At 66.9% G+C, this 57671-nt stretch carries 46 protein-coding genes (2 of these 46 running past the window's edge); 8 read left to right on the top strand and 38 right to left on the bottom strand.

Annotation, left to right across the window (positions count from 1 at the left end; translation table 11 throughout):
* The 5 genes from folK to AC1KVE_RS06450 all read right to left on the bottom strand — a co-directional run.
* Positions 1 to 291, bottom strand: partial view of a 2-amino-4-hydroxy-6-hydroxymethyldihydropteridine diphosphokinase gene (folK, locus tag AC1KVE_RS06470; RefSeq protein WP_046345647.1) — the 5' portion only. The gene continues 222 nt to the left of window position 1, outside the view; the window shows 291 of its 513 coding nt (coding positions 1–291); it begins with the start codon at positions 289 to 291; its stop codon lies beyond the left edge, outside the window.
* A 92-nt stretch (positions 292 to 383) separates the two neighbouring features.
* Positions 384 to 1886 carry a hybrid sensor histidine kinase/response regulator gene (locus AC1KVE_RS06465; RefSeq protein ID WP_024939668.1) on the bottom strand — a complete coding sequence of 501 codons (1503 nt, stop codon included), beginning with the start codon at positions 1884 to 1886 and terminating at the stop codon, positions 384 to 386.
* A gap of 3 nt (positions 1887 to 1889) precedes the next feature.
* Positions 1890 to 2330, bottom strand: coding sequence for a response regulator (locus AC1KVE_RS06460; RefSeq protein WP_016900854.1), 441 nt, complete (start codon positions 2328 to 2330; stop codon positions 1890 to 1892).
* On the bottom strand, positions 2327 to 4138 hold the full coding sequence (locus AC1KVE_RS06455; RefSeq protein ID WP_104609274.1) for a sensor histidine kinase: 1812 nt from the start codon (positions 4136 to 4138) through the stop codon (positions 2327 to 2329). Before AC1KVE_RS06455 ends, AC1KVE_RS06460 begins: the two co-directional genes overlap by 4 nt.
* A 286-nt stretch (positions 4139 to 4424) precedes the next feature.
* Complete coding sequence (locus tag AC1KVE_RS06450; protein ID WP_184457176.1) at positions 4425 to 4799, bottom strand: BON domain-containing protein; 375 nt, start codon at positions 4797 to 4799, stop codon at positions 4425 to 4427.
* Between the two features lie 150 nt (positions 4800 to 4949).
* Between AC1KVE_RS06450 and AC1KVE_RS06445 the strand changes: the two genes are divergently transcribed.
* The gene (locus tag AC1KVE_RS06445) at positions 4950 to 6017 is read left to right on the top strand and encodes an oxidoreductase (RefSeq protein ID WP_184457178.1); all 1068 of its coding nucleotides are present in this window, start codon (positions 4950 to 4952) and stop codon (positions 6015 to 6017) included.
* 201 nt (positions 6018 to 6218) lie between these two features.
* Here the strand turns inward: AC1KVE_RS06445 and gnd are convergent, their stop codons facing one another.
* The 8 genes from gnd to AC1KVE_RS06405 all read right to left on the bottom strand — a co-directional run bounded on the left by gnd (position 6219) and on the right by AC1KVE_RS06405 (position 14800).
* Positions 6219 to 7160: a phosphogluconate dehydrogenase (NAD(+)-dependent, decarboxylating) gene (gnd, locus tag AC1KVE_RS06440; RefSeq protein ID WP_104560615.1), complete on the bottom strand. Its 942-nt coding sequence runs from the start codon at positions 7158 to 7160 to the stop codon at positions 6219 to 6221.
* Positions 7161 to 7180: 20 nt separating this feature from the next.
* The gene (locus AC1KVE_RS06435; protein WP_184457180.1) at positions 7181 to 8473 is read right to left on the bottom strand and encodes a hypothetical protein; all 1293 of its coding nucleotides are present in this window, start codon (positions 8471 to 8473) and stop codon (positions 7181 to 7183) included.
* Between the two features lie 213 nt (positions 8474 to 8686).
* Positions 8687 to 9067: a glycine zipper 2TM domain-containing protein gene (locus tag AC1KVE_RS06430; protein WP_024939674.1), complete on the bottom strand. Its 381-nt coding sequence runs from the start codon at positions 9065 to 9067 to the stop codon at positions 8687 to 8689.
* Positions 9068 to 9187: 120 nt separating this feature from the next.
* Complete coding sequence (locus AC1KVE_RS06425; protein WP_184457182.1) at positions 9188 to 9961, bottom strand: DUF2242 domain-containing protein; 774 nt, start codon at positions 9959 to 9961, stop codon at positions 9188 to 9190.
* 73 nt (positions 9962 to 10034) lie between these two features.
* Positions 10035 to 11099: a DNA methyltransferase gene (locus tag AC1KVE_RS06420; protein WP_184457184.1), complete on the bottom strand. Its 1065-nt coding sequence runs from the start codon at positions 11097 to 11099 to the stop codon at positions 10035 to 10037.
* Positions 11092 to 12192 (bottom strand): radical SAM family protein, encoded by a 1101-nt coding sequence (locus AC1KVE_RS06415; RefSeq protein ID WP_184457186.1) that lies wholly within the window; start codon positions 12190 to 12192, stop codon positions 11092 to 11094. Before AC1KVE_RS06415 ends, AC1KVE_RS06420 begins: the two co-directional genes overlap by 8 nt.
* A 22-nt stretch (positions 12193 to 12214) precedes the next feature.
* A complete protein-coding gene (locus tag AC1KVE_RS06410) occupies positions 12215 to 13618 on the bottom strand; it encodes a nicotinate phosphoribosyltransferase (RefSeq protein ID WP_046345655.1) in 1404 nt (467 codons plus the stop codon).
* A 126-nt stretch (positions 13619 to 13744) separates the two neighbouring features.
* A complete protein-coding gene (locus tag AC1KVE_RS06405) occupies positions 13745 to 14800 on the bottom strand; it encodes a bifunctional nicotinamide-nucleotide adenylyltransferase/Nudix hydroxylase (protein ID WP_016900843.1) in 1056 nt (351 codons plus the stop codon).
* A 163-nt stretch (positions 14801 to 14963) separates the two neighbouring features.
* Here AC1KVE_RS06405 and AC1KVE_RS06400 point away from each other — a divergent pair, with 163 nt between their 5' ends.
* Positions 14964 to 15830: an endonuclease/exonuclease/phosphatase family protein gene (locus tag AC1KVE_RS06400; protein ID WP_184457190.1), complete on the top strand. Its 867-nt coding sequence runs from the start codon at positions 14964 to 14966 to the stop codon at positions 15828 to 15830.
* A 54-nt stretch (positions 15831 to 15884) separates the two neighbouring features.
* On the opposite strand, the gene AC1KVE_RS06395 is transcribed toward AC1KVE_RS06400, so the two are convergent.
* Positions 15885 to 16769 (bottom strand): LysR substrate-binding domain-containing protein, encoded by an 885-nt coding sequence (locus tag AC1KVE_RS06395; RefSeq protein ID WP_102582039.1) that lies wholly within the window; start codon positions 16767 to 16769, stop codon positions 15885 to 15887.
* Positions 16770 to 16944: 175 nt separating this feature from the next.
* Here AC1KVE_RS06395 and AC1KVE_RS06390 point away from each other — a divergent pair, with 175 nt between their 5' ends.
* Positions 16945 to 17688, top strand: coding sequence for a sulfite exporter TauE/SafE family protein (locus AC1KVE_RS06390; protein ID WP_167708400.1), 744 nt, complete (start codon positions 16945 to 16947; stop codon positions 17686 to 17688).
* A gap of 174 nt (positions 17689 to 17862) precedes the next feature.
* On the opposite strand, the gene AC1KVE_RS06385 is transcribed toward AC1KVE_RS06390, so the two are convergent.
* From AC1KVE_RS06385 to AC1KVE_RS06370, 4 genes are all read right to left on the bottom strand, one after another.
* Positions 17863 to 20022: a carboxy terminal-processing peptidase gene (locus AC1KVE_RS06385; protein WP_181097827.1), complete on the bottom strand. Its 2160-nt coding sequence runs from the start codon at positions 20020 to 20022 to the stop codon at positions 17863 to 17865.
* 384 nt (positions 20023 to 20406) lie between these two features.
* On the bottom strand, positions 20407 to 21420 hold the full coding sequence (lipA, locus tag AC1KVE_RS06380; protein ID WP_024939683.1) for a lipoyl synthase: 1014 nt from the start codon (positions 21418 to 21420) through the stop codon (positions 20407 to 20409).
* 15 nt (positions 21421 to 21435) lie between these two features.
* Positions 21436 to 22134 (bottom strand): lipoyl(octanoyl) transferase LipB, encoded by a 699-nt coding sequence (gene lipB, locus AC1KVE_RS06375; RefSeq protein WP_184457192.1) that lies wholly within the window; start codon positions 22132 to 22134, stop codon positions 21436 to 21438.
* Positions 22122 to 22400, bottom strand: a complete 279-nt coding sequence (locus tag AC1KVE_RS06370) for a YbeD family protein (protein WP_016900827.1) — start codon at positions 22398 to 22400, stop codon at positions 22122 to 22124. The genes lipB and AC1KVE_RS06370 overlap by 13 nt, the downstream gene beginning before the upstream one ends.
* Positions 22401 to 22676: 276 nt before the next feature.
* Between AC1KVE_RS06370 and AC1KVE_RS06365 the strand changes: the two genes are divergently transcribed.
* The gene (locus AC1KVE_RS06365) at positions 22677 to 23738 is read left to right on the top strand and encodes a lipid A deacylase LpxR family protein (RefSeq protein ID WP_024939686.1); all 1062 of its coding nucleotides are present in this window, start codon (positions 22677 to 22679) and stop codon (positions 23736 to 23738) included.
* A 145-nt stretch (positions 23739 to 23883) separates the two neighbouring features.
* Here the strand turns inward: AC1KVE_RS06365 and AC1KVE_RS06360 are convergent, their stop codons facing one another.
* The 9 genes from AC1KVE_RS06360 to AC1KVE_RS06320 all read right to left on the bottom strand — a co-directional run bounded on the left by AC1KVE_RS06360 (position 23884) and on the right by AC1KVE_RS06320 (position 36171).
* Positions 23884 to 25089, bottom strand: a complete 1206-nt coding sequence (locus AC1KVE_RS06360; RefSeq protein ID WP_016900824.1) for a D-alanyl-D-alanine carboxypeptidase family protein — start codon at positions 25087 to 25089, stop codon at positions 23884 to 23886.
* A 259-nt stretch (positions 25090 to 25348) separates the two neighbouring features.
* A complete protein-coding gene (locus tag AC1KVE_RS06355) occupies positions 25349 to 26764 on the bottom strand; it encodes a septal ring lytic transglycosylase RlpA family protein (protein ID WP_481092187.1) in 1416 nt (471 codons plus the stop codon).
* A complete protein-coding gene (gene mltB, locus AC1KVE_RS06350) occupies positions 26761 to 27900 on the bottom strand; it encodes a lytic murein transglycosylase B (RefSeq protein ID WP_184457196.1) in 1140 nt (379 codons plus the stop codon). The genes AC1KVE_RS06355 and mltB overlap by 4 nt, the downstream gene beginning before the upstream one ends.
* 403 nt (positions 27901 to 28303) lie before the next feature.
* Positions 28304 to 29704 (bottom strand): glycoside hydrolase family 28 protein, encoded by a 1401-nt coding sequence (locus AC1KVE_RS06345; protein WP_481092188.1) that lies wholly within the window; start codon positions 29702 to 29704, stop codon positions 28304 to 28306.
* 321 nt (positions 29705 to 30025) lie between these two features.
* Positions 30026 to 31144 carry a rod shape-determining protein RodA gene (gene rodA, locus AC1KVE_RS06340; RefSeq protein WP_054591925.1) on the bottom strand — a complete coding sequence of 373 codons (1119 nt, stop codon included), beginning with the start codon at positions 31142 to 31144 and terminating at the stop codon, positions 30026 to 30028.
* A complete protein-coding gene (mrdA, locus tag AC1KVE_RS06335) occupies positions 31141 to 33201 on the bottom strand; it encodes a penicillin-binding protein 2 (RefSeq protein WP_024940728.1) in 2061 nt (686 codons plus the stop codon). Before mrdA ends, rodA begins: the two co-directional genes overlap by 4 nt.
* 3 nt (positions 33202 to 33204) lie before the next feature.
* Positions 33205 to 33690, bottom strand: a complete 486-nt coding sequence (gene mreD / locus AC1KVE_RS06330) for a rod shape-determining protein MreD (protein ID WP_016900812.1) — start codon at positions 33688 to 33690, stop codon at positions 33205 to 33207.
* Positions 33687 to 34952, bottom strand: coding sequence for a rod shape-determining protein MreC (gene mreC / locus AC1KVE_RS06325; RefSeq protein ID WP_481092189.1), 1266 nt, complete (start codon positions 34950 to 34952; stop codon positions 33687 to 33689). The genes mreD and mreC overlap by 4 nt, the downstream gene beginning before the upstream one ends.
* Positions 34953 to 35124: 172 nt before the next feature.
* Entirely contained in the window at positions 35125 to 36171 is a 1047-nt protein-coding gene (locus AC1KVE_RS06320) for a rod shape-determining protein (protein ID WP_003482734.1), read from the bottom strand.
* A 276-nt stretch (positions 36172 to 36447) separates the two neighbouring features.
* On the opposite strand from AC1KVE_RS06320, the gene AC1KVE_RS06315 reads away from it, so the two are divergent.
* Positions 36448 to 37380, top strand: a complete 933-nt coding sequence (locus tag AC1KVE_RS06315) for a carbohydrate kinase family protein (RefSeq protein WP_003482735.1) — start codon at positions 36448 to 36450, stop codon at positions 37378 to 37380.
* A 249-nt stretch (positions 37381 to 37629) separates the two neighbouring features.
* The gene (locus tag AC1KVE_RS06310) at positions 37630 to 39603 is read left to right on the top strand and encodes a sigma-54-dependent Fis family transcriptional regulator (protein WP_434982479.1); all 1974 of its coding nucleotides are present in this window, start codon (positions 37630 to 37632) and stop codon (positions 39601 to 39603) included.
* A 629-nt stretch (positions 39604 to 40232) separates the two neighbouring features.
* Here the strand turns inward: AC1KVE_RS06310 and AC1KVE_RS06305 are convergent.
* The 11 genes from AC1KVE_RS06305 to ubiE form a co-directional block, all read right to left on the bottom strand.
* Positions 40233 to 42617, bottom strand: a complete 2385-nt coding sequence (locus AC1KVE_RS06305; RefSeq protein ID WP_481092190.1) for a TonB-dependent receptor — start codon at positions 42615 to 42617, stop codon at positions 40233 to 40235.
* A 10-nt stretch (positions 42618 to 42627) separates the two neighbouring features.
* Positions 42628 to 43734 carry an S-(hydroxymethyl)glutathione dehydrogenase/class III alcohol dehydrogenase gene (locus tag AC1KVE_RS06300; RefSeq protein ID WP_126965491.1) on the bottom strand — a complete coding sequence of 369 codons (1107 nt, stop codon included), beginning with the start codon at positions 43732 to 43734 and terminating at the stop codon, positions 42628 to 42630.
* Between the two features lie 35 nt (positions 43735 to 43769).
* Positions 43770 to 44831 carry a beta-propeller fold lactonase family protein gene (locus tag AC1KVE_RS06295; protein WP_481092191.1) on the bottom strand — a complete coding sequence of 354 codons (1062 nt, stop codon included), beginning with the start codon at positions 44829 to 44831 and terminating at the stop codon, positions 43770 to 43772.
* The gene (locus AC1KVE_RS06290) at positions 44828 to 45484 is read right to left on the bottom strand and encodes a c-type cytochrome (protein ID WP_047128075.1); all 657 of its coding nucleotides are present in this window, start codon (positions 45482 to 45484) and stop codon (positions 44828 to 44830) included. The genes AC1KVE_RS06295 and AC1KVE_RS06290 overlap by 4 nt, the downstream gene beginning before the upstream one ends.
* Positions 45485 to 45509: 25 nt before the next feature.
* Positions 45510 to 47270 carry a quinoprotein dehydrogenase-associated putative ABC transporter substrate-binding protein gene (locus tag AC1KVE_RS06285; RefSeq protein WP_481092192.1) on the bottom strand — a complete coding sequence of 587 codons (1761 nt, stop codon included), beginning with the start codon at positions 47268 to 47270 and terminating at the stop codon, positions 45510 to 45512.
* Positions 47267 to 49285: a methanol/ethanol family PQQ-dependent dehydrogenase gene (locus tag AC1KVE_RS06280; protein ID WP_481092193.1), complete on the bottom strand. Its 2019-nt coding sequence runs from the start codon at positions 49283 to 49285 to the stop codon at positions 47267 to 47269. Before AC1KVE_RS06280 ends, AC1KVE_RS06285 begins: the two co-directional genes overlap by 4 nt.
* A 628-nt stretch (positions 49286 to 49913) precedes the next feature.
* Positions 49914 to 50537, bottom strand: a complete 624-nt coding sequence (locus AC1KVE_RS06275; RefSeq protein ID WP_481092194.1) for an HAD family hydrolase — start codon at positions 50535 to 50537, stop codon at positions 49914 to 49916.
* A gap of 139 nt (positions 50538 to 50676) precedes the next feature.
* Positions 50677 to 51396 (bottom strand): hypothetical protein, encoded by a 720-nt coding sequence (locus AC1KVE_RS06270; RefSeq protein ID WP_065032122.1) that lies wholly within the window; start codon positions 51394 to 51396, stop codon positions 50677 to 50679.
* 232 nt (positions 51397 to 51628) lie between these two features.
* A complete protein-coding gene (locus AC1KVE_RS06265) occupies positions 51629 to 53584 on the bottom strand; it encodes a M1 family metallopeptidase (RefSeq protein ID WP_481092215.1) in 1956 nt (651 codons plus the stop codon).
* A gap of 237 nt (positions 53585 to 53821) precedes the next feature.
* A complete protein-coding gene (locus AC1KVE_RS06260) occupies positions 53822 to 54712 on the bottom strand; it encodes a GGDEF domain-containing protein (RefSeq protein WP_024940237.1) in 891 nt (296 codons plus the stop codon).
* A 217-nt stretch (positions 54713 to 54929) separates the two neighbouring features.
* Positions 54930 to 55691 (bottom strand): bifunctional demethylmenaquinone methyltransferase/2-methoxy-6-polyprenyl-1,4-benzoquinol methylase UbiE, encoded by a 762-nt coding sequence (gene ubiE, locus AC1KVE_RS06255; RefSeq protein ID WP_016903622.1) that lies wholly within the window; start codon positions 55689 to 55691, stop codon positions 54930 to 54932.
* 87 nt (positions 55692 to 55778) lie between these two features.
* On the opposite strand from ubiE, the gene AC1KVE_RS06250 reads away from it, so the two are divergent.
* Positions 55779 to 57428, top strand: a complete 1650-nt coding sequence (locus AC1KVE_RS06250; RefSeq protein ID WP_481092195.1) for an MFS transporter — start codon at positions 55779 to 55781, stop codon at positions 57426 to 57428.
* On the top strand, positions 57425 to 57671 hold the 5' portion of the coding sequence (locus AC1KVE_RS06245; protein ID WP_184230195.1) for an HlyD family secretion protein. It continues 842 nt past the right edge of the window; 247 of the gene's 1089 nt are visible here — the first part of the coding sequence; its start codon is at positions 57425 to 57427; the stop codon falls past the right edge of the window. The genes AC1KVE_RS06250 and AC1KVE_RS06245 overlap by 4 nt, the downstream gene beginning before the upstream one ends.

The following is a 57671-nucleotide window of genomic DNA, read 5'->3' as shown; positions in this document are numbered from 1 at the left end:
GAACACCACATCCACGTCCAGCGTGCGGTCGCTGAAACGCGGGCCGCTGCGATCGCGGCCGTGCGCATCTTCCAGCGCATGCAGCCAATGATCCAGCGCAGCCAGGTCCATGTCCGTGTCCAGCGCCACGGCGTTGTTGACGAAGTCCGGCCCGTCGAAGCCCACCGCCGGCGTGCGGTACGCCGGCGAGACGGCAAGCTGGCCGAAACGTGCGCGCAAGGCGTCGACGGCCAGGCGCAGGTAGTGGGTCGGCTGGACGTTGCTGCCGAGGCTGAGAAGCACGGTGGTCATGCGTTATTCGCGCATGCGGCCAGCGTGGGCGTCAACTGTTGCAATCGTGCCGCATCTGAGCCTGCCCGCCCGCAGCGCGCCAGACCCTGGCCTCAGGCCGCTTCCAGCGCATGCGCCACCGCGCGGAACACCCGGCGCATTTCCAGCGGTTTGCGCAGCACATGCACCGGGATGTCCGGCGGAAAATGCGAACGTTGCAGCGGCGCGCCGACATCCTCGAGCACGATCGCCGGGCCGTGGTAGCCCAGCTCCTGCATGCTCAACAACACGCTCACCGCCGAGAGCTGGATGATGTCGCTGTCGATGATCACCAGGTCCGGCATCGCGTGCTGCTGCACCAGTTGCAGCGCCGCCGCACCATCGGTGGCCAGCTGCGGTTGATAGCCCTGGCTGGACAAGGCATTGCCCAGTAGCGACAGGCGCGTGGCCTCGCCATCCACCAGCAGGATGCGCTGCCCATGCCCCAACGCCAGCGGCGGCTCGGTGTCGGCAATCGTCACCGCGGCCGCACGCATCGGCACGATCATGTCGAACCGCGTGCCCTCGCCCAGGCGGCTGTCGACCACGATGCTGCCGCCGTAGCTTTCGACGATGCGCTTGCAGGAAATCAGCCCCAGGCCGGTGCCATCGGCCTTGGTGGTGAAGAACGGACTGAACAGGCGTGCGCGGGTATCCTCGTTCATGCCCACGCCGGTGTCGGCCACGCTCATGCGCACGCGCGTGCCGTCGTGGCGATCGGCCGACAGGGTCAGCATCCCGCCGCCCGGCATCGCCTGGATCGCATTCAGGCCCAGGTTGAGCAGGCATTGCTGCAACTCGGTGTAGTTGGCCTCGATGGTCAGATCCAGCGGAATCGTGTCCATCTGCAGGCGCACGCCGTCGGGCAGGCTGCTCTTGAGCAACATCTGCACCGCCTGGAACAGGCTGGCGATCGACACCTGCTCGCGCGGCTTGTTGGAGCCACGCACGAACGAGAGCATCGACTCGGCCATCTCGTGCCCGCGCCGGCCGCACTCGGCCACCACGTTGGCCAGCTGGCGCAGCTGCGGATCGTCGGTGCGTCCGGCCAGCAGGTCGGGCACGATCAGCAACGGCTGCAGGATGTTGCGCAGGTCGTGGCTCAACCCGGCCGCCAGCATTGCCAGGCTTTCCAGCCGTTGCGCGCGCATCAGCTCGCTCTCCACGCGCTGGCGTTCCAGGTCGGCGCGCGCCTCGCGGATCGCACGGATCACCGCGCTCGGCAGACGGGTCGGGTTGTGCTTGATGATGTAGTCGTTGGCGCCGTCCTGCAGCGCCTTGACCGCGGTCTCCTCGCCCATGGTGCCGGAGACGAAAATGAAGGGCGTGGCGCCGCTCTGGCGCACCAGGCGCAGCGCCTGATGGCCGGAAAAACCGGGCATGCTCAGGTCCGACAGCACGATGTCCGGCTGGAATTCATCCAGTGCGGCACGCAGCGACGGCTCGCTGTCCACCCGCTCGAACGCCGCATCCAGCCCGGCATCGAGCAGCTGATCGGACAACAGCTCGGCGTCTTCCGGTGAATCTTCCACCAGAAGGATCTTCAGCTGCTCCAGTTTGCCCCCCTCTTGCAGCATGGGTCAGTCCAGCTCCGGTGCCTGATTGATGACCGCCCAGAAGGTGCCGAGCGTCTTGACTGCGTTGAAGAACTGATCCACGTCCACCGGCTTGACCACGTAGGCATTCACACCCAGGTCCCAGCTGCGGGCCAGGTCGCTCTCCTCGCGCGAGGACGACAGGATCACCACCGGCAGGCGCTTGAGCGACTCCTCGCTGCGGATCTGCTTGAGCACTTCCAGCCCGTCCAGGCGCGGCATCTTGATGTCCAGCAGCAACACCGCCGGCAGGCCTTCCTCGCGATCGGCGAAGATGCCCCGACGCAACAGGTAGTCCATGGTCTCCACGCCGTCCTCGACGTGCACGATGGGATTGGCCAGGCGGGCTTCGCGCAGGGCATCGACGGCCATTTCCGCATCGGCCGGGCTGTCTTCTGCCAGAAGAATGGTACGGATGGCGGTCATACATTGAACTCTTGGTTGGGCGCTTCAAGCGCAGGAGGAAGCACAAAATAGAACGTGGCGCCTTCGTCGACCGCGCCTTCGGCCCAGACCCGGCCTCCGTGACGCGTCAGCACACGCCGCACGCTGGCCAGGCCGATACCGGTCCCGGGATATTCGCTGGCCTTGTGCAGGCGCTGGAACACGCCGAACAACTTGGCGCTGTATTCCATGTCGAAGCCGGCGCCATTGTCGCGCACGCTGAACTGGTGGCCGCCGTCGGCCATCGGCGTATAGGTGACCTCGATCCTGGCCACCTCGCGCTTGGTACTGTATTTCACGGCGTTGCCGAGCAGGTTCATCCACAGCTGGCGCATCATGTTCTCGTCGGCCACCAGCACCGGCAACGGCGCGATATGCCAGTCCACACGGTGGCCGGTGTTCTCGCTCTGTACGTTGGAATCCAGGATCGCGCGGGTTTCCGACACCAGCGACTGCATGTCCACCGCCTGCAACCGCAGCGCGCTGCGGCCCAGGCGCGAGTACACCAGCAGATCGTCGATCAGCGACGCCATGCGCCGCGCCGAGCTGCTGATCACTTCCATGTAGTGACGCGATTTCTCGTCCGCCGCATCGCCCAGGTGGCGCGCCAGCTTGTCGGAGAATCCGGCCACATGGCGCAGCGGCGCGCGCAGATCGTGCGAGACCGAATAGCTGAAGGCTTCCAGCTCGCGATTGACCTCCGACACCTGCTCCACCTTGCCTTCCATCTGCCGGTTGAGCTCCTGGATGCGCAGCTGCGAGGCCTTCTGCAGGCTGATGTCGCTGACCGTCATCAGCACCACGTCTTCGTCGCTGGTGTCCGGCAGCGGCATGCGCCGCGCGTTGATCAGCATGGTGCGCTGCACGCCATCGGCGGCGCGCTGCTCGTGTTCGTAGTCCCACAACTCGCGGCCGCGCAGCAACACGTCGGCCAGCCGCTGATGGATCTGCGCATCGCGCCAGACGCCATCGCCCACGTCCTCCAGCGGCATCGATTCGTTGCCGCGCTCGTCCAGCCCGTACAACTCGGCAAACGCCGGGTTGTGCAGCAGGATGCGCTGGCCGGAATCCAGCAGCACGATCGGCTCGCGCACGGTCTGCAGCACCGACGACGCGCGGCCGTTGGCGCGCAGGTATTCCTGCTCGGCGGCCAGGCGGCGACGGATCTGCCGCTGCAGCAACCAGGTCACCGTGCCCAGCAGCAGCAACTGCACCACCAGCGTGCCCCAGCTCAACACCGCGTAATGCGTGCGTTCGGTGTCGGCGCGCGCATTGCGCAACTCCAGCAGCTTGCCCTCGGCGTCCTGCAACTCGTCGATCAGCACGCGGATCGGGTTGTTCAGGGTCATGTCGTTGATCAGCAGACGGATCTGCTCCGGCGCGGTGGTCACCGCAATCCGCTCGGCCAGCAACAGGCGCCGCTCGATGGTGCTCTGGATACGCCCCATCCGCACCTGCTGTGCGGGGTTGTCCTTGGTCAGCACGATCAGCCGCTGCACCGCCGCGAGCGACTCGCGCCGGCCGCGCCGCATGCGCTCCAGCAGGGCCGGGCGCTGCACGCCATGCGAGCGCATCAAGGCCGCAGATTCGGTATCGCGCATCGCCGCTTCCAGGCGCTGGGCGGTCTCCTGCACCTCCTGGCTATGCGACACCCACACCGCGGCCTGGTTGGCGTTGTGCGCCATCTGCTGCAGCAGCAGCGACGGCACCACCACAATCAGAAACACGGCAACCGCCAGTAATGGCAGGCGCCAGCGATCCCATCTGTCTTCTTGGACCGTTGTCTGCATTGCTAGGTCTGTATCCGCTCGCTGCCAAGGCCCCGAAGGCAAGTCGGCATTGTCTCCGATCAGGCCCAGGATGAGATTAACGATTCAGCCTGATCACTCCCACGGCGACATAGCTGAATGGGCATATCATAAGTGCAGTAAACGTGAAAATGGCGCGAGCGCCCGGCCGCCCGTCGGCGTGCCCGTCTTGCGCGCAGGCAACAAAAAAGGCGCACCCCATGGAGTGCGCCTTGTGCTCGGTTCAGCCGCCTCGCCTCGGCTGGCCCGGCATTCGCTACCGCTGCAGTTACATCTTTGCAGCGATGACCTTCAGGCCGGTGGACTTGACGCTCTTGACGCCTTCAATGCCCTTGGCAACTGCCACGGCCTTGTCGTGCTCGGCCTTGGTGGCAACCGTGCCGGTCAGGGTGACGATGCCGTTCTTGGTCTCGACCTTGACGTCGGTGCCCGACACATTGTCGGTGGCCAGCAGATCGGCCTTCACCTTGGTGGTGATCCAGGTGTCGGTCACCGGCTTCTTGGATTCGTTCATGTTGTCGGCAGCGTGATCCTTGTGCGCGGCGTGCTCCTGCGGCGCAGCGAATGCCTGCGAGGCACCCAGCGTCAGACCGAGCGACAGCGCCAGGGCCAGCAACTTGCGTGCATGTGTGATGTTCTTCATCGGATGTACCCTCCTGTGAATGTGGCCGCAGTCTGCAGTGGCGCTCGTCGTGCACACGTGACTGCCGGATGCAGGGGTTGTGAACCCGGCGCACACGGGTGGGTGCAATACCATGCAGGCCTCCTCCGTCGTTGCGATGAACCGTTTTCAATGCCTAAACCGTTCAATCTGGCCGTCGTCGGCTATGGCTATGTCGGCCGCACCTTCCATGCCCCGCTGATCGCCGGCACCCCCGGTCTGGCCCTGCACAGCGTGGTGTCGTCCAAGCCGCAGCAGGTGCAGGCCGACTTTCCCGATGTCGCCGTGCTGGCCGATCTGGAAACGGCACTTGCCGATCCGGCGCTGGATGCGGTGGTGCTGGCCACCCCCAACCAGACCCACGCACCGTTCGCGTTGCAGGCCCTGGCCGCCGGCAAGCATGTACTGGTGGACAAACCTTTTGCACTGGACGCCGCACAGGCGCGCGAAGTGGTCGCTGCGGCGGCGGCGGCCGGGCGCATCGTCAGCGTGTTCCAGAACCGGCGCTGGGATGCGGACTTCCTCACCGTGCGCCGGCTGATCGACGAAGGCCAGTTGGGCGAGGTGGTGGAATTCCATTCTCACTTCGACCGCTTCCGGCCGCAGGTGCGCGACCGCTGGCGCGAAAGCGATATCCCCGGCGCCGGTCTCTGGTACGACCTGGGGCCGCATCTGCTCGATCAGGCGCTGCAGCTGTTCGGTACGCCACAGGCGATCGGCGCGGACCTGCAGCGCCAGCGCAACCAGGCACGCAGCGACGACTACTTCCACGTCACCCTGCGTTACCCGCGGCTGCGCGTGATCCTGCACGCCGGCTCGCTGGTGGCCGACAGCGGCCTGCGCTTTGCCGTGCACGGCACTCGTGGCAGTTACCTCAAGCATGGGCTGGATACCCAGGAAGACCAGCTGCGCGCCGGGCGCCGCCCCGGTACCGCCGGTTGGGGCGTGGACCCGCTTCCGGGCACGCTGACCCGCGTCGACGACGAAGGCCGCGTGCATACCCATCAACCCGACACCACGCCGGGCGACTACCGCCAGTGCTACGCCGCGTTTCGCGATGCCCTGGCGGGCGCCGGACCGGCACCGGTCAGCACTGCCGACGCGGTGCAGGTGATGGAGCTGCTGGAGCTGGCACAACGCAGCGCCGCCTCGGGCCAGGTGCAATGGCTGGAAGGCGCGAACGCGGCTTCACGCGACTGATGCACGGCCGGGCGCCGGTGCAGGCGCCCAGCCGACATTTGGCATCGGCAATGGCGCGCTCGCGTTCTGCGCTGCCACGCCCGGGCACTGCATCGATGCGCACTGCCATCAGTCAGCGGGCACGCCGGCAGTCGCCAGACACAGACGCGATGGAACAGACCTGCACTGCGCGCCATGCAGGCGCGCAGGAATCGGCATCGCTCAGACGTCCTTGCTGCCGATCGTCGGCGCGGCTTCCGTGGTGGTCTTGACCGCATGACCACCGAACTGGTTGCGCATTGCGGCCAGCAGCTTGTCGGTGAACGAATCCTTGTCGCGCGAGCGCAGCCGCTCCATCAGCGACAAGGTGATGATCGGCGCCGACACTTCCAGGTCGATCGCCTCGGCCACCGTCCAGCGCCCTTCGCCCGAATCGGCCACGAACGGTGCGATACCGGCCATGGTCGGATTGTGCGCCAGCGCATCGGCGGTGAGATCCAGCAACCACGAACGCACCACGCTGCCATCGCGCCAGATCTCGGCGACCTGGTGCAGGTCCAGCGCAAAGTCGGTCTTGTGCTGCATCAGCGCAAAGCCCTCGGCATAGGCCTGCATCATTCCGTACTCGATGCCGTTGTGGACCATCTTGGTGAAGTGGCCGGCGCCGCTCGGGCCAACGCGGCCCCAGCCCTTGTCCGCTGCCGGCGCCAGCGTGGCCAGGACCGGATGCAGCGTGGTCACCGCCGCTTCGTCGCCGCCGACCATCAGGCTGTAGCCTTCCTGCAGGCCCCAGACGCCGCCGCTGGTGCCGCAATCGACAAAGGCGATCCCACTGGCATGCAGCAGCGCGGCGCGGCGTTGCGAATCCTTGTAGTACGAATTGCCGCCGTCGATGACGATGTCGCCGGCCTGCAACAGCGGCAGCAGCTGCGCCAGGGTGTCGTCGACGATCTTGCCCGCCGGCACCATCAACCACACCACGCGCGGGCTCGGCAGCGCGGACACCAGCGCGGCCAGCGCATCGGCAGTGACAATGCCCTTGGCCTGTGCACTGCTACGCGCAGCTTCGCCCGGATCGTAGCCATGCACGCGGTGTCCGCCGTGCACCAGGCGCTCGGCCATGTTGGCGCCCATGCGGCCCAAACCCACCATACCCAGTTCCATATTCGCTCCTCATGATCTGATCAGTGCAGGGTGCCACGCCCGGCGTACGCTGGCGTGGCGGAATTCTCAATGGATTGTTCCGCCGCGGTGCCGGCGCCGCACTGTTGCAGCTGCCAGTCGATCCAACGCCAGTACAAGGTGCTGCGCAGATTGTGCAGGGTCAGGTCGATGGCATACGGCGTGCGCGGATTGCGATCGAGCAGGCGCGCCACGTGGTACCCGATCGGCTTGATGCCCTTGGGATGCACGTACACCAGAAAGCCCTGGTAGAACGGGTCATCCAGCAGGCCTTGTAGCGTTTGCAGGTGTGCCTGCTGCTGCGGATCGAGCGTGGCACGCAACGCGGCATCGCGCTCGTATAGCAGCCGCTCGAAGCGACGCTTGCCCGGCCCGCGCAGCTCCCTGGCCAGCTCCCATATCTGCCGGTTGCGCGCGTCGTAATGCGCGAAGCCGCCGTGCTGCGCCAGCGCCTGCGCCGCCGCATCACTGACGTCCACCACCACGAAGTTTTCGGCCTGGTTGTGGATGTCGTCCAGAAACGACTTGTCGAACACATGCGCGATAAACCCCGGCGCGCCGACAAATGCCTGCCGCCCCAGCTGCGCGGTCCTGGCCGCCTTGCCGTCGGCGAAGAACTCGCCGGCATGCGCGCCCAGCAGGATGCTGTCGGTGTTGTGCAAGGTCAGAAACGTGCCGATCGACAACTCGCCCGAGGTGAACACCTGATCGAATCCGGCATCGCCATACAACTCGCGCTGGGTGGCCAGCTGGGCCACCTGCCGCCCCACCCCGCATTCGGAACGCACCTGGCCGCGATAGAACGCATCCAGCGCCTGCGCATTGCTGCCGCGCGGTTGATAGCCGCGCCCGAAACTGCGAAAGCCGCTCCAGCCCTGCGAGGCCGCGCCACGCCAGCCGAATCCGATCCAGCCCAGCTGCAGCGCCGAAAACCGGTAGCCCGGGTTGTCCTGTAGCTGCGTGGTGGCACGCCGCGTCGCCGCACCGAGTTCGAACGCGTATGCGCATTGGGTGGCGCTGTCGTCCAGCAAGGCCTTGAGCGCGGCGCCGCGTTGCTGCGCGTTCCAGCTGGCCGGCAGCGTCAGCTGCAGATCGCCGGCCGCACGCGCCTGCGCAAGCGAACCGCGCGTACACGGCTCGCCGCGCTGGATCACCGGCGCACCCACTGCGGCGCTGCGAATGCTCCAGCCCAGCTTCTGCAGCAAGGCATCCACACAGTCAACGGACGCCTTGCGTGCGGTCTCGCTCGGCGCGGCCGCGGCAGCCTGCAACAGCTGCACACCGAGCAGCGCCATCGCGCATAGACGCACGGAGAGGCGGCGGCGCGGTCGGTGCGGCGCGAATACTGATACTGACGCAGGCCGCATCACTCCCGTCCACCGCTGCGGGCGGGGCTTCTGGAACGCACTCATCGGTACAAGGTGGTGTAGATCGGCAGCAAGCTGCTGCATCCTCAGACATAGAAAGCCCCGGCAGGACCGGGGCTCGTAGGATTCACTGCATCAGGTTCAGCGGCGTTCGCAGACGCGCTCGACCTGACGGTTACCGTTGGCTTGCTGGCGGTTGCCCTGGATGGTTCGGCCCGCTGCGCCGCCGGCAACTGCACCGGCCACGGTTGCCAGCTTCTTGCCGTTGCCGCCACCAACCTGGTTGCCGAGCAGGCCACCAATGGCCGCGCCGGCAACTGTCCCGCCGATGCGATTGGGATCGGTCGAGTTCTTCTGCACTTCGACATTGCGGCAGCGCACGCGCGTGCCATCGCCGAACTTGCGGCCCTCATCTGCTTCGGTGTAACGCTGCTGGTACGAACGCGTCTGCGCCTGCGCCAGTGTGCTGGTTGCCATCAACGCGATCAGGGACATACCCACGAGGGAATTGCGCATCTTCATCGTCTGTCTCCATCTCGCCCCTTGGCGAGTCATGGCTGCACTTTCGCCACTTGGTCGAGAACGCGACGTGAAGCGTGCAACCGGCTATTCAGGCTCTGGAGCAGAGCCTGAATCGCTTCGTCACGGTTGGCTTGCTGGCTCGGTTTGCGGCAGCTTGGCTGGTGTCGGCGGTGGGTCCTGCGCCTCCACCGGCAATGGCGCCACCGGCGGCTGTGCGACAGGCGTTGCAGCAGGTTGCGGCGCAGCTGTAGTGGGCGTGGCCGGTGGAGTGGCTGCCTCGCTGGCCTGAGTGGCCGCAGGCACCGGAGCCGATGACATCGCATGCGGTGGCGGTGACGGAGCAACAGGTGCAGGCACCGCTTCGGTCACCTTGGGCAGGTACGAATTCAGACGGTCGAAGAAGCGTTTGTAGAAGGCCGCGTCCTGCACCGTGGTGCTGGACACGCGCACCAGCGAATCGCCGCTGCTGCCGACCGGCAACGACAACGAACCGAGCACGCCCACGCCGACGCTGGCCGAGGTCGAACTCTTCTTCAGCGCGTAACGGTCCTGCAATGCGCTGACGAACACCTGCGCCTTGCCGCCGTCCTGCGTGGCGCAGGAAATGCGCAGATTGAGTTGTTCGCTCTGGTCGGCTTCCTTGAGCTGGAAGTTCTTGCTGCCTTCCACCGCAGCGGCATCGGCACGCGTCACCGCATAGCCCTGGCTCAACAACACCCGGCGCGCGGCCTCGCAGGCCTGCGGCGAGGTGGAGGCCACACTGCGCGAGTAGGTGTCGTCGGAATTGAACGACTCACGCATCAGCATGGTGTCGCCCTTGCTGCCACCGCAACCAGCCAGGGTTGCCAGCGCGCCAAGCAGGGCACCGCGCGCAATCAGGGAAGAACAAGACATGGAGACATTCCGGCATCCAAAACCGGCACAGAGCATAGCCGCAACCGGTGTGCGCGCGGCGTCGCGTGGCCGATCAGGGCAACGGCGGTTCATCCGCTGGCAGTTGCAGGTCCAGCTGCAGGCGGCTGCCGTCTGCGCCAATGCGCTCGGCGCGCAGATAGTGGTGCGCACGCACCGCCGCCAGCGCGACCGGCGCCCGGCACGGCTCGCCCCACAGGCTCAAGGCGAATCCCTGCGCCTGCAGCCAGACGGTGAGGCGGTCCCAGAGCGGCTGCTCGGCCTGCAGGATCAGGTCCAGATCCGCCGGCCCCTCCGGCACCGACTCGGGCGCCTGCAGCCAGCGCGCGTAGCTGCCGTGCACCTGCACCGGCAGGCCGTCTGCGCGTAGCGCCTGCAGCAGCAGCGCTGCCTGCTGCAGGTCCAACTGCGCACGGCAGTGCTGGAAGATCAACGCGTACTCGTGGCTGCGATTGCTGTGCGTGCCTGCAGGCGCCAGCGCTGCGCCCGGCCGCCGGTAGCACAGCACCCGCTCCTCGCGCAGGGTGAACAGGCTGGCAAGGATCCGCCCCAGATCCCACGCCTGCGGAATCACCCGCCCGCCGACGACGACGTTTTCCACCATCGCCACACCGAAGCCATCCGCTCGCATCCGCTTGCGCAAGGCATGCAATACCGCCCGCATGCCGGACAGGTAGCCTGCGTAGTCGGCGCTGGCATACAACTGCCCCGGCAATGCCGCACCGTGCCAGTGGCAACCGAAATACGGCACGTTGGTCAGGCACAGATCGACCGCCGCAGCGGGCGCGGTGTCGACCAGCGTGCCGACCACGACCGGCGCCTGCACGCCGTGCCGCTGCAGGCGCGTGCGTGCCAGTTGCGCACGTGCGGCATCGATCTCCATGCCATGCGCGCCACGCCCTTCCAGCGTCGCCGCCAGCAGCGTGCTGCCGAATCCACAGAACGGATCGAACACCTGTGCACCCGGCACGCTGAAGTGCCGCACGAACGGGCGCATTTGATTCACCCAGCCGCAGTCGCGCCCGCCAAGCGGGTCGGCTGCGCGCAGATCCTCGGGCAGTGCCCAGGATGGCTCATCCGGCGCCGGCGTCCACCAGCTGCGCTGGTCGAGCTCATCCATCGCCCGGCTCCCACAGCACATCGGCATCCGGGTCCCAGCCCGCGCACAGGCGGCCATTGGCGAAGAACACCAGCTTGTAGAGGTCGCCGGTGGCGTGGCGTGCGTGCATGGCCGCGTAGTCGGCGCTTTCGAACACCACTTCCAGGCCGTCCTCGCTGCGCATGCGCAGATTCCAGAAGTAATAACCCTCGGTCATGCCGTCGGCTTGCCAATGCGACCACCACGGCTGCTGCATGCAGTCCGCCAACAGGCTTTCCATGCCGATGCGATGCTGCGCGATATAGCGCCAGGTGCCATTGTTGCGGTACGCATCGTCCAGACGCGACAACTCGCGGAAGATCACCTGCGTGGCGCCACAGCGACGCGCCCACGCGATGTACTGCGCCACGCCATCGGCACAGTCCACGCCGCCCCGCTGCACGATGCAGACCAGCCGCACCGGCAGGCGCGCTGCGATGCGTTGCGCCGTCCGCGCGAAAATGGCCGCATCGGCAATGGGCTCGTCTGGACGAAAGCGCATGATCGCGTCGTTGCCGGCCTGCAGCGGGTGGTGACGCGACAGCTCGATCCACGACAGGCCGAAGTCGACCAGGGCATCGAGCAACTGTGCCCCCTGCGCGCGCGCCAGGCCCGCACCATTGCTGTACAGCACACGCTGCTCCACGCACGGGCCGTCGGGCGTCGTCGCCAGGGTCTGCAGCAAGGCCTGCAACCAGTCCGGGTCGTCGGTCATCTCCAGGCCGGACAAGGAATACGACAACGGCACCCCGTGCAGCAGCTGCAACGCAGCGCGCAACTGCGCAAAGTAGTCCGGCCCTGGCCGCAACATCGCTGCCGCCGGGCCACCACGGTGTTGACGCAGGTTTTCCGAACAGAAGCCGCAGCGCGCCGAACATGGCCGTACCGAGGCATACGGGGTCAAGGTGATCGGCAACGCTGCCCGATACGCGCGCGCGCCGATGCGCAATGCATGCCATCGGCTGCTCTCGTCCTGTTGCGGCACACGCCGCCGCAGGCTGGGCGCGGCGGCGCGCAACCCGGCCAACAGCGGCGATGCAGACAGCAACGAGTCGTCGTCGAAGGAGGCGTACATGCCGCTAGCCGCGCGGCGAACGTCAGCGGCGCGCGGCGTCGGCACGTGCGCGCACCTGCTCCAGGGTCCACTCCTGCTGCATGACGCCGTTCTCCCACACCGTCACCAGCGCATCTTCGCTGTCGGCATGCGCGTCGACTTCATCCAGCAACGCGCTGCGATAGCTGCCATCGGCACGGTCGCGCAGCAGGGTCAGCCGACCGCGCTTGCTCTGCTTGCCCTTGTCGGTGATCGGGTCCTTGTAGACATCGATCCATTGCCCGTCCACGCGCACGGCCGAGCACTTCAACGCGAACTTCTGGGTGTCGCGATCCACCTTCTGCAACAGCGCACCGCCCATGCCGAAGGCGACGTTGTCGGCGGCATAGCCGGCAGTAGTGATGCGTTCGAGAATCGCGCGCAGCGACTGCGGGTTGATGCCATCGCCCTGGATCACGCGCACATGGTTGAGCACCTTGTAGCCCTTGCCATTGCGCTGATGGCCGAACGCCTCGTCCAGCAGCAGCAGGCATTGCTCGACCACATCCACCGGGTCGCCCGAATCCGGACGGATCACCACCGTCGCACCGGAGGCAATCACCTCCTCGCGCAAGGTGGTGCCCCAATGCTCGCGGATCGCGCGGTAGATGTCGTAGCTGTCCGATACCACCGCCACCAGCGAACCGGGGCGCGCGAACTGCGCCAGCATGTTGCGGTACGCATCGGCCTCGCGCTCGCGGCCCCAGCTGGTGATGGTGCTGTGCTCGGCAGCGGGAATCGAATAGCCGGCTACCGGCGTGTGGTAATGCGCACGCGCCAGCAGCAACGCCGACAAGGTATCGGTGCCGAGGAAGTTCACCAGATGCGCGGCACCGCCCAGCGCGGCCGAACCAAGGCTGGACACCCCACGCGCGCCGAAGTCATGCAGCTTGAACGGCAACTGCCCTTCCGGATCGTCGCTGGTGCGCTGCAGGTAATCGCGTACCACCTGCTTCACCTGCCAGCTCACCGTTGCCACCGTCACCGGGTACCACACGCGCAACAGCAGCGTTTCCAGGTACGACGGCACCCAGAACGCCTTGGGATCGGTGGATTCGATCGTCATCAACACATTGTGCGTGGGCACGACCGTGCCTTCGGGCACGGCACGGATGCGGATCGGCAGTTGCCCGCCGAGACGATCGACGATGTCACGCCAGCCGGCCTCGTTGAACGGCTCGCCATGCGCGGCCAGCAAGGCCTTCGCATCGTCGATGTCGGCATGCGTCACCGGCCGGTTGATGGCCTCTTTCAGGATCGACTGCAGGCCGAAGAACACGGTCTGGTCATAGACGCCACCGCGCGATTCGACATAGAAAAACGCCGCATCGGTGCCGGGTGGATACTGCAGCCAGTGGCTGGCCTTGTAGCTGTCGGTGTTGAGCAGCAGGTTATCGAGGTAATGCATGACGGAAGCTCCTTCGCGTCGAATGAACCAGCGGTCTGTCCGCCGGCGGGGAGGCTACGGTTCAAGCCGATCTTGGATTGCGCGCGGACGCATTTGGTGGATGACGGCACGCAATCGTTGTCGGCCTCAGCCGCGACCCAGGAAGAATTCGAGGATATGCAGATGATCTTCGTACAGGCGCGGGCCCATCGCCATGACTTCGGCAAGCGGAATCCAGCGCGCCTTGTCGGCATCGTCGCCGCCGCGTACCGCGGGCAACTCACCGGCCGGAAATTCGAAATGGAATGCATGGGTGATGGTGCGCCCGCGCAGGCTGCGCTCGGGGTGGTCGAACACCTGGCGCCCGCGCAACGAGCCCTTGAGCACCGGCACCGGCACCTTCAGCCGTGTTTCCTCGCGCAGCTCGCGCAGGCAGCCGTCCAGCAGCCCTTCGTCCTGGCCGACGAAACCGCCCGGCAATGCCCACAAGCCCTTGCCCGGCTCGGCGCGACGACGCACCAACAGCACGTGGCCCGAATGCACCACCACCGCATCGGTAGTGACGAAGGTCGGCGGATACGGCGCATCCTTCCAGGCGGCGCGATACTGCTCGATGAAACGGTATTCGGCCACCAGCTGCGCGTAGCTCGGCGAGTTGCGCCGGAACGCTTCCAGCATGTCGTACACCGGCGCCGGCACATTGCCGCGCAGCATCAGCAACCCACCGTGGAAACCGATCTCGCCGGCCTCGAACAGATAGCGGCGCAACTCGGTGGCCGACAGCGTGGCGGTATGTTGCACATCTTCCAGCGGCCACTGCGGAAACTCGCGCAAGTAGTAGCTGCTGGCGTCCTTGTCCATGCCGATCAGGCCGATGCGCGCATCGAGCGTGCCGCCATCGGCCTGTACGGCCTCGGCGACCTGGCGCTGCACCTCGGCAATCCACAGGCTTTCGTTGTACAGATGGTCGCGCAACGGGCGCAGGATCAGCCGCTGGCTCTCGCCCGGCAACGCGGACTCGATCATCACCGCACGTTCGGCGACGGTCCACGGATTACGAATGGTGCGAGGCGTATCGGCAGAGCCGATCAACACGATGAGCTTGTTCGCCTTGCCCAGCGCGTGGCGGGCGACGGCGGCGTGGCCGTTGTGAAAGGGCTCGAAACGCCCGATAAACACGAGATAGTCGTACTGCGGTGCCATGAGAATCCCTCACGGTTGAGTAGGCAGCCAGCGGTCTATCCGATGGCTTGGTGCAAATGCTACGCCGATGTGCGACGACGTCAAGCGTGTGCAGCGTGGCGATGACATTTCGGTCATGCATGCCGATTAGACTCGCCGATTGGTCCTTGAGGAATCCGCCTGCATGTCACGCCTGTCCGTTCGCGCCATCTCACGTTTCCTGTTTGCCGCACTCGCGCTGCTGTGCATCGCCTTGCCTGCGTTGTCTGCACCTGCGCCTGCGCCTTTGCGGGTGATGTCGTTCAATGTGCGCGTGCCGGTGGATACCGATGGCGACAAGCGTTGGAGCGTGCGCCGTACGGCGATGGCGGCATTGGTCGAACAAGCGCACCCGGTTGTCTTCGGCACGCAGGAATTGGTGCAGGAGCAGGCGCAATATCTGGCTGCGCAATTGCCTGATTACCGCTGGTTCGGCAAGGGCCGCCGCGGCGACGACAGCGACGAGCACATGGGCGTGTTCTACGACAGCCGCGCGTTGTCGGTGGTGGAATCGGGCGACTTCTGGCTGTCGGAAACGCCACAGGTCCCCGGCAGCAGCAGTTGGAACACCGACCTGCCGCGCATGGTGACCTGGGCCCTGTTCGAGCGTCGCAGCGACAAGCGCCGCTTCTATCTGCTCAACACGCACTTCGCCCACCGCGACCAGGACGAGGCCGCCCGAGAGCACAGCGCGCGCCTGATCCTGTCGCGCATCGCGGCGCTGCCGGCAAACATTCCGGTGGTGCTGACCGGCGACTTCAACAGCGATCCTGACCAGGGCACCTACCCCATCCTCACCGCCTCGCTTGGCGATGCACGCGCCCGCGTCTCCGAACCGCAAGGCCCGGAAAAAACCTTCCAGGACTTCACCACGCAGCCGACCCGTCGTATCGACTGGATCCTGTTCCGCGGCCTGACACCGACACGCTTTTCCACGCTGGATCAGCGTCCCGGCGGTGTATTGCCGTCCGACCACTATCCGGTGCTGGCCGAATTCGCCTGGCCGCGTTGATCGCGCCAGCGACGTGACGCTGTCACGATGCCGGCCGCTCTGACGCTACGCAGCTCAGTCGTGTTGCAGCCAATCCACTAGCGCTTGCAGCATGGTCGACGGCGCAGGCTCGCAACGCAGCACGATCGAAAGTTGCCGCGGTGCCCAGGCTGCATCCAGGGGCACCGTGGCCAGTTGATCGCGCACGCATGAGCGCTGCACTGCGGCGTGCGGGAGAATCGCCACGCCCATGCCTTGTGCGAGCATGCGGCACAACACGTCGATGCCTTGTACCTTTGCACGCATGCGCACCTGCACGCCGGCGCGGTTCATGTGCACGCGCAGATGCCGTTGCAAGGCGCTGTCGCCGGCCAGCCCCAGCGTGTCCATTCCCGCGAGCTCGCTCAATTGCAGCGTCGCGGCGCCGGCCAGTGGATGCGCTGCAGCCATCACCAGCACCAGTCGATCCTCACGGAACGGCAGCACCTGCAGCCCACTGAGATCGGCATGACCCGCGACCACGGCGATGTCGGCGCGTTCCTCGCGCACCGCATCGGCAGCTTCGTCGCTGCCCTGCTCGGTCAATGCCAGATCCAGCTGCGGATGTGCGATGAGAAAATCCGCCAACCGTTCGGGCAACCATGCCGACAGCGCCGCGGTATTGGCCGCCAGCCGCAGCGTCACCTGGCCACCGCCACCGTAGCCGCCCAGCTCCAGCTGCAGCGCCTCGGCCTGCCGCTGCAATTGCCGTGCGTGCCGCAGCAACACGCCGCCGGCCGGAGTCAGACTGACGCCGCGGCGCCCGCGTTCCAGCAGTACGGCGCCCACCTGCAGCTCCAGCGCACGAATCCGCGCACTGGCAGCGGCCAGCGACAACGCCGCGCGTTGTGCACCGGCAGTAATGCTGCCGGTCTCGACCACTGCGATGAACAACCGTAAATCGACAAATTCCAGATGCATGAGCACTCCACAAGCACGTGCAGTCATCGACATGCGCTCGCCACCGACAGGACAGGCCAGCCAAGCCAGGGGCCTCTGCACGCGCGGCGTCCCGCCTTAGCCTTCGGCGCTGCCGAAGCCTGCATCAAACAATCACGCATTGTCCGCCCCGGAGCAAGCCCGGATCCTTGGCTGCATGGAGACATTGCACACCCACTGGTATCTGATCGCAGGCGTGTTTTTGCTGGCAGGCTGGGTCAAGGGCGTGGCCGGGATGGGCTTGCCGACCGTTGCGATGGGGCTGCTGGGTCTGTGGCTGACGCCTGCCGAGGCAGCGACCTTACTGGTTCTGCCTTCGCTTGTGACGAATGTGCAGCAAGCCTGGGGGCCGGACACCGCGACCCTGTTGCGACGTCTGTGGCCATTGCTGGCCACCGTGACGCTGGGCACCTGGCTAAGTGCTGGGGTGCTGACAGGCGCCGACCCCAGCCTGGTCCGCGCCGGGTTGGGCGCGCTGCTGGCGCTGTACGCCTTGCTTGGGCTGGCTCGTCGGCACTGGACGATGCAGGCACGTCACGAACCGTGGGCAGGGCCACTGGCCGGGCTGGCCACCGGTCTGTTGAGTGGCGCCACCGGCGTGTTCGTGCTGCCATCACTGCCCTACCTCACCGCCCTGCAACTACCGCGCGAGCTGTTGATCCGCTCCCTGGGCTGGTGTTTCGGCGTGGCGACGCTGGCGCTGGCCAGTGCACTGGCCTGGCACGGCGCACTACCCCGCGCGGCGATCGCTCCGTCGTTGTGGGCACTGCTACCTACCGCCATCGGCATGTGGCTGGGCGCCTGGGTGCGCAACCGCATTTCTGCCGAGACGTTTCGACGTTTCTTTTTCACCACCTTGCTGGTGCTCGGTCTGCAAGGTGTCTGGCAGGCACTGGCGTAAGCACAACGGGCGTCGCACGACACGCAGGCACGGCAGCCGGCAATCGATCGTCAGTCAAATCCGCTCGCGACGTCGTGCCAGACATGAAAGGGTCGGCCAATAAAAACGCCACCGCGATGCGGTGGCGTTTCTTGTATTTAACGCTGATGTCGTCGCCAGCTGTTCGACGAACGATCAGTCGGCCCAACGTCCCGGCGCGGTCGACTGCGGCAGCACCTGCGCCGACAGCGGCTGGTCCTGCGACAGCAGGCCCAGCGCATCGGCGAGGATGGCGGCCGATTCGTGCAGCAGCGGATCCGGGCGCTTTTCTGCGGCCTTCTCACGCGCGGTGTCCTTGACGATATCGCGCTCGTTGCCGGTCAGGCCGTCGTCGCTGTCTTCGGCAAGCGGGTCCAGCGGCAGGCCCAGCTGCTTGCGCACCTGCTGGCGATCCTTGCGCTGCTGATCCTGCTTCTGACGCTCGGCAACGCGCTCGGCCTCGTTCAACGAGATGTACTTCTTGGCCTTCTCATCGCGGAACTGCTTGACGTCCTCTTCCCACCACTGGAATTCCTTGTCGGTGGCGATACGCGCGGTGTGCAGGCCCTGCAATTTGGGCAGCAGTGGCGCGAAGTTGCCGTACTGGGTGTGCGGTGCGGCGGCGATGCGCGTCCACGGCAGCGCGTTGTCGTAGGTGCTCTCGCCGAACTCGGTGGCATCCACGCTGGCCGGGAATGCGATGTCCGGCACCACGCCCTTGTGCTGGGTGCTGGAGCCGCTGACGCGGAAGAACTGCGCGATCGTCAGCTTGACCTGCCCGTAGCGCTGGCCTTCCGCCGCCGGCCAGCGGTCCAGGTCGACGATGTTCTGCACCGTGCCCTTGCCGAAGCTGGTTTCACCGATCACCAGGCCGCGGCCGTAGTCCTGGATGGCACCGGCAAAGATCTCCGAGGCGGATGCCGAGCCGCGGTTGATCAGCACGCCCAGCGGACCATCCCAGGCCACCTTGGGATTGCTGTCGCCATTGACGGTGACCCGGCCGCCGGATTCGCGCACCTGCACCACCGGGCCCTGCTCAATGAACAGGCCGGTGAGCTCGATCGCCTCGTCCAGCGAACCGCCGCCGTTGTTGCGCAGGTCCAGCACCACGCCGTCGACCTTGTCGGTCTTGAAGCCGGCCAGCAGCTTGGCGACGTCGCGCGTTGCCGAGGCATAGTCGGTCGCGTTGCGGCGACGGCCTTCGAAATCCTGATAGAAGCCCGGCAGCTTGATGATGCCGATGCGGCGCTCCGGCTCGTTGCCCTTGGCCGGCAGGGTGATGGTCTCGCCTTTGGCGGCCTGCTCGGCCAGGCGCACCTTCTGCCGGGTCAGCGTCACGGTGCGGTGCTTGCCGTCGATGCCCGATTCGGCCGGGATGTATTCCAGACGCACCTGGGTGTCCTTGCTGCCGCGGATCTTGGCGACCACGTCGTCGATGCGCCAGCCGATCACATCCTCGATCGCGCCGTTCTTGGCCTGGCCCACGCCGACGATGCGATCGCCCGGCTTGAGCGTGCCATCCACCGCCGCCGGACCGCCCGGGATGACCTCGCGGATCACCACCATGTCGTCCTGCTTCTGCAGCTGCGCACCGATACCTTCCAACGACAGCGACATCTGCTGATTGAAGTTTTCGGCCGTGCGCGGCGTGAAGTAGTCGGTATGCGGATCGACTGCGTTGGTGTAGGCGTTGACGAAGAACTGGAACACGTCCTCGGCCTTCAACTCGTTGACCGAATCAGCCAGCGCCGCATAGCGCTTGTCCAACGTCTTGCGGATGTCTTCGGGCTTCTTGCCGGCCAGCTTCAGGCGCAGCCAGTCGTTCATCACCGACTGGCGCCACAGCACGTCCAGCTGCTTGTCGTCGGCAGCCCACGGCACGTCCTTGCGGTCGTACTCGAACTTGTCGCTGCCGGTGAAATCGAAGTCCTGCTTGAGCAGGTCGCGCGCGTACTTGACGCGCTGGTCGACGCGCTTCTTGTAGACCGAGAACACCTGGAACGCCGGATCCAGCTTGCCGCCGCGCAGCGCGTCGCCCACGCCTGCTTCCAGCGGTGCGAATCCGGTGATGTCGGTCTGGGTAAAGAACTGTTTGCTGCCGTCCAGGGTTTCCAGATAGCGCTTGAACACGTCCTTGGTCATGGCCTCGTCCAGCGTGCGCGGACGGTAGGCATAGCGGCTGTCGGAGAGCAGGCCATAGACCAGCTTGGTCGCTGTGGCCTGGTCGGGCGTGGCTGCCGCCGGCAACGCCGTGTCGGCGCGTGCGAGCAATGCCATCGGAGTGGTCAACACCAGCGCCAGCAGGCCGGCCTTCATGGACGCAGAAACGTTGTAGGTCATCGAATGGCTCTCGGCACAGGGCCGACGAAAGAAAGGCGGTGAACGGATCAGACAGCATGACAGTGCCGAAAGTTGCTGGCGTTGTCATCCGCTGGCTGAATCAGCCTAGCGCCGGGCCTGTAGCGGATTGTGAACGCGACCGTACCCTGCAAGCCGAGAGCAGCGGCCGGAGACGACACGACCCCGCGGTGTGCGGGGTCGTGTGGGTCGTTCTAGCTCGAAATCAACGGAGCTACTCGCGGGCGGTCGCGGGCAGTTCGCGACGACATGCACTCGGCATGCGGCCGGATGCGGCATCAGATGACGCCGGCACTGGCGGCCGCGCCCGCCTGAGCGTGGGCGCAGGCGTGATCGGCTGGCTTAAGCAGCGACGCCCGCGCCGGCGGCCTGACGATCGGCGTGATACGAGGAGCGCACCATCGGCCCGGAAGCGACGTGGCTGAAGCCCAGCGCATTGCCGTAGTCCTCCAGCGCCTTGTATTCCTCCGGCGTCCAGTAGCGCATCACCGGATGATGGTGCGGCGTCGGCTGCAGATACTGGCCGATGGTGATCATGTCCACATCGTGCGCGCGCAGGTCGCGCAAGGTGGCCTGCACCTGCTCCATCGTCTCGCCCAGGCCGAGCATGATGCCGGACTTGGTGGCGATGGACGGATGCTGCGCCTTGAAGCGCTGCAGCAGGGTCAGCGACCACTGGTAGTCGGCACCCGGACGCACGTTCGGGTACAGATCCGGCACGGTTTCGATGTTGTGGTTGAACACGTCCGGCGGGCTGAGCGCCAGGATCTCCAGCGCGCGGTCCATGCGGCCCTTGCCGCGGAAGTCCGGGGTCAGGATCTCGATACGGGTCTTGGGTGAGCTGACCCGGATGGCCGAAATGCAGTCGACGAAATGCTGGGCACCGCCGTCGCGTAGGTCGTCGCGGTCCACGCTGGTCACCACCACATACTTCAGGCCCATGTCGGCCACGGTGGTGGCCAGGCTGGCCGGCTCGTTTGCATCCGGTGGCTTGGGCCGGCCATGCGCCACATCGCAGAACGAGCAGCGCCGCGTGCAGACCTCGCCCAGGATCATGAAGGTGGCGGTGCCGTGGCTGAAGCACTCGTGGATGTTCGGGCAGCTGGCTTCCTCGCAGACCGTGACCAGGCGGTTTTCGCGCAGCTTGGCCTTGAGGTTCTGCACTGCATTGCCGGACGGAATCCGCACCCGGATCCACGACGGCTTGCGCAACACCGGCGCATCGACGAACTGCACCGGCGAGCGGTTGATCTTGTCGCCACCGATCTGCTTGACGCCGGTCTGCAGCGGCGCAGGTGCGGCGGTGTCGCCGGAGACGACCTGCAAGGGGATGGAACGGGCGATAGGCTGGGTCATGGCAGTAACGGGCGCTCAGGCCGGAAGCGAAAGGTCGGGCAACGCGGAGACAGGCTGCAAAACGAGACCGAACTGGCGCGCCAGCTGATCGAGCAGCACCGCCTTGACGGCGTCCATCCCGGAGGGGCCGCCCAAGTCTAGCACCGAGGTCACCTGCAGGCCCTGATAGCCACAGGGGTTGATGCGGTGGAACGGCTCCAGGTCCATCGCCACGTTGAACGACAGGCCGTGGAAGGTGCAGCCGCGCCGCACCCGGATCCCGAGCGCGGCGATCTTGGCCCCGCCCACGTACACGCCCGGCGCGCCCTCGCGGCGCTCGGCGACGATATTCCACTCGTCCAGCGTGTCGATCAGCGCCTGCTCGATCCTGCACACGTAATCGCGCACGCCGATCTTGAGCCGCCGCAGGTCCAGCAGCGGATACACCACCAGCTGGCCGGGGCCGTGATAGGTCACCTGGCCACCGCGATCGACCTGCAGCACCGGAATTTCGCCCGGCGCCAGCACATGCTCGGGCTTGCCGGCCTGGCCCAGCGTAAACACCGGCGCATGCTCGACCACCCACACTTCGTCGGCCGTGGCCTCATCACGCGCATCGGTGAAACGCTGCATCGCACGCCACACTGGCGCGTAGGCCTGTCGGCCGAGATCGCGCAACTGCGCCGGCAGGACGGGAACAGGGCTTTCCGCCGCCTGGACCGCTACAGCGTCCACTTCACTTCCGGGTGGTCGCGCAGCGCCTGGTGCGCAGCGTCGAACTGCTCGCGGCTCTCGGCGCGGAAGCCGATCTTGACCGAGACATATTTGCCGCTGGACGAATGCTTCCAACTGATGCTTTCCTCCAGCAGCTCTACACCGGTGGCGGCGAGCAGGCGCGGAAGTTCGCTTTCCAGCCCGCGTTCGGCCGCGCCCATGGCGCTGAGCTCGAAGGTACCGGGAAACTGGAAGCCGTGATCGGGGTTGTCGGTGCTGATTTCCATCCACCCATTATCGGGACGATGCCAGACAAACCCAAGCCCGCACTGGCCGAACGGATGAGCGGGTCACGGCCGGGGAGCCGGGCGGGCCGCCTCCAACTTTCAGCAAGAATCTGTCATTACAGTCCCGGACCAAACACAGCTACGTGCCGGTGATGGTTCTACACGGCGGGGCGCCGGCAGAAAATGCCTTTTGCTGCTGCGCACATTCACGCGGCGCAGCAGCGGCCGCAGGCACCTTTGCTGAACATCGCCCCTCCTTACCTTTCCAGGCCCTCCATGCTTCGACCGCGCGCCTTGTCCGCTGCCCTGCTGCTCTCTCTTTCCGCACTGTCGATGCCGGCCGTGGCTGCCGACCAGTGCGATTCCAGCAGAATGAGCCGGACGCCGCCGGCGGTGAACTTCCGGGTCGACAACGACCTGTTCGGCGGAGAGGACCAGGACCAGGGCTATTCCAACGGCGCGGTGCTGACGCTGGTGTCGCCCAATCTGGTCGACTACACCGACGACCCCTGCCTGCCGCGCACTGCGCGCTGGGTCAACGGCTATCTGGAGCGTCTGCATCCGGGCGAGTTCGACCAGCAGAACATGGTGTTCTCGATCGGCCAGGCGATTTTCACTCCCACCGATCCCACCCGCCGCGATGTGATCCCGGACGATCGCCCGTATGCGGGCATCCTGCTGGCGAGCTTCGGCTACAACGCGCGTAACGATGCGCATCTGCGCACCACCCAGCTGCAGGTCGGCGTGGTCGGCCCGTGGGCATTTGCGCAGGAAGCGCAGGATGCGATCCACGATGTGCTGGGCGACGAAAAATTCCAGGGCTGGGACAACCAGCTGCACAACGAGCCGCTGATCAACCTGGTGCACGAGCGCATGCGCCGCTGGCCGGGCGACGCGGCAGTCAATGCGGACGGCTTCGGCTGGGATTTCATCTCGCATTGGGGCGGCGCGGTCGGCAACATGGCCACGCATCTGAATGCCGGTGGCGAGGTGCGCTTCGGCTGGAAGCTGCCGGACGACTTCGGCAGCACCCCGACCCGCCCGGCCGGCGAGAACACCGCCCCCAGCCGGCTCGGACGCGCCAGCGGCTGGTCGGGCCATCTGTTCCTGACCACCGATGCGCGCTGGGTGCTGCGCGACATCACCCTGGACGGCAACACCTTCCGCAACAGCCACAGCGTGGACAAGCGCCCGTTCGTGGGCGATGTCGGCTACGGCCTGGCGGTGATGTACGGCCGCTGGAAGTTCGCCATCGCCCGCTACCACCGCACCCGCGAATTCGACACCCAGCGCGAAACGCCGGTGTATGGCAGTTTCACGATCAGTCGGATGCTTTGAGGGCTGAGATTGGGGAGTCAGGATTGGGGATTCGCAAGAGCGGGCTGCTGGTGCTTCGCTGCTGCTCTCGCCTTTGCCAATCCCGAATCTCCAATCCCCAATCCCCGCAAAGAAAAAGCCGGCTTTCGCCGGCTTTTTCTTTGGATCACTCCGATTCCCACCACATCCAGAACGCATCCCAGAGGCGCTTGAAGAATCCGCCCTCCTCGACTGCGTTGATGGCGACCAGCGGGGCCTGGGCGATGATCTTGCCGTCCAGGCTGACCTTGACGGTGCCGATCTGCTGGCCCTGCTTGATCGGGGCCTGCAGGTTCTTGGCCACTTCCATGCTGGGCTTGAGGTCGTTGTAGCGGCCGCGCTGCAGGCTGACCAGCAGTGGCTGGGCCACGCCGAGCTGCACTTCGTCCTGCTGGCCCTTCCAGACCTTCTGCTTGGTCACGACCTTGCCGGGCGCGTACAGGCTGTGGGTTTCGAAGAAGCGGAAGCCCCAGTTGAGCAGGGCCAGGCTGTCGTCGGCGCGCTGGCGCTCGGACGAATCGCCCATCACCACCGCCACCAGGCGCTGGTCGCCGCGCTTGGCCGAGCTCAGCAGGCAGTAGCCGGCCTCGGAGGTGTGGCCGGTCTTGATGCCGTCCACCGCCGGGTCGCGCCACAACAGCAGGTTGCGGTTGTTCTGCTTGATGCTGCCGACCTGGAATTCCTTGATCTTGTTGTAGGCATAGGTCTCCGGGTAATCGCGCACCATCGCGCGGCCCAGCATCGCCAGGTCGTAGGCGGTGGAATGGTGACCTTCGGCGCTGAGGCCGTGCGCGTTGACGAAGTAGGAGTCCTTCATGCCGATCTTGGCGGCGTAGCTGTTCATCAGCGAGGCGAAGGCTTCTTCGCTGCCGGCGACATGCTCGGCCAGGGCGATCGCGGCATCGTTGCCGGACTGGATCGCCATGCCCTTTTCCATGTCTTCCAGACGCGCGGTCTGGTTGACCGGGAAGCCGCTGTAGCTGCCGTCGGTGCCGGCACCACCCTCGCGCCAGGCGCGCTCGCTCATCATGACCTGGTCGTCGCGCTTGACCTTGCCATTCTTGATTTCGGCCGCGACCACGTAGGACGTCATCACCTTGGTGATGCTGGCCGGCGCCAGCTGCTGGTGGATGTTTTCACCGGCCAGCACCTGCCCGGTGGCGTAATCCATCAGGATCCAGGACTTGGACACCGCCGGCGCGGGTGCGGGCGGAACCGGGACGGCGGCCGGCGCAGCGGCAACGGCAGGCGTCGGCTGCGGCGCAGGGGTCTGCGCGCAGACCAGGCCAAAGGCGAACGTGGCCACCGCAGCGGCGGCGAAGCGGAATTTCATTGAAGAACGACTCCTGACGGGCCCGAAGGCTGGGTAATGCGAAATTGTAAGGCGCCACGGCGATCAGGGCGACGCACGCGATGCTGCGCGCGCCTGCGCAGTTCAGCGATGGGGGCAGACGACGCGCCGAACGTGGCTGACGCACTGGGCGATCGAGCAAGCTGCATGGGGCGCGTCGTGATTTCGGCTGCCCGACGCTAGCTGTCGATAGCGGGCGCCGGCCTACCCACCGACGCCTTGGCTGCCGGATCGATCGTGGCTAGTTGGCGACGATCTGCGGGCGCCCGAAGCCCAGGCCGGCGATGCGCTGCGCGATTTCCGAGGCATTGGCGTGATCGCGCGCATTGACGCGCAGCCGCCACAAGGTGCGACCGCCGCTGACGATGTCGCTGACGCTGGCACCGGCGATCCCGGCCGAGGCAAGCTGCGACAGCGCGCGGTTGGCGTTCTCGCGGCTGGCGAAACTGGCCACCTGCAACAGGATGTCGCCCAGTGCCGCCTCGGCCACGCTCGGCGCCTTGACCGGTACCGGTTCGCTCCTGAGCGGACGTGCCGGCGCGCTGTCGGCGGGCTTGATCGCCGCCACCGCGACCGGGGCGGCTGGCGCCACCGCGACCGGGGCAGCCGAGGCAGGCCGCGGCGCGGCGGCAGCCGGCTTGCCGGTGGCCACGCGCACGCCTTGCGACTTCATCCAGGCATCGAAGTTGTCGGCGTTGCCGGGCTGGCGCGAATCGGCCACGCGGTAGCGCCAACGCTCGCCCTCAGGAATCGCAGCGGCCCCTGCACTGCCCGCCCCTGCGGCGGCCACCGGAGCGGCGGCACTGGCGGCCACTGCGCGCGGGGCGGCGGCCGGCACGGTGCGGGTGGGCAGGCGCTGCACCAACCCATCGATCTGACTGGCACTGGCGGCCGGCCGTGCGGCGGCCACCGCAGTGCTGACCGGCGCGCGGCCGCTGCGGCGCTTGGCCAGCAGATTGCCGTTGTCGGCTTCGGTCAGGCCGCGTACCTCGACGTTGCCGGTGCCCTTGCCGGTGATGCCCAGTTTGACCGCAGCGGCGTAGCTCAGATCGATCACGCGGCCATCGTGGAACGGGCCGCGGTCGTTGACGCGCACCACCACCGAGTCGCCGGTGTCGGTGTTGGTCACCAGGGCGAAGCTGGGCAACGGCAAGGTCTTGTGGGCGGCAGTGAAGGCGTACATGTCGTAGACCTCCTTGTTGGAGGTCAGCCGGCCGTGGAATTTGCTGCCGTAATACGAGGCGGTCCCGCGTTCGACATAGTCGCCGGGGTTGTCCATCACCACGTAGCGTTTGCCCAGCACCTCATACGGCGAGCGGTTGCCCACCGCCGAGCGCGGCTCGTTGGTGACCAGCGGTTCGGGGATGCAGGCCACGTTGGGCACGTGGTCCGGCGTGGTGTCCTTGACGCCGGGCTTGTACAGGCCGCCGGCGGTGTAGTCGCCGCGCGTGGACGGGTCTTCCTTGGCGGGTGCGTAGGGCGAGGTCGAGGGGCAACCGGTGGCCACATACGCCGGCCCCTTGCCGTCGACCTTGACGCCCTTGATCGCGCCGCTGCCGCCGGTGCCGGCGCTTTTCTTCGGTGCACTGCTACAGGCCGCCAGGCCGAGCATCAGCGCCATCGGGATCAGCCACTTGGGGCCTGTCGTGCTGTTCATGCCGGGGGTAACTCCTTGCCGGCGATGGCCTCGGACAGCTGGAACACGGCCATCGCGTACATCTTGGAAATGTTGTAACGGGTGATCGCGTAGAAATTCTGGAAGCCCAGCCAGTACTGCTTGCCGTTGGCATCGTCCAGGGTGATCGGGGTGGCGATGCTGCCGGCCACCACCGGCGCATTCGGGTGATAGCCGCGCGCAGACAGGTCGGCCAGCGTGTACACCGGCGACCAGTCGGTGGGATTGAATTCCTCGTGGCCGGCGGCCAGCGTGGCCGGCACCGCGACCTGGCCACCGCGCACCCAACCGCCCTTCTTGACGAAGTAGTTGGCGACCGAGGCAAACACGTCGTTGTGGTCGGTGAACAGGTTGCGCTTGCCGTCGGCATCGCCGTCGACGGCGAACTGGCGGTAGCTGGACGGCATGAACTGGCCCATGCCCATCGCGCCGGCATAGCTGCCGATCAGCGTGGTGACATCGAGCTGCTCTTCCTTGCCAAGCGCGAACAGCTGGCCAAGTTCATCGCGGAAGAACAGCTCGCGACGCACTTCGCGTTCGAGCTTGGCCGGGTCGCCGCTGCGCGGGTAGCGAAACGCCAGCGTGTACAGCGCGTCCAGCACGCGGTACTTGCCGGCATTGCTGCCGTAACTGGTCTCTACCCCAATGATGGCCACGATCACCTGCGCCGGCACGCCGGTGGCCGCTTCGACCTTGCTCAGCTCAGCACGATGCTCGGCCAGGAACTTGCGGCCGCCATCGATCCGCGCCTGGGTGATGAACATCGGGCGGTATTCGTTCCACGGTTTGACCCGCTCGGCCGGGCGCGACATCGCGGTGACGATGGCGTCCTTGAATTGCGCCTGCGCCAGCACTGCTTCGATCTGTGCGGCGTCAATGCCGTACTTGGCGGCGGTGTCGCGCACGAAGTTGGCGCGGGCGATCTCGAACGGCACCGGGGTCAGGTCCACCGGCGGCAGCGCGGGCGCTTCGGCGGCGGCACTGACGGGCGCGACCGGGGCGCTCGGCGGCTTGGCCGGGGGCGCGCTGGCGGCCGGCGGCGGGGTCGGAGGGCTGGGCTGAGTCGCGCAGGCGACAAGGCCGAGGGTGAGCAGGCAGGTCAGAGTGCGTCGAATCATCGGCTGAGGGTAACAGAGAACAGATGAACTTCTGGCAATAAGACCATGAAAGGAAAGAGCTTTAGCTTGCCGCTCTGAGCGGCGGGGATTTGGGAGGGGGATTGGGGATTGGTTTGGGTGCTGCCCGGGAATGGGGAATGGGGAATGGGGAATGGGGAATGGGGATTCGGGATTCGGGATTCGGGATTCGGGACTCGGGAATTGTGGGGTGCGGGGTGCGGGGGTGCTCGTGTGCCGACCGGGGTTGTCTGGTGGACCGGGCCAGGGGCTGTCGAGGCTTTGCGTTTTGCGGCATGCCGTGGGCCTGCTTCTGGCCTCTTCATCTGACCGCATGAGTGGCAGGTTTTGCTTCCTTTGATGTCACTCAGGCCGTCAGGCGCGGCCGGTGGCCGCGCCTGGTCGATCACAGGGCCGGGAAGCGTGGCGCAGTTGAGCAGGTGGGTACGCTGCCACTGAGTTGCACGCTGGACGTGGTGACGTTGCTGCCGGTCGGGGTGAGCGCGCTGTTGCTCAGCCCGATCTGCGCATCACTGGCGGAGACCGCGGTATTGCCAGTGGCCACATTGGCCAGCGTCAGGTCCAGCGGCGTCTGCGCGTCGAAGCCTTTCAGGATCCAGCCCTTGCCCTTGAGGCCGACATCGCCGGTGGTACGCAGGCCGTTGACGACGACCCCGGCGAAGCTGGGCTTGGTGCCGCTGCCGCCCACCGAATAGAACGGGTTGATCACCAGCGGGCTGGTCACCCCGTACAGGCAGGTATTGCGATAGGTGACCAGGCTGACCGGGCCGCCCTTGGCGAGGCTGGTCTTGATGCGCAGCCCGGCGTTGTCGGTACTGCGGTTGCCGGCATCGTCGGTGGCGGTGATGGCGTTGTTGTCGACCAGCACGTTGTTGACCCCGGACATCACCTCGCTGCCGATCGAGATGCCGTGGGTGCCGTAGCAGCGGTTGTCGCGCACGCTGATGTTGCCGGACCTGGACGCAATGGTCTTGATCGCGACGCAGTCGTCGCCGCCCATTACATCGTTGTCGACCAGGCTGGCGTTGACCACGCTGTCCAGGTCCAGGCCATCGGTGTTGGGGCTGGTCGCCGGCGACTTCACCCGCACGCCCCAGATGGTCAGGCCATCGACGACATGCGCGAAGAAATGGAAGTACGCCGCATTGATCAGATTGACGTTGTAGAGGGTGAACGTGTTGGAGTTCTGCACCTTGATCAGGTCCGGGCTGTTCTGCACCTGGCCGGCAGCCTTGGCGTTTTCGCCGAACTCCCACCAGGTGGTGCTCTTGCCGAGCATGGGCAGATCGCCGCGCCCGTCGATCGTGCCCTGGCGCCCGCCGGTGCGTACGCCCATCACGCCCGACCTGGTGCCCTTGACGCTGATCAGCGGCAGGCAGCCGCCGCTCTTGGCGCCTGCGACACCGCAACCGCTGCCGTAGTCGGCCGGATTGCGCGAGCCGTACAGGGTCACGCCCTGATCGACGACCAGGGTGACGCCGGTGGGAATGGTCAGCGGGCCGCTGAGAAACGCGTTGCCGGTGCCGGCCTTGAGCAGCACGCTGCCGTTCTTGCCGGTGCAGGCAGTCAGCGCGGCCTGGATGGCTTTGGTGTCGGGCGGCGCGCTTTCCAGCGCGGCGTCGAACAGCCGCCCGCTTGGCGTATGGCTGGCGCTCACCGGCTGGCAGGTGGCGGGAATCGCCGGCTCGGAGACCGCGCGCGTATCGCCGGTGGCAAGGTTGATGGCGCCGGCGTGAGCGGCGAACGTAAGACAGACACCGCCGATCGCGGCGGTTGGCAGTTTCATGGAAGAGCTCACCTGGAAGAGGAATGGCGCGCGCCTGCAGCTGCAACGCGACCCGGCCGCGCGCAGGACGGCGGCGCATCGGACTCTACGGAGCGACGCACCCATTCACAGAAGGCGAGCGAACCCGATACCGCATGCGCGAAGCGGCCCCGTGCCGGGAGGTCGTCATTGCAACGCAGCGCGCAGAACCGCGCGCGCCTTGCGCAGCGTCAGCTGCGTGTCATGCCCCTGTCGCCAGCGGCGTAGTGCGCCTGGCCAGGTGTGATTGGTTCTTTCGACACGGGTGAGTGCCTGTCAGCGTCGGCTGCAGAACGCGCCGGCTCAGTAGCCGTGCACCGGGCGGTGCGCCTTGACCGCCATCACCAGGCCCAGCCCGGCCAGCAGCGACACCGCCGAGGTACCGCCGTAACTCATCAGCGGCATCGGCACGCCCACCACCGGCAGCAGGCCGGAAATCATGCCGCCATTGACCAGCACGTAAACGAAGAAGGCCAGGCCGGTGGCACCGGCGACCAGGCGCGAATAGGTGTCGCGCGCCTGCGCGGCGATCCACAGGCAGCGCGCGATCACGATCAGGTACAGGCTGAGCACGGTCGCCACGCCGATCCAGCCGAACTCCTCGCTGAGCACCGAGAACGCAAAGTCGGTGGTCTGTTCGGGAATGAAGTTCAGATGCGACTGCGAGCCCAGCCCCCACCCTTTGCCGTCGAAACCGCCCGAGCCAATCGCGATCTTGGACTGGATGATGTTCCAGCCGGCGCCCAGCGCATCGTTTTCCGGGTTGAGGAACATCATGATGCGGTCCTTCTGGTACGGCCGCAGCAGCCAGAACCAGGCCACCGGCGCGGCCGCCGAGACGCCGCCCACGCCCACCGCCACCCACCACCACGGCAGGCCGGCCAGCAGCAGCACGAACACACCGCTGGCGGCGATCAGCACGCCGGTGCCGAAGTCCGGCTGCAGCATGATCAGTGCGGTCGGCACGCCGATGATCACGCCGGTCACCAGCACGGTGGAGATGCGCGGCGGCAACGGCATGCGGTGCAGATACCAGGCGGCCATCATCGGCAGGCTGATCTTGAGCAGTTCGGCCGGCTGCAGGTAGAACAGTTTCAGGTCCAGCCACTGGCGTCCGTACTTGCCGGTGCCCAGCGCGAACACCGCCAGCAGCGGCAGCATCGACAGGCCGTACACCCACGGCGTCCAGGCGCGCAGGCGTAGCACCGACATGCGCGAAATGCCCCACATCGCAGCCAGGCCGATGACGAAGCGCACGGCTTGCGCCATCACCAGATGATCGCCGTTGGCGGCGCCGCCCGCGCTCTTGAGCACCGACAGGCCGATCACCATCAGCGCACCCAGCGCCAGGCACAGCACCCAGTCCAGGCTGCGCGTGAAACGCGCAACCATGTCCACCAGCCAGCGCAGGATGTCACTCAATGGTCGGTCTCCTGGACCGCATCGGGCACATCCGGCACCACCGGCTGCGCCGGCGTGTTGGGGTCCAACGCCACCGCAGTCTGGCCGATCACCACCGGCAGCTCGTCCAGCGTGGCCGCGGCCGCATCGCCGGCCTGGCGCGCATCGGTGGCGCCGGCTTCGAACTGGTTGACGCCCACCGCAGTCATGCCGAGCTCGCTGTCCAGCGGCTCCAGGCCGGCGGGCAGCTTGCCGAGCAACCAGGCGTCGAAGATCTTGCGTGCGATCGGCGCTGCCGAGCTGGTACCGAAACCACCGCCCTCCACCGCCACCGCCACTGCGATGACCGGGTTGTCGGCCGGCGCGAAGCCGACGAACAGGCCACGGTGGCGCAGATGCAGCGGCAGGCTGCGCGGGTCCACCGCGGCCACGCCCTTGCGGCTGACTACCTGCGCGGTGCCGGTCTTGCCGGCCATCTGATACGGCGCGCCCGGCGTGATCGCATAGCCGGTGCCGCCCGGGCGCATGGTGTCCATCATGCCTTCGCGCACTACCTGCAGGTGCGCCGCGCTCGGGCTGATCGGCTTGCCCGGCGGCTGGATCATCGGCTGCCAGGGGTGATCGAAGCCGGTGCGCTGCTCCAGCACCAGGTGCGGGCGCAGCAGCAGCCCGCTGGCGATCGCCGACACCCCGCGCACCAGTTGCAGCGGGGTCACCTTCCAGTCGCCCTGGCCGATGGCGATGTTGACGGTGTCGCCGGGATACCAGCGCTCCTTGCGGGTTTTGTACTTGTAGGCCGGCGACGGCAGGATGCCGCCGATCTCGCCGAGCAGGTCCACCCCGGTCGGCTGGCCGAAGCCGTACTCGCCCAGGTAGTGGTCGAAGCGCTCGATGCCCATGTCCACCGCCAGCCGGTAGTAATAGGTATTGACCGACTGGGCGATGGACTTGCGCAGATCGGTCCAGCCATGGCCGCCGCGATGCGAATCGCCCCAGCCGCGGCTGACCCCGGGCAGATAGAACATGCCGGTGGACAGCACCCGGTCTTCCGGCCGACGCAGGCCGCTGTCCAGGCCGGCCAGCGCGATCAGCGGCTTGAGCGTGGAGCCCGGCGCCACGCCACCCAGCACCAGCCGGTTGAACTGCGGCCGCGACGGGTTGTCGTTGAGCATGCGGAAATCGGTATGCGAGATGCCGTTGACGAACAGGTTGGGGTCGTAGCTGGGCAGGCTGACCATGCCCAGGATCTCGCCGGTGCGCGGGTCCATCGCGATCGCCGCACCCTCGTGCTCGCCGAACGCGGCCACCATCGCGCGCTGCAGGTCGGCATCCACCGACAGGCGCAGGTCCGCGCCCGACTGCGGCGCGACCCGGCCGACGGTGCGGATCGCCCGCCCCTGCACGTTGGTTTCGACCTGCTCGTAACCGACCTGGCCGCGCAGGTCCTGCTCGTAGTAGCGCTCCAGCCCGGACTTGCCCATGTGGGTGAGCGCGGCATTGCCCTCGCCCAGCACCGCCAGGTCCTTCTCGTCGATGCGGCCGACGTAGCCGATGATGTGCGCGAACAGCGGCCCGTACGGGTAGCGGCGGGTCAGGTAGGGCTCCAGCTCCACGCCGGGGAAGCGCCAGCGCTCCACCGCAAAGCGCGCCATTTCCTCATCGCTCATGCGCAGCTTGAGGGTGACCGGCAGGAAGCTGCGGCGTGCGCGCCGCTCGCGGTTGAAGCGCTCCAGATCCTCCGGCGCGATCGGGATCACCTTGCCCAGCGCGGCCAGCATGGCGTCCATGTCGGTGACCTTGTCCGGGGTCACGTCCAGGCGGAAGGCCGGCACGTTCTCGGCCAGCAGCCGGCCGGTGCGGTCGTAGATCATGCCGCGCCCGGGCACCACCGGCTTGGGCTTGATGCGGTTGGCTTCCGAGCGCGTGGCATAGACCTCGTGGTCGAGCACCTGCAGCTTGAAATACCAGCCGCCCAGCCCGACCAGGCAGATCACCACCATCACAAAGCCCAGCACCGCACGCCGGCGGAACTGCTCGGCCTCCGCGTGCGGGTTCTTCGGGTGACGACGCCCGTGCATGGCTTACTTCTTGCTCCGCTTGCCCAGCCGCACCGCATCCAGCAACACGAACAGCGGCGGCCACAGCGCCATGCCCAGCAGCGGCGCCCACCAGTAGCTCCACGGCAGGGTCGGCTCGCCCACCGCCAGATGCACGGCCGAGGAGACGATGCGGTCGTTGAGCAGCAGCCCGCCGATCGCCAGCGCCTGCTGCGAGACCGGGAAGAAGCGCATCCGCGCGCGGAAGCGCTGCAGGATGAAGGTCATGATCACCAGCCGCAGCGCCTGCTCGCCGAGCAGCCCGCCATACAGCAGGTCGGCCAGCACACCGGCCACGAAGGCAATGCCCAGCCCGACCCGGTCCGGCTCCTCGATCACCCAGTACGCCAGCACCAGCGCCAGCCAGTACGGACGCAGCGGCTGCACCACCACCGGCAGCGGCAACAGGCCCAGCACCAGCGCGATGACGATGCTCGCCGGCAGGATCCAGGTGTTGCGCATGCGGGTCATTGGTCCGTCTCCTGCGGAGCCGGACGGGATTGGGGAGTGGGGATTGGGGATTGGCTGGAAGCAGCGCCCTGTGGCGGGGACGAACGGGAATCGGGATTCGGGCCGTTGGATGCAGTCGATGCGGGACGCCGGGCGGACGTGCTGGCCGGGCGGCCGGACGCTGGCGCACTGGACGGGAGCGCGCCGGGCGCGGCAGGTGTCGCTGCGGACCGTGCAGGCGCCGAGGTACCGGTGCCCGATGCTGCGGCGGCCGTCGGGCGCGCGGTATCAGTCGCTGTGCTGGAAACACCGCCCGCAGGCGTGCGCGGTGTCGCAGTCACCGGCGCGCCGGCCGCCGCCGCGACGCCGTTGCTGTTGCTGTTGCTGTTTCCGTGACCAATCCCAACTCCCGACTCCCCAATCCCGGCCCCAGGCACCACGCGCAGCGGCTTGCCCGCGCGCAGCAGCAGCACATCGCGGCCGCGATCGAGCTTGGCGGCCGGGGTCAGTTCGCCGACCAGGAAGGCGTGGGTATCGTCCGGATGCAGTTCGGAGACCTTGCCGACCGGGAAGCCGGCCGGGAAGCGGCCGCCGAGGCCGGAGGTGACGATTTCGTCGCCCACCTGCACGCCGGCGCTGAGCGGGATGTCGCGCAGTTCCAGCCGGTCGCCGCGGCCGTAGACGATCAGGCGCACGCCGTTGCGCGCCACGCTGACCGGCACCGCGTGGTCGGGGTCGGTCAGCAGCAGCACGGTCGAATGCAGCGGGGTCACTTCGATCACCTGGCCCATCAACCCGCCGGCATCGATCACCGCCTGGCCCAGCAGCACGCCATCGCGGCTGCCGGCGTCCAGCAGCAGGCGTTGCCGGGTCGGGTCCAGGTCGATATCCAGGATCGGCGCCAGCTGCACGTCCAGCCCGCGGCGCTCGGCGACGTTGAGCAGTTCGCGCAGCTGCGCATTGTCCAGCGCAGCGGTCTGTAGCCGGGTCAGGCGCGCATTGGCCACCAGCAACTGATTGCGCAGGGTACGGGTTTCTTCCACCAGCTGCGCATGGGTGGCGGCGTTGTCGCGCACCTGCGAGCCGATCCGCCCCGGCAACCCGGCCACCGCCCAGATCGGCTGGATCAGCAGGTTGGCCTGCAGACGCACCTGGCTCAGCCAGCCCCCCCGGCTATCGAGCGCGATCAGCACGATCGCCAGCACCAGATAGACCAGCAGCCGCAGCGTGGAGGTGACTTCGCCCGGACGGGAGGCGACGGGAGGACCGGCGTAGGAGGGCACTGTCAGGGCCGGGATTGGAGATTCGGAATTGGGGATTCGGGGAGCGGTTGGCTGCCCCCGATACGAATGCGGCTAAAACGTGAACTCGCGGAACTGCGGAGCAGTCCTACCGGGCCGTGGGCCGGAACCGCTTTTGCGAATCCCGAATGCCGACTCCCCAATCCCGAACGCTTCACTCCGGCGCGAAGAACTCGTTGCCGTGCATGTCCACCAGCTCCAGCGCGCGACCGCCACCGCGGGCCACGCAGGTGAGCGGGTCGTCGGCGACCTGTACGTGCAGGCCGGTTTCTTCGGAGATCAGGCGGTCCAGGTCGCGCAGCAGTGCGCCGCCGCCGGTGAGCACGATGCCGCGCTCGGCCACGTCGGCACACAGTTCCGGCGGGGTCTGTTCCAGCGCCAGCTTGACCGCCGAGACGATGCCCGACAGCGGCTCGTGCAATGCCTCGAGCACTTCGTTGGAGTTGATCTTGATCATCTTCGGCACGCCTTCGGCAAGATTGCGGCCGGAGATTTCCATCTCCTGCACCTCGTCCTGCGGGTAGGCGCAGCCGATCTGCAGCTTGATGCGCTCGGCGGTGGCTTCGCCGATCAGCATGCCGTGGTTGCGGCGCACGTAGTTGGTGATCGACTCGTCGAAGCGGTCGCCGCCCACGCGCACCGACTGCGAGTAGACGATGCCGTTGAGCGAGATGACCGCCACTTCGGTGGTGCCGCCGCCGATGTCGATGACCATCGAACCGCGCGCCTCGGTCACCGGCATGCCGGCACCGATCGCCGCGGCCATGGGTTCCTCGATCAGATACACATCGCGCGCACCGGCTTCTTCCGCCGATTCCTTGATGGCGCGGCGCTCGACCTGGGTGGAACCGGCCGGCACGCACACCAGCACGCGCGGGCTCGGGCGCAGGAAGCGCGACTTGTGCACCTTCTTGATGAAGTGCTTCAGCATTGCCTCGGTGTAGGTGAAGTCGGCGATGACGCCGTCCTTCATCGGGCGGATCGTGGTGATGTGACCCGGGGTGCGGCCAAGCATCTGCTTGGCCTCGGCGCCGACGGCGGCCACCGAGCGCGTGCCGCCGATTGCGCGGTCCTGACGCACCGCCACCACCGAAGGTTCGTTCAGTACGATGCCCTGCCCGCGTACGTAGATCAGCGTATTGGCCGTGCCCAGGTCGATGGACAGGTCGTTGGAGAACATGCCGCGGAGTTTCTTGAACATCGAGGGAGTTGTTCCTGGGTAAGTCGCGTGCCCGCCGCCAGACTGGCGAAATTTTGGGCAGAAAACGAAGTCCACTAGCCTAGCAATCCCCCCCGGTGCGGGCAAGGAAAAATCGGCCGTTGCGGCGTCGTTTTCATGTGCCGGTCACGCCGGGCATGGCATGCGGTTGTGGCCCTGATCGGTCGCAGCCGTTACCCTTTGCGCCGCGGCGCGCGCGCCGTCCCGCTGCCATGCCCGGCAACTGGCGGGTATTTCCCAACGCAAAGGCCTGACTCGATGTCCGCACTGATCTGTGGTTCCCTCGCCTACGACACCATCATGGTGTTTCCGGACCAGTTCAAGAACCACATCCTGCCGGACAAGGTGCACATCCTGAATGTGTCGTTCCTGGTCCCGCGCATGCGCCGCGAGTTCGGCGGTTGCGCCGGCAATATCGCCTACAACCTGCATCTGCTCGGCGGCGCGCCGATCCCGATGGGCACCGTGGGCCAGGACTTCGGCCCGTATCGCGAGCATTTCGAAACGCTGGGGATCGACCTGTCGCGGGTGAAGATCATCGACGACCTGTTCACCCCGCAGGCCTTCATCACCACCGACCACGACAACAACCAGATCACCGCCTTCCATCCGGGCGCGATGATGCGCAGCTACGAGAACCACGTGAAGGATGTGCCGGGCGTGACCCTGGGCCTGGTCGGCCCGGATGGGCGCGAGGGCATGATCCAGAATGCGGAAGAGTTCGCTGCCGCCGGCATCCCCTTCATCTTCGACCCCGGCCAGGCGATGCCCTTGTTCAATGGCCCGGAACTGCGCCAGTTCATCGAGCAGGCCCAGTACGTGGTGGTCAACGACTACGAATCCAACCTGCTGCAGGAACGCACCGGCTGGGACGAGAAGGACATCGTCTCGCGCGTGCAGGCCTACATCACCACGCAGGGCCCCAAGGGCGCACTGGTGCATACGCCGGAAAAGACCTACGACATCCCGCCGGCGCACGAGCGCCGCGTGGTCGACCCGACCGGCTGCGGTGACGCCTTCCGCGCCGGCCTGATCTACGGCATCCAGGGCGGCTACGACTGGCTGACGATCGGGCGGATGGGCAACCTGATGGGCGCGCTGAAGGTGGAGCACCCGGGCACGCAGAACCAGCGGTTCGACTTTGCCGAGTTCAACGACCAGTTCAAGCAGCAGTTCGGCTACGCGCTCTGACGCGGCACCACCGCTGATCAGCGCTGTGCCCTTCTCCCCTCGGGAGAAGGTGCCCCACAGGGGCGGATGAGGGGACGGGCGAAGCCCCGTGCAAGTTGAACAGCTTCGGGTTTCGCACCGCCCCCTCACCGCACCCCCGCTCCCGCAGGAAAGGGGCGCGTCGGCACCGCAATTGCTGCAATGCAGTTTGAGCATCGGCCCGATCTGTGCCTCTACTGACGCTTCGCGCTCACTGAGGAACGCTGGCCCATGTCCGAGCCAAGCGTTGTCGCCGCCACGTCCATCGCCCTGCCGGAGATCGAACCGGATGCGCTCCGGCAGATCCGCCGGTTGCGCGACATCGCGCCGCTTGCCGCACCACTGTCGCGCTCGTGGCGGCGCTGCCTGGACGATTACGCGTTGTTGCCCGAGGCAGCCCCCGAGCCGCTGGTGCACGATGCGCTGCACGTGCGCGAGCGCCAGCAACGTCTGGGCGATGTGCTGCGCATTGCCAAGGTGGAGATGGAAAACCTCTACGAGCAGATCGCCGGCAGCGGCTACGCCGTGATCTTTGCCGATGCCGAGGCGACCGTGCTGCACAGCGTGCACGACCCCACCCTGCTGCGCGAATTCCGCCAGGCCGGTCTGTTCTGCGGCGCCAGCTGGGCCGAGTGTCACCAGGGCACCAACGGCCTGGGCACCTGCGCCGCCGAACGCACCGCAGTCAGCGTGCACCGCGGCGAACATTATCTGACCCGCCATCTGCCGCTGTCGTGCAGCGGCGCGCCGATCCTGGACCCGCATGGCGGGCTGCTGGCGGTGCTGGATGCGTCCACCCCCAATGCGCAGGACGGGAAGCAGATCCAGCGCCACACCGTGGCCCTGGTGAGCATGTCGGCGGCGCAGATCTCGCGCTCGCATTTCCTCAACCAGTTCGGCCATGCCTTCATCCTGCGCTTTCATAGCCGGCCCGAGTTCGCCGGCCTGCTGCACGAGGCACTGATCGCGATCGATACCGATGGCCGCGTGCTGGCAGTCAACGAGGCGGTGCTGGAGCAACTGGGCAAGATCGATCGCAGCCAGCTGGTGGGCCGCAACATCGCGCAGGTGATGCAGCTGGATTTCGACACCCTCGAGCACCGCGCCGGCAGCGATGCCGGCACCTTGTGGTCGATCCGCTGCGCCTGCCATGGGCGACGGTTCTACGCACTGGTGCGCCCGCCGCGCGCGCGCGCTGCGCTGCCGGCGGTGGGTGGGCCGGCGCAGCTGGCACCGGATACCGAGCTGCAACCCGGCGAGCATGTCGGCTCGGATTCGCGCATGCGCCACAACCTGGCCAATGCCTTGAAGCTGGCTGCGCATCGGGTGTCGATTCTGCTGTGCGGCGACACCGGTACCGGCAAAGAGGAATTTGCCAAGGCGGTGCACCGCGGCTCGCCATGGGCCGGCGGTGCATTCGTGGCGATCAACTGCGCGGCGATTCCCGAGGCATTGATCGAGAGCGAATTGTTCGGGTATGCGCGCGGCGCGTTCACCGATGCCGCGCGCGAAGGCCGCCATGGCAAATTGCTGCAGGCCAGCGGCGGCACCCTGTTTCTGGATGAAATCGGCGACATGCCGCTGCCCTTGCAGAGCCGCCTGCTACGCGTGCTGGAAGAACAATGCGTCACCCCACTGGGCAGCGAACGCGCAGTGCCGCTGGAGCTGCACGTGATCAGCGCCAGCCATCGCGATCTGGCGCAGCGGGTGGCGGCCGGCGAGTTTCGCGAGGATTTGTATTACCGGCTCAATGGCGTGGTGCTGCACCTGCCACCGCTGCGCGAGCGCAGCGACAAGGCCGAACTGATCCGCACGCTGCTACGCGAGGAAACCAGCGAGCACAGCGTGCGCATCAGCGAGGAAGCGATGCACAAGCTGCTGAGCTACGCATGGCCGGGCAACCTGCGCCAGTTGCGTAATGTGCTGCGCACGGCGGCGGTATTGTGCAGCGACGGAGTGATCCGCCTGCCGAATCTGCCGCAGGAAATCGTTGACGCTGGCAGCGCACCGTGCCTGGTCGATGGCGGCGCGGTGGCCGCCGACGACATGCCCGGCCGCGCCGCACTCGACCAGGCCGAACGCCTGGTGCTGCAGCAACAACTCGAACGCCACCGCTGGAATGTCAGTCGCACCGCCGATGCCCTGGGCATCAGTCGCAATACGCTGTATCGCAAGCTGCGCAAGCATGGCCTGGATACCGGGTGATTGAGGGGCGGGGATTTGGGATTCGGAATTGGGGAATTGAGGGGCAGGGATTCGGGATTCGGAATTGGGGATTCGTCAGAGCCAAGGCAGGATCTCTTAGCGCTGGTACCTGGAGCGATTAGAAAACTCCCTCTCCCTCATCAGGCGGGTGCTGCTGTTGTTTGGTGCGGCATCTAGCATGCGTACATGCCGCGACTGTGGAGCGGATGATTTGGGGCTTGGCTGCAGGGCCCTTGCCCGCCCACCATCGCGGGACACGCCGCAAGTACGTCCTTGTAGGCTCTTACGCGGCATCCATGCCGCGTAAGGTCCCGCGACGGTGGGCGGGCAAGGGCCAGTCGAGATGGTCGGTGTGCATGGTTTTAAACAAGGCAACCAATCAACTGTCTGGTGCGGTGTCCTCACCGCTTGCGGGACCGTGTGGCGGCATGGATGCCGCCACCGAGCCCCCAGGGACGGGTTTACGGCGTGTCCCGCGAGCGGTGAGGGCACCGCGCCCTCGACTAGCGCAGCTCGGCACCATCCAGATAACGCTGCGGGCGACTGGCGATTGCACTTTGCACTTTGCACTTTGCACTTTTCACCTTGCGCCTAGCGAATCCCTAATCTCCAATCCCAAATCCCCAGCCTTATAACGCCCAGCGTATGCCGATCAGATACTGCCGCGGCACACCTGGTGCGAGAAACCGCGCCGGGCCGGTTTCCACTGGCGCGTCCTGCGGGCGCGCGAGTGCTCCGTCCGGAAACACGTCTTCGGCCACTGCTGCATAGGTCGCATAGCGGCGGTTGAAGACGTTGTCGATGCGGGCGAACAGCGACAGCCGCGCGCCCAGTTGCCAACGCGCCTGCAGATCCACCAGCGCGTAGCCGGCGGTGCCGATGTCGATGCGCTCGGGTGCGGGCTCGTCGTCGTCGGCATTGTCGACCTGGCCATCCTCGTTGCCGCTGGCCACGCGCCCGGACACCGCACGCACCCCGGCGCCCAGGGTCAGCGCATCGTGCTGCCATTCCACGCCGAGCTTGAGGTTGTGGCGCGGCAATGCGGCGATGCGCAGGCCTGGCCGCAAGGCGATCACGCGCTCGCCGGACAGCAGCTCGCCATCGCTGCGGTAGGTCGCATCCAGGAAGCTGTAGCCGGCCGACCATTGCCAGTCGCCGCTGCGCAGGCGCAGCGCCAGATCCGCGCCCTGGTAGCGGGTGCGGCCGACGTTGTCGAAGTAACCCAGCTGGGTGTCCGGGGCGCGCAGGAACAGGATGTCGTCGCGATTGTCGGCACGGTACACCGACAGGCTGGCGTTGCTGTCGGCCGACGGTGCCCAGCGCGCGCCGAGCTCGTACGTGCGCGAGACGATCTGCTCCAGGCGCGGGTCGGCCTGCAGGCCGGTCGGCAACCGGCATGGCTGGGTGGGATCGGCGCAGCCCAGTTCGATCGCGGTCGGTGCACGGCTGTTTTGCGCGACCGAGCCGTACAGCGTCAGCCCCGAATCGAGCCGATGGGTCAGACCCAAGGACGGATTGGCCTTGGCATAGACGAAACGCTCGCGTGGGCGGTCGCCGTCGTCGGCGGTGGAAAGGATGTTGTCCACCACCACGCGATTCCAGCGCACTGCGGCACTGAGATGGGTGGCAGCGTCCAGCGCCCAGGTGTCGGCGACGAACACGCCCAGCGTCTTGGTGCTGCCGCGCACGCCGGAAAAGAACGCGCGCTCGGCATCCGGATCGGCAGCGACCGAGCGGTCCGGTTGCACCCAGCCGTCGCGCGCGAATTGCTGATAGCGCACGTGGCCACGATCGAAGGTGACGCCGGTGCTGAGCGCATGCGCACCCCACTGGCTGCTCAGGTTGACTGCCAGGCCTTGCGCCTCCTGGCGCATCTGGGTGGTATTGAGCGCGCCGGTGGGCAATGCATCGGCATCGGCGCGTGCGACATCGCAATCGGCATCCAGCGCGCCGCCATCGGCGGCATAGCCGGAGGCGCATTCTTCGACGAATTCTTCGTAGTCCTCGCCGATATCGCCATTGACAGTGTCGCGGCGGCCCACGCGTGCGTAGGCCAGTGCATGCAACGCGGTGTCCGCATCAAAGCGATGGTCCAGTTGCGCGGTGAACAGCGTATTGCGATTGCGGGTGAGATCGGGCGAGGTGTACACCGCGCGGCGGTCGGCGCGATACAGGCCGGGCTCGGGGCCATCGTCGGTGAAGCGCGTATCCGGCAGCAGGCCATTGCCGATCAGGCGGCTGCGCCCGTGCAGCAGCGACAGGCTCCAGTCGGTCTGCTCGCCCTGCTTGCCGACCTTGCCGAACACGGTTCCCAGGCGGCCCTCGGAGGCATCGCGCCAGCCGTTCTCGTCGAAACCGGTCACCGCGACGAAGCCATGCCAACCGTCCTGACTGGCGAGCCCATAACTGGCGTCCAGGCGCTTGCGCGCGCCGCTGCCGATGCTCAGCTCGCCCTGCACTCCCGGCGAGGTGAGGCCTGATGCGGTAGACAACACCACCGCGCCACCGAGCGTGTTCGGCCCGAACAAGGGATTGGAGCCGGGCATCAGAGTGACTGCGTTGATTGCCGACTCGGGCAGCATGTCCCAGCTGACGATGTCGGCGAACGGTTCGTTGAAACGCACGCCATCCAGATACACCGACACGCCTTGCGAGGCGCCGGGCAAGGCGGAGGCACGAAACCCGTGGAAGGTGAGATCGTTCTGGAACGCGCTGCCCTGCACATCGTTGCCATCCACGCCGACGAAGCGCCGCTGCAACAGATCGCCGAGGTTGTTGCTGCGCGCGCGCGACAGCTCGCTGTTGGTGGCCGATTGCACCATGTACGGCAGTTGCGCCGCATCGATGGTGGTGCCTGGGATCGGCGTGGCGGTGACCTCGATGCGGTCCAGCCAGGTCACCTGCGGCGCATCGGCCGCCACTGCCAGCGCGCTGCTTGCGAGCAAGGCGCTGGCGCAGGCGCCTGCCAGTGCGTGATGGTGCAACCTTGCCGTGCTGCGTGTGCCTGCTGCCATCTGCGTCTCCTCAATAGAGCACGATCGATTTGATGCCGCGCGCCGCACGCAAGTCCGCCAGCGCCTGATTGATGTCGTCCAGCGCCAGCGTGCGGGTGATCAACGGCGCCAGCCGGATGTCGCCGCGCAGATAGCGCGCGACATAGCCGGGCAATTCGCTGCGCCCCTTCACTCCGCCGAAGGCGCTGCCGCGCCACACCCGCCCGGTCACCAGTTGAAACGGGCGCGTGCTGATTTCCTGCGCGTCGTCGGCCACGCCGAGGATGACGCTCTCGCCCCAGCCCTTGTGGCAGCACTCCAGCGCCGCGCGCATCGCGCCGACATCGCCCACGCATTCGAAGCTGTGGTCGGCGCCGCCATCGGTGAGGTCCACGATCACCTGCTGGATTGGTGCGCCGTAGTCGCGCGGATCCAGGCAATCGGTGGCGCCCAACGCGCGCGCCAGCGCGAACTTGGCCGGGTCGATATCCACCGCGATGATGCGCCCGGCCTGCGCCAGCACCGCGCCCTGCACCACCGACAAGCCGATGCCGCCCAGGCCGAACACCGCCACGCAATCGCCGGGCCGCACATGCGTGCTGTTGAGCACCGCACCGACGCCGGTGGTGACCGTGCAGCCGAGCAGGCAGACCTGATCCAGCGCTGCCTCCGGCTGGATCCGCGCGACCGCGATCTCCGGCACCACGGTGTATTCGGAAAACGTGCTGATGCCCATGTGATGCAGGATCGGCCGGCCGTGCAGCGAGAACCGGCTGCTGCCATCGGGCATCAGCCCGCGCTCCTGGCTGCTGCGGATCGCCTGGCACAGGTTGGTGCGGCCGGAGCGGCAGAACTTGCACACGCCGCATTCGGGCATGTACAGCGGGATGACGTGATCGCCGGGCTGCACGCTGGTGACGCCGATGCCGACCGCCTCGACAATGCCCGCGCCTTCCTGCCCCAGGATCACCGGGAAGCTGCCCGCCTGCGCATGCGCCAATGCATGCGCATCGCCATGGCAGATTCCGGTGGCGACCAGGCGCACCAGCACCTCGCCGGGCCGCGGCGGCTGCAGGTCCACCTCTTCGATGGTCAGCGGCTGGTGCGGACCCCATGCCACCGCAGCGCGTGTCTTCATCCGGCCTCCCTGGCGCTGAGCGGCATGCCCGCCGCTCAGCGCGCGATGACCACGCCCCACGGCAGTTCGCCGACGGGGATCTGTTTGATCTCGCGCAACGCGACGGTGTCGATCACGCTGACCGTGTTCGAGCGCCCGTTGGCGACATACAGCTTGTCGCCGGCCGGGGTCAGCGCCGGATTCCACGGCCGCAGCCCCACCGCGATTTCGGCGAGACTGCGCGCAGTGTTGGTATCGATCACGCTGAGCGTGCCGGCACCGCCGTTGGACGCATACAGCCGCGTGCCGTCGGCCGACAATGCCACGCCCGCCGTGCGCACGCCGGCCGGCAGGCTGGCGCGGCGTTGGCGCGTCTGCAGGTCGATCACGTCGACCACATTGGCGGTTTCCTGCGCGATGTAGACGCTGTGCCCGTCGGGCGCGAACGCCATGCCGCGCGGATGGCCGCTGGTGGCGACCACGCCGCGCGAGCGACCGGTGGCCAGCTCGATCATGTCCATGTCGTTGGAGCCCTCGTTGCTGGTGAGCAGCCACTGCCCGTCCGGCGTGTAGGCGCAGTGCTCGGGCGCCTGCCCGCGCGTGGCGATCACCTGTTGCACGCTGAACTGTGCCGCATCGATCAACATCACCTGGTTCTGGCCTTCCACACACACCGCAAACTGCTTGCCGTCCGGCGACAGCGCAATGCCTTCGGCGTTCTCGCCGATCTCCACGCTGCGCAGCACCGCGTCGTTGTCGGTATCGAGTTCGATCAGGCGGTGATGCTCGGCATCGATCAGGTACAGATGCCCCTGCGGGCCCGGCAATACCTGCTGCAGACGCTTGCCCAGTTGCCCCTGCGCACTGAGCGTACGCACCACCGTGTCGGTGTGCGTATCGATCACCGACACCGTGCCGCTGCGCTGGTTGGGCACATAGGCAAATACCGGCGGCGTTGCGGGCACCGGTGCCGCGGCCTTCGTTGCAGGCAACGCTGCCGCCGGCGCAGCGTTGGACGCCGGCGGCTCCGCATCGCGCCGGCAACCGGCCAAGGCCAGCAGCGCGCCCAGCGCAGTTGCCGCAAGCAGGCACCGCCACCCGGTTGCCACTGGCCTCATTGCGCCTTGCCCGCGGTCTTGTTGATCGAATGGATGAAGGCGAGCAGTTTTTCGGTATCGCCCGGCTTGAGCACCGGCGCGAACGGCGGCATCTGCCCGACCACCTTTTCATGCCCGACCCGGGTCTTGCCGTGGGTGATCATCGCGGCGGTGCCTTCGCTGATCAGCGTGCGCAAGGTGTCGTCGTCGCTGCCATACACCCAGATGTCGTTGGTCAACGGCGGGCACATGCCGCCGCCACCGGTGCCGCCATGGCAGGCATTGCAGCCGGCGGAGAAATAGATCTTCTTGCCCTCGGCGATCAGCTCGGGCGTGACCTTGACCTCCGGCCCCTTCGGGATCGGCACCACGGTGGCCGGCGCTGCGGGCGGCGTGGCCGGATCCGGCGCAGGCCCGGCGGCCGGGTTGGGCACCGCGGCGCTCGCCGCCGCAGGCGCAGGCGCGGCAGTGCCGGTGGCCGGCGCCGGCGGGCTGGCAGCCGGTGCGGTGGCCGCCTCAGGCGCGGGCGCGGGCGGCGGTGCGTCCTTGCCGCAGGCGGCCAACACGACGCTGAGCATCACCGCGCACAGCGGTGCGCGCATGGAACGATCGAAACAACCCACGGTGGACTTGCGCATGAACGAACCTTTCTGATCGGAGGGAGCACCGCGCACCCCGTGCGCGCGGCGGGTGACACGGTCATTGCCGGGAGGGGTGCCTGGCCTCGGTGAGCAGCGTGGCCAGCGCGTTATCGCCGCGCGCCTGCGCTAATGCAGCGGCGGTCTTGCCGTCGCGATTGCGTGCGGCAGGGTCGGCGCCGGCCGCCAGCAGGCGCTTGGCCACCGCGTCGCGCCCGGCCGCGGCGGCCAGCATCAATGCGGTGACGCCGGCCTGGTTGGCGTGGCCGACGTCGGCACCGCCGGCCAGCACCGCATCGAGAATCGCCGGGTCGTCGCGCGCCACCGCAAACATCACCGGCGTGAAGCCGGTGGCATTGGCACCCCGTACATCCGCGCCCGCCTTGAGCAAGGCCTGCACCACACCGACATCGGCGTAGGACACCGCCAGGTCCAGCGCGCTCCAGCCATCACTGGAGACGGTGTCCACCGGCGCGCGCTTGCCGAGCAACCTGGTCACGCTGCCGGCATCGTTGGCCCAGGCCGCCTTCATCAAGGCGGTCCAGCCGCTGCCATCGCGCGCATCCAGGCGTGCGCCGGCATCGAGCAGCAGGCCGACCAGATCCGGTTCCTGGTTGCGGATGGCCTGATGCAACGGCGGCTCGCCGAGCAGGTTGGGACGGTTGGCATCGGCGCCATGCCGCAACAGCCACGCCGCACGCACCGCGTCGCCTGCATCCAGCGCATGCGCCAGTTCCTGGTTCGGGTCGGCACCGTCGGCGATGCGCAGTTGCAGCTGCGCCAGCTCCTGCGAGGACGCGGCCGGGCTTGGCGCCTTGGACACCGGCGTCGGCGTGGCATACGGCCCGTGCGCGGCCAGATCGCCGGCCACCACGCAGTCGCCACAGCGCACCAGCGGCACGTGATAGCTGCGCAGGATCTCGGCGATCTTTGCTGAACTCTGTTGCATGGCCGTGTTCAACGCATCGCGCAGGTCCGCGTTCTTGCGCGACACCGCCCACGCCATCGAATACTCCAGCACCGCATCGTCGATGGTATTGAGCGGCACCATGCCCAGGCCACCGCGTTGCGCGTAATAACCGGCCACCGGGCCCCAGGATTCGGCCGCATCCAGTTCATTGGCGGCGACGCGCTCGACCAGCTTGCCGGGATGTTCTTCCGGCGCCGTGGCCGAGTCGTAGAACAGGTATTGCACCTGGCCGCTGATGCCGTGCTCGTACAGGGCCTGGCGTGCGGGCGAGCTCTGGAACACGCCCAGCCGCAGTTTTTTCAGCGCCGGATCGTCCAGCGACGTCGGCACCAGATCCAGGCCCTTGCGCGTCACCAGCACATAGGCCGAGCGATACAGCGGGCGCGTGGTCAGGCCCTGCTCGAAATCGCTGTTGAGGTCCATCAACACATCGCAGCGGCCGGCAGTGATCGTGCTGCGTGCCAGCCCGCGTTGGTAATAGGTGCGCCACTCGTATTCCAGGCGCCGGCCCATGGCATCGGCCACGACTTGCGCGATCTTGTTCTGGAAGCCCTCGCCGGCCTTGTTGGACAGCGGCATGTTGCCCGGGTCGGCGCAGACCCGCAGCACGTGCGGATCGGGCGTTGGCGGTGGAGCACTGGCCGTGGCCGGTGCCGCAGTGGAGGCCGCCGTCGCGGGCGCCGCAGCGGAAGCAGAAGCGCGAGCCGTCGGTGAGGACGGCTCGCGGGTGCAGCCTGCGGCGACGAGTCCGAGGCTGCAAAGCACCAGCAGCCGACACAGCTGCCGGTGCATGCCACGCGCACCGGCAGCGAACTGCCGGTGCGCGCGTCCAACGCCTTGCGTGGAACTCATCGTGCGGTCTTCGCTGCGGTGTTGGCGGTGCCGCCGCCTGCAGCCGCCGTGGCGGTGGCACTGGCGGTCACGGTCTTGCCGGCACCATCGATCCGGAAGCTGTGCACCATGCCGCCGAGCGGGATCTTGTCGAAGCCGGCACCGAATGCCAGACCGGCTGCGCCCAGCGCGCCATACGGATCGGACGGATCCAGACCTGCGGCCACCGGCAGACCGATCCAGCCACCGATGCCGGAGAACACCGCCACGTACTGGTGCCCATTGGCCTTGTAGGCGATCGGGTTGCCGATGATGCCGGAGGGCAGTTTCATCTCCCACAGCTTCTTGCCGGTGTCCTTGTCCACCGCACGGAACCATCCATCCAGCGTGCCGTAGAACACCAGCCCGCCGTCGGTGACCAGGGTGCCGCTCCACACCGGGAACTTCTCCTTGATCTCCCACTTGGACTTGCCTTCCACCACGTCGAAGGCCTTGACGATGCCCAGTGCACCCGGCTCGTTGGGCTTCATCATCACGTTGGCGAACACGTAGGGCAGGCCCATCATGGTGTTGCCGCGTTCCTGCGGTTCCAGCTCCATATGCCAGTTGTTGGTGCCGCAGAAGAACACTGCCGCGTTGGCCGGATCCACCGAGCACGGCTGCTGGTCCTTGCCACCCATCGCCGACGGGAAGGCCTGCACCTTCTTGCCGCGTTCAAGCGGCGAATGCGCGGCCACCTTGACCGGGCGGCCGGTCTTCATGTCGATGCGTTCGGCCCAGTTGGCCGGCACGAACTTGTGCGCGCGCAGCAAGGTGCCGTCGCGGCGATCGAGCACGTAGGCAAAGCCGTTGCGATCGAACTGCACCACCGATGGCACCTGCTTGCCGTCGATGTTCAGATCGACCAGGATCGGCTCGTTGATGCCGTCGTAGTCCCACTGGTCGAACGGCGTCTTCTGGTAGCCCCACACCGCTTCGCCGGTATCGATCTTGCGCGCGAACAGGGTCATCGACCACTTGTTGTCATGCTCGCCGTTGTTGCATTCCTCCTGCGAGGTCTTGCCGCAGCGATACGACGGGCTCCACAGGCCGGGATTGCCGGTGCCGTAGTAGAGCAGCTTCAATTTCGGGTCGTAGCTGTACCAGCCCCAGGCCGCACCGCCACCACGCTTCCATTCGTCGTTGGGAAAGGTCTTGACGCCCAGATCGCCGAGCTGGCCATGCTGCGGGTTGGCCTTGTTGAAATCCGCACCCAGGCAGATCGATTTGTCAGTACCGGCCGCATCGCAGGACCAGGCCTGCTTGCCATCGGCCAGGTTGTAGGCAGCGACACGCCCAAGCACGCCGAACTCGTTGCCGCTGATACCGGCCACCACCTTGCCGTCGGCGATGATCGGCGCCATGGTGATGGTTTCGCCCTTGTCCGGGTGCGCAAGTTTCTGCTTCCACACTTCCTTGCCGGTCTTGGCATCGAGTGCGATCACATCGCCGCTCAGGCTGCCGAACACCAGCTTGCCATCGGCATAGGAGGCGCCACGGTTGACCGTATCGCAGCACGCCACCGCCACCGAGCGTTCGTCCTGCTGCGGGGTGTACTTCCACAACACCTTGCCGCCGTCGTCCTGCGCTGCCAGGTCGATGGCGAATACGTTGTTCGGATACGCGCTGACCATGTACATGACGCTGCCGATCACCAGCGGCTGACCTTCGTGGCCGCGCGTGGCATCGGTCTTCATTTCCCACGACATCTTCAGGTTCTTGACGTTGTCGCGATTGATCTCGGCCAGCGGACTGTGCCGGGTGAGCGCGAAGTCGCGCCCGATGCCGCCCCAGTTGTCCGGGTTGCTGGCATTGGTAGTGAACTCGCTGTCGGTATCGACCACGGCGGCGGCCGCCGGCGCGGCGGGTTTGGCGGCCGGTGCGGGCGTTGTCGTCGTTTCCGTGGCGGCGTCTTTCTTGCAGCCGGCCAACGCGGCGCTCAGCGCAAGCATGAGCAGCACACTGCTGCGCAGGCTGCGACAGGAAGATTGGTGCATATGCGTCTACCCCTCTCGATTGAACAACCAGTCGGTTGAAACATCCCGCAGCGCAGGCGTTGCACCCGCCAGTTGCACCGCGGACGTCGGAAACGTCGAGAGGGAAAGAGCAAACGCCATGCCAGCGCACTGGTGCGACGCACCATGTTGGAGCAGCAGGGTTTGATGTGATGGCAGTCGCTTGCGCAAGGCGCACTGTCACGGTTCTGGCACAGTTTGCGCCGGGCGTGCTGTGACATGGATGGTGCAGCGGGGGTGGGACTGCCTGTCGGTCAGTGCTGCGCACCTTGCACGCTTGAGGCGACATAGCTTGCTGTGGCTTGCGCAAGGCAACACCTCACCGAAGGCCAGCTACGTCGTCGAACGGGGTGCTGCCGCGCTTCCCTTCTCCCTTCGGGAGAAGGCGCCCGAAGGGCGGATGAGGGTACGGCGCAGACAGCCGTGTGCTGTCCGGCTTGCTGATGACGCGTTGCAAGATTCAGCAGCGTCCACGCCCCTTCGAGCGCATGTCACTTCCAATGCGATGACGGTGTCCTGATCGCCATCGCCATCGCCATCCAGCGACACGCGGCCAGCCACGCATCGCACTCCATGCTTCGCGCGCCTGGCCTACTCGCCAAAGCTCACGCTAGCGGTTCCACTGCGCCAGCAACTGCGTGCAATCCTGCAATCGCCAGTCGGCAAGACCGGGCCATGGATCGCCGGGTGTGTTGACCAGCACGGTGCAGGCACCGACTGCACGGCCGCAGGCCAGGTCGTTGTGGTGATCGCCGACCACGACCAGTGCTGTGCCCTCCACCGCCCAGCGTTGCGCAAAATACTGCAAGCCATCGGGTGCGGGTTTGGGGGCGGCCTCATCGCGGCCGACGATGTCGTCCCAGGCGAATGCATCGTGCAGGCCGATCGCCTGCAATGTCACCTGCGCCAATGCGCGCGCATTGCGGGTGAGCATGCCGAGCCGGCATCCGGCTGCCTGCAACGCACGCACCAGCGCCACTGCACCGGGCGCAGGCTGTGCGGCCTGTGCGAGTTCACGCTCGTGCGCGAGCAACCAGGCGTGTTTGGCTGCGGCCTGCTCGGCCGGCAGCGATGCCAGGTAGTGCAGGATGTCCGCCTCGGGCGGGATCTCCAACGCGCGTCGGATCAACGCGAAATCGTGCACCGCTTCGGTCAGCGTGCCGTCCATGTCGAACACCCAATGGCGGTAGCCGGACAACGCGGGCGAGATCTGTGTGATGGCCATGGCATCCATACGTGAGGAGACTCCAGAGATGGTGGCAACGCCGCAAGCCGTCAGGGAACGCACATCGCGCACTCACCCGAATGGACCGGCACCTCATGCCGATGCAGTACGCCGACTACGCAACTGTTGCCGTGCAAGGGCGGTGCGCCTACTTCCAGCCCGGCATCTGGGTGGTATCCAGGCCACCCACGTCGAACTCTGCCGTGCGCGTGCCGCCGGCTTTCACCGGGAACGCGATGCTGATGCGCTTGGCATTGCGCACCAGCTTCCACAGCGCCTTGTCGTCGTCGATGAACATCGCGATCGCTTCATCGGTGTCGGGGCGGTGCGCGGCCATCGGGCGTGCTGCGCCACCATCGGCCGAGACCTGCACCTTGCAGCCGCCATAGCAATTGAAGTCGCCGGCCTTGAGCACGAGATAGCTGTGACGCTTCCACTGCGGGTGATCGCGGAACACCAGGCTCACCGGCTTGGGGCCGCTGCCGTCGACATCCACGCGGCTCTTGGCATCGATCATCGCCGAGCGCTGCGTGCCGCCCTTGGCCGGCACCTGCGAGTACTGCCACAACGCCTGCATGCGGCGCAGTTCGCGCGCCTGGTCGCCCTTGGCCTTGATGTCGGCATAGCCGGGTTCGATGCGTGTGGCTGCCGCAGTGCCGGCGTAGCCTTCCAGCAGTGCGGCGCCATGCGCACGCGCCATGTCCCAGTTACCGGCCGTCACCGCCTCGTCGTATTGCTTGGCGAGTGCGTCGGCCTGCTGTTGCTTGGCTTGCGCCTGCGCGCTTGCCTGCGCCTGACGCTGCGCCTCGCGGTCGGTACAGCCACTCACCGCAGCGACGCACAAGGCCGCGCTCAGCAGATACTTCATCGTCGACTCCGGAAGGCATGAAAGGCAGCGGCAACGATACCAGCCTGCCCGCGACAGCCGCGATCAAACGGCCACACAGCGTAGGAGCGCACCCGGGCGCGATGGAGCATTCCCGGTAACGCCACGTCGCGCCCGGGTGCGCTCCTACAGCGGCGATTGCAGGGCGCGGTACTGCCCGCACGATGCAGCAAGGAAAGCGGCGGGAGGGCGTCTACAACGCCCTGCCCTGCCATTACGGCTGCGGCTGCGCCGGCCGTGCAGCCTTGGCCTTGGCGATCATCTCGGCCACCGATGCGGTGGTGATCGGGTGGTAGCTGGGCTTGGCCTTTTCGAAGGCCTGCTCGGCGAAGGCGATGCCGTCCGGGGTCTTCAACAACTCGGCGTAGATCGGCAGCACCAGCTTGCGGCGGCCGACGCGTTCGATGAACTCGCCTGCAGCGGGGCGCGCATCGGTGTAGCCGCTGCGGATCGCCAGCGGATACCAGCGCATGGCGATTTCGCCGTTCGGGGTGCCGGTGAAGTGGTAGGTCTCATCCAGCTGCTTGAGCTGCTCGGGCTTGAGCGTGGCGCCCATGCCGCTGAGGAAGTGCACCCATTCCTGCGTGCCCCATTCGCCGGTGACCTGCTTGCTCGGCAGCGTGCCGCTGCCGCTCCAGGCGATGCGTGCGGTGTCCACGATCGAGAAGCTGCGCGAGCGTGCCTTGGCGGCGAAGGCCGGGATGCCCGGCTGCTTCAACCACGCATCCACCTCGGCCGTGCTGACCGTGTTGGGATGCTTGTCCAGCAGGTTCTTGTTGAGGTAATCGACGAACTGGTCGGTGGTGGCGCTCTGGAACGCATGATCGTCGAACCAGCCGCGCAGGAACGGGTCGAACACCTCGCGGCCGAAGCGCTGCTCCAGGAACTGCAGGAACCACGCGCCCTTGACGTAGGCCACCTGGCTCAGGGCTTCGTCGGGGTCGCGCTCGGCCAGCGGCGGCAGCGCCAGCGCCTGGTCGGCCGGCGCCATGTCCTTCACTTCGGCCAGCAGGTCGCCCTGGTCGATCTCGCGCTCCATCTCGGCCATCTCCACGCCATACAGCGCCTCGGTGATGCGGGCCTGCACGTAGGTGGTGAAGCCTTCGTTGAGCCAGATGTCCTTCCAGCTGGCATTGGTCACCAGGTTGCCGGACCAGCTATGCGCCAGTTCGTGCGCGACCAGCGAGACCAGCGACTTGTCGCCGACGATCACGGTGGGCGTGGCGAAGGTCAGGCGCGGATTCTCCATGCCGCCGAACGGGAACGACGGCGGCAGCACCAGCATGTCGTAACGGCCCCAGCGATACGGGCCATAGAGTTTTTCGGCCGCACCGATCATCTTTTCGGTGTCTTCGAATTCCTTGGCGGCCTTGTCGGCCATGGCCGGCTCGGCCCACACGCCCGAGCGCGCGGAAATCGGCTTGAACACCACATCGCCGGCGGCGATCGCCAGCAGATAGGACGGAATCGGCTCGGGCATCTTGAAGCTGTAGTCGCCGTCGCGCGCGGCCTTGGGGTCGTTGTCGGCGCTCATCAGCACCATCACGTCCGGGCGCGAGGTCACGTGCGCGCTATAGGTGAAGCGCACGCTTGGGGTGTCCTGCAACGGCACCCAGCTACGCGCGTGGATCGCCTGCGACTGGCTGAACATGAAAGGCAACTGCTTGCCTTCGGTCATCGACGGCTCCAGCCACTGCAGGCCGGAGGCGGTCGGTGCGGTGTGATAGGTGATCACGACCTTGGCCGGCTGATTCGGCGCCTCGATGGTGAGCTTGCTGCCGAAGGTCTTGTCGGCCGGCGCCAGCGCGAACTGCAGCGGCGCCAGCGTGCCCTTGCCGTCGTCGGCCTGCACCTGCGCAATGCTCAGTTCGCGCGTGTCCAGCACCAGCTGCTTGGCGGCCTTGTCCTTCCATTCCAGCGTGTAGGTGGCGGTGCCGCCGATCTGCTTGGCGTCGAAATCCAGCTTCAGGTCCAGCGCCAGATCCTTGATCACCACCAGCTGCGGCTGGGCGTAGGAGCTTTCGTCGTGGTTGCGGGCGTCTGCTTTCACGGGGGCCTTGGCAGTGGTGGCCGGCGCGGCGGTGCTGGCGGCCGGCGGCGTGGACTCGTTGGAACAGCCGGCCAGCGCAATGGACACGGCCAGGGACAGCGACAGGAACGGGAAGCGCATCGACGGCACCGCAGCAAGGGAATTGGGCATTTTAACGCCCCGGGCGGTTGCCTGCCCGTGCGGCCGATGGCGAGCACGTGCCGGCCGCTCAACCCGCGCCGGCTGGGGACACCGTGCATGTCGCTGGCCGCATCGGCGCGAACCTTACGCAGCAACGGCGTTAATGGCGTAACTCAGGCTACCCGTGCCTAGCGTGCACCCGCCTGCGGCCCGGCCGCCAGGTGATTGCCGGATCGCCTAGACCACCGGATGGCTGCGCGGGCTGTCATGCCCGTCGCGTACCAGACGCCGGCCACCGGAGAACTTGGCGCGATACATCGCCGCGTCGGCGCGGCGATACAGCTCGGTGGCATCCAGGCCACGCTCGCACACCGCGCTGCCGGCGCTCACATGCAGGGGCGCCTCGTCGGCATCCTCGCGTTCGAGCATCGACAGCCATTGATTGAGCTTGAGCGTGGCGTCGTCCTCGCTGGCATGCACGCCGATCAGGAACTCGTCGCCGCCCCAGCGCCCGATCCAGTCCTGCGCGCCCAGCCAGCCGTAGGCCGATTCCACCAGCCTTACCAGCACACGATCGCCGGCCAGATGGCCGAAGCGGTCGTTGATCGGCTTGAGGTTGTCCATGTCCAGCACGAACAGCACGAACGGCCAGCCTTCGCGCTGCGCGGCGGTGACCGAATCGCGCATCGCCTGTTCGCAGCCGCGCCGGTTCAAGGCTTCGGTCAGCGGGTCGAACAAGGCGTGCTTCTTCAGATCGCGCATGCCGGCATCGATGCCGCGCAGGCTGCGATTGATGCCACGCAGCAACCGCCCCAGCTCGTCGTCGCCATGTTCGGGCAGGCTGGGCAGACGTTGATCGGCGTAATACGCATCCAGTGCGTCGGCGGCGATGCGCAGCGGTGCGAGCAGGCGATACAGGGCCGACAGGGTCGCCGCAGTGCCAGCCAGCGTGGCCAGCAGCGCCACGATCACCACCGACCACAGCGGGCGCCCGCTCAACTCGCTTTGCGCGGCCAGCCAGGCGATCAACAACAGCAACGGCAGGTGGATGCCGACAAAGGTCACCGCCAGCAGCTTGGCGCTGAAGGAGCGGGGAAACACGCGCGACAACCCTGCGTACAAGCGCATCCACGTCTCCGGCAAAAGAGCGCCTAGTGTCGCCGACCGTTGGTGGAGCCAACGCGACGGGAGTCTCAAAAATTTGTCGGCAAACGCACCTGCGCACAGTGCAATCGTGCGGCAAGCGAACACGAGCATGGCGTGCTCGTGCGATATCCGACGCGCGATGTCCGGCGCATGCTGCGCGCCGGACCGGACGCTCAGATCATGCTGGGTCGGATCCGGGTCAGATCTTGTAGCCGGAGTGGATCGCCACGATGCCGCCGGTCAGGTTCTTGTAGTGGCAACGCGCAAATCCGGCCTCGCCCATCATGCCCTTGAGCGATTCCTGCGGCGGGTGCTTGCGGATGCTTTCTGCCAGGTACTGGTAGCTGTCGGCGTCGCGCGCGAACAGCTGGCCCAGCCTGGGCAGGATCTTGAACGAGTGGAAGTCGTAGATCGGCTTGAACCAGTCGGCGGTGACTTCGGAAAATTCCAGCACGCGCGCCTGCCCGCCCACCTTCAACACGCGATACATCTCGCGCAGCGCGGCGTCCTTGTCGGTGACATTGCGCAGGCCGAAGGAAATGGTCACCAGATCGAAGCTCTGATCCGGGAACGGCAGCGCCTCGGCATTGCATTGCACGTAATCGAAGCCGGCCACCAGGCCGCGGTTGGTCAGCCGGTCGCGGCCTACCGACAGCATGCCGGCATTGATGTCGCCCAGCACCACCGCGCCCTCGTTGCCGACGCGCTCCTTGAGCAGCACGGCGATGTCGCCGGTACCGCCGGCCAGGTCCAGCACACGGTCGCCCGGCTTCACCTGCGCGGTCGCCACGAAGTAGCGTTTCCATGCGCGGTGCACGCCCAGACTCATCAGATCGTTCATCAGGTCGTAGTTGCGCGCGACCGAGGTGAACACTTCGCCGACCAGCTTCTGCTTGTCCTTGGCAGCGACGTCGCGGAAGCCGAAATGGGTGGTACCGGAGGTATAGGGGGATTCGCTCATGGGCGGATTATCGCACTGCTGACGCCGCCATGACCGCAACCGGACCACAATCGCTGCCTTCCCTGCGACCGGCCCTGCGAGCCCTGCGTGCACGACAAGTACGTCCAGCGCGACTGGCAGCCCCACGAGAAGCCCACCCTGCCCGGGTCGGCCTCCACCCCCCTGCACTCCACCCGGCGCCGCATCCAGTACGGGCTGGTGGGCGTGGTGGTGGCGCTGACCGGCGGGCTGAGCAATGCGCTGGTCACCGCCAACCTGACCTATCTGCAGGGCACGCTGGGCGCCTACGCCACCGAAATGGCCTGGCTGCCGGCCGCCTACGTGATGACCAACATGTCGGCCAACCTGCTGCTGGTGAAGTTCCGCCAGCAGTTCGGGCTGCGGCGCTTCACCGAGATCTTCCTGGCGCTGTATGCGGTCATCGCCTTCGCGCATCTGTTTGTGCACAGCCTGAGCTCGGCGATCACCGTGCGTGCCGCGCACGGATTGGTGGGCGCCGCGCTCAGCTCGCTGGGGCTGTATTACGTGATCCAGGCGTTCCCGGCCAAATACCGGCTCAAGGCGGTGGTGACCGGGCTGGGGGTGACCCAGCTGGCGCTGCCATTGGCGCGGGTGTTCTCCACCGATCTGCTGGAATTTGCACAGTGGCAGGGCCTGTACCTGTTCGAACTGGGCCTGGCGGTGTTCGCGCTGGCCTGCGTGCTGGCGCTCAAGCTGCCGCCCAGCGACCGCTATCGCGTGTTCGAGCCGCTGGATTTCCTCACCTTCAGCCTGTTCGCGGCCGGGTCGGCCGGGCTGGCTGCGGTGCTGTCGCTGGGGCGGCTGCTGTGGTGGACCAGCACACCGTGGCTGGGCGTGGTGCTGGCGGCCTCCATCGTGCTGCTGTGCACGGCGGCGTGGATCGAGCACAACCGCCGCAACCCGATGATCAACACGCGCTGGCTGGCCAGCGGCGACATGCTGCGGCTGGGCCTGGCGATCCTGCTGATCCGGCTGGTACTGTCCGAGCAGAGCACCGGCGCGATCGGCTTCTTCCAGACCCTGGGACTGGCCAACACGCAGCTGCAGACCCTGTTCGCGCTGATGTTGCTGGGCGCAGTGGTCGGCGTTGCCGCCAGCGCGTGGCTGATCAATCCGGCGCGGGTGGCCGAGCATCTGATCATTGCGGTGGCGGCGATCTGCATCGGCTGTTTCATGGATGCCGATGCCACCAGCCTCACCCGCCCGGAGCAGATGTACGTCAGCCAGTTCCTGCTCGCCTTTGGCAGCACCTTCTTCATCGGCCCGGCGATGGTGGCCGGGCTGGGCCGGGTCATCGCGCAGCCCGGCAATCTGATCAGCTTCATCGTGCTGTTCGGCATGGCACAGAACATGGGCGGCCTGCTCGGCAGCGCACTGCTCGGCACCGTGCAGGTCGTGCGCGAGAAATACCATTCCAGCCAGCTGGTCGAACATCTGGCATTGACCGACCCGCAAGTGGCCGCGCGCGTGCAGGCCTATGCCGCGCTGTACGGCCGCAGCATCGGCGACCCGGCCCTGCGCCAGGCCCAGGGCGTGCACGCCCTGGGCAGCGTGGCCACGCGCGAAGCCAATGTGCTCGCCTATAACGACGTGTTCCTGTTGATCGGCTGCATCGCCATCGCCACCGGGCTGTGGATCCTGTCCGTGCTGGTGTGGCGGCGTTACCTGCGCCCATCCGCTGCGTCCCCCTCTCCTGCTTCCACCGCGCGCCCATGAATACACCTGCAGCTTCAACCTCTCCTGCCGATCTGCAACGCCGCAGGCGCCGCCGCATCGGTGGCGTGATCGGCTTCGGCGGGCTGGCCCTGCTCGGTGTCGCCCTGGTGCTGTATGCATGGCGCCTGCCGCCGTTCGTCAGCGCCGTCGAGCGCACCGAAAACGCGATGGTGCATGGCCAGATCACGGTGATCGCGCCGCAGGTCAGCGGGTATGTCACCGAGGTGCCGGTGCAGGACTTCG

This window comes from Xanthomonas sp. NCPPB 2864, from assembly GCF_056675615.1.
Note: the sequence above shows the minus strand (reverse complement) of the source record. Positions and strands in the feature narration are given on the sequence as shown.

Coding starts and splice junctions, on each gene's coding strand:
- AC1KVE_RS06365 (WP_024939686.1), top strand. CDS start 22,677: ATGCTTCGACCGCGCGCCTTGTCCGCTGCCCTGCTGCTCTCTCTTTCC.
- AC1KVE_RS06445 (WP_184457178.1), top strand. CDS start 4,950: ATGCCTAAACCGTTCAATCTGGCCGTCGTCGGCTATGGCTATGTCGGC.
- AC1KVE_RS06430 (WP_024939674.1), bottom strand. CDS start 9,067: ATGAAGATGCGCAATTCCCTCGTGGGTATGTCCCTGATCGCGTTGATG.
- AC1KVE_RS06320 (WP_003482734.1), bottom strand. CDS start 36,171: ATGTTCAAGAAACTCCGCGGCATGTTCTCCAACGACCTGTCCATCGAC.
- AC1KVE_RS06420 (WP_184457184.1), bottom strand. CDS start 11,099: ATGGATGAGCTCGACCAGCGCAGCTGGTGGACGCCGGCGCCGGATGAG.
- AC1KVE_RS06395 (WP_102582039.1), bottom strand. CDS start 16,769: ATGCATCTGGAATTTGTCGATTTACGGTTGTTCATCGCAGTGGTCGAG.
- AC1KVE_RS06425 (WP_184457182.1), bottom strand. CDS start 9,961: ATGTCTTGTTCTTCCCTGATTGCGCGCGGTGCCCTGCTTGGCGCGCTG.
- lipA (WP_024939683.1), bottom strand. CDS start 21,420: ATGACCCAGCCTATCGCCCGTTCCATCCCCTTGCAGGTCGTCTCCGGC.
- AC1KVE_RS06390 (WP_167708400.1), top strand. CDS start 16,945: ATGGAGACATTGCACACCCACTGGTATCTGATCGCAGGCGTGTTTTTG.
- mltB (WP_184457196.1), bottom strand. CDS start 27,900: ATGATTCGACGCACTCTGACCTGCCTGCTCACCCTCGGCCTTGTCGCC.
- AC1KVE_RS06265 (WP_481092215.1), bottom strand. CDS start 53,584: ATGCGCTTCCCGTTCCTGTCGCTGTCCCTGGCCGTGTCCATTGCGCTG.
- AC1KVE_RS06285 (WP_481092192.1), bottom strand. CDS start 47,270: ATGAGTTCCACGCAAGGCGTTGGACGCGCGCACCGGCAGTTCGCTGCC.
- ubiE (WP_016903622.1), bottom strand. CDS start 55,691: ATGAGCGAATCCCCCTATACCTCCGGTACCACCCATTTCGGCTTCCGC.
- AC1KVE_RS06370 (WP_016900827.1), bottom strand. CDS start 22,400: ATGGAAATCAGCACCGACAACCCCGATCACGGCTTCCAGTTTCCCGGT.
- AC1KVE_RS06260 (WP_024940237.1), bottom strand. CDS start 54,712: ATGCGCTTGTACGCAGGGTTGTCGCGCGTGTTTCCCCGCTCCTTCAGC.
- AC1KVE_RS06310 (WP_434982479.1), top strand. CDS start 37,630: ATGTCCGAGCCAAGCGTTGTCGCCGCCACGTCCATCGCCCTGCCGGAG.
- mrdA (WP_024940728.1), bottom strand. CDS start 33,201: ATGCACGGGCGTCGTCACCCGAAGAACCCGCACGCGGAGGCCGAGCAG.
- AC1KVE_RS06345 (WP_481092188.1), bottom strand. CDS start 29,704: ATGAAACTGCCAACCGCCGCGATCGGCGGTGTCTGTCTTACGTTCGCC.
- AC1KVE_RS06270 (WP_065032122.1), bottom strand. CDS start 51,396: ATGAAGTATCTGCTGAGCGCGGCCTTGTGCGTCGCTGCGGTGAGTGGC.
- AC1KVE_RS06415 (WP_184457186.1), bottom strand. CDS start 12,192: ATGTACGCCTCCTTCGACGACGACTCGTTGCTGTCTGCATCGCCGCTG.
- AC1KVE_RS06385 (WP_181097827.1), bottom strand. CDS start 20,022: ATGAAGGCCGGCCTGCTGGCGCTGGTGTTGACCACTCCGATGGCATTG.
- AC1KVE_RS06275 (WP_481092194.1), bottom strand. CDS start 50,537: ATGGATGCCATGGCCATCACACAGATCTCGCCCGCGTTGTCCGGCTAC.
- AC1KVE_RS06435 (WP_184457180.1), bottom strand. CDS start 8,473: ATGGCGCTGCTCGGTGTGCAGCTGTTGCAGGCTGCCGCGGCCGCGCCG.
- AC1KVE_RS06355 (WP_481092187.1), bottom strand. CDS start 26,764: ATGAACAGCACGACAGGCCCCAAGTGGCTGATCCCGATGGCGCTGATG.
- mreD (WP_016900812.1), bottom strand. CDS start 33,690: ATGACCCGCATGCGCAACACCTGGATCCTGCCGGCGAGCATCGTCATC.
- AC1KVE_RS06280 (WP_481092193.1), bottom strand. CDS start 49,285: ATGCACCAATCTTCCTGTCGCAGCCTGCGCAGCAGTGTGCTGCTCATG.
- AC1KVE_RS06450 (WP_184457176.1), bottom strand. CDS start 4,799: ATGAAGAACATCACACATGCACGCAAGTTGCTGGCCCTGGCGCTGTCG.
- AC1KVE_RS06405 (WP_016900843.1), bottom strand. CDS start 14,800: ATGGCACCGCAGTACGACTATCTCGTGTTTATCGGGCGTTTCGAGCCC.
- AC1KVE_RS06400 (WP_184457190.1), top strand. CDS start 14,964: ATGTCACGCCTGTCCGTTCGCGCCATCTCACGTTTCCTGTTTGCCGCA.
- gnd (WP_104560615.1), bottom strand. CDS start 7,160: ATGGAACTGGGTATGGTGGGTTTGGGCCGCATGGGCGCCAACATGGCC.
- AC1KVE_RS06295 (WP_481092191.1), bottom strand. CDS start 44,831: ATGAGGCCAGTGGCAACCGGGTGGCGGTGCCTGCTTGCGGCAACTGCG.
- AC1KVE_RS06460 (WP_016900854.1), bottom strand. CDS start 2,330: ATGACCGCCATCCGTACCATTCTTCTGGCAGAAGACAGCCCGGCCGAT.
- AC1KVE_RS06300 (WP_126965491.1), bottom strand. CDS start 43,734: ATGAAGACACGCGCTGCGGTGGCATGGGGTCCGCACCAGCCGCTGACC.
- AC1KVE_RS06465 (WP_024939668.1), bottom strand. CDS start 1,886: ATGCTGCAAGAGGGGGGCAAACTGGAGCAGCTGAAGATCCTTCTGGTG.
- AC1KVE_RS06455 (WP_104609274.1), bottom strand. CDS start 4,138: ATGCAGACAACGGTCCAAGAAGACAGATGGGATCGCTGGCGCCTGCCA.
- AC1KVE_RS06360 (WP_016900824.1), bottom strand. CDS start 25,089: ATGAAATTCCGCTTCGCCGCCGCTGCGGTGGCCACGTTCGCCTTTGGC.
- AC1KVE_RS06305 (WP_481092190.1), bottom strand. CDS start 42,617: ATGGCAGCAGGCACACGCAGCACGGCAAGGTTGCACCATCACGCACTG.
- AC1KVE_RS06315 (WP_003482735.1), top strand. CDS start 36,448: ATGTCCGCACTGATCTGTGGTTCCCTCGCCTACGACACCATCATGGTG.
- AC1KVE_RS06410 (WP_046345655.1), bottom strand. CDS start 13,618: ATGCATTACCTCGATAACCTGCTGCTCAACACCGACAGCTACAAGGCC.